Origin of the sequence: Sphingobium sp. 3R8 (assembly GCF_020166615.1) — a bacterium.
Taxonomy (GTDB): domain Bacteria; phylum Pseudomonadota; class Alphaproteobacteria; order Sphingomonadales; family Sphingomonadaceae; genus Sphingobium; species Sphingobium bisphenolicum.
In genome coordinates this window covers 55413-110697 of record NZ_JAIQXR010000009.1, presented here as the reverse complement: position 1 = coordinate 110697, position 55285 = coordinate 55413, and the positions used below count along the sequence as shown (strand labels likewise).

General features: G+C 64.7%; 58 protein-coding genes (1 of these 58 running past the window's edge). 26 read left to right on the top strand and 32 right to left on the bottom strand.

Features of this window, described 5'->3' with window-relative positions:
* On the top strand, positions 1-647 hold the 3' portion of the coding sequence (locus tag K9B33_RS10835; protein ID WP_224548691.1) for a glycosyltransferase. Its footprint begins 382 nt before the window's first position; only the last 647 of its 1029 coding nucleotides appear in the window; its start codon lies beyond the left edge, outside the window; its stop codon occupies positions 645-647.
* Here K9B33_RS10835 and K9B33_RS10830 read toward each other — a convergent pair whose 3' ends face one another.
* From K9B33_RS10830 to K9B33_RS10795, 8 genes are all read right to left on the bottom strand, one after another.
* Positions 648-842 carry a hypothetical protein gene (locus K9B33_RS10830; protein WP_224548689.1) on the bottom strand — a complete coding sequence of 65 codons (195 nt, stop codon included), beginning with the start codon at positions 840-842 and terminating at the stop codon, positions 648-650. It lies immediately after the preceding gene.
* A gap of 31 nt (positions 843-873) precedes the next feature.
* Entirely contained in the window at positions 874-1812 is a 939-nt protein-coding gene (locus K9B33_RS10825) for a right-handed parallel beta-helix repeat-containing protein (protein ID WP_224548688.1), read from the bottom strand.
* A 105-nt stretch (positions 1813-1917) separates the two neighbouring features.
* Positions 1918-2277 carry an argininosuccinate lyase gene (locus K9B33_RS10820; protein WP_224548686.1) on the bottom strand — a complete coding sequence of 120 codons (360 nt, stop codon included), beginning with the start codon at positions 2275-2277 and terminating at the stop codon, positions 1918-1920.
* 122 nt (positions 2278-2399) lie between these two features.
* Positions 2400-2834 carry a DUF488 family protein gene (locus tag K9B33_RS10815; RefSeq protein WP_224548685.1) on the bottom strand — a complete coding sequence of 145 codons (435 nt, stop codon included), beginning with the start codon at positions 2832-2834 and terminating at the stop codon, positions 2400-2402.
* Positions 2835-2943: 109 nt separating this feature from the next.
* Entirely contained in the window at positions 2944-5544 is a 2601-nt protein-coding gene (gene metH / locus K9B33_RS10810) for a methionine synthase (protein WP_224548683.1), read from the bottom strand.
* An 87-nt stretch (positions 5545-5631) separates the two neighbouring features.
* Positions 5632-6678: a homocysteine S-methyltransferase family protein gene (locus K9B33_RS10805; RefSeq protein WP_224548681.1), complete on the bottom strand. Its 1047-nt coding sequence runs from the start codon at positions 6676-6678 to the stop codon at positions 5632-5634.
* 118 nt (positions 6679-6796) lie between these two features.
* A complete protein-coding gene (metF, locus tag K9B33_RS10800) occupies positions 6797-7708 on the bottom strand; it encodes a methylenetetrahydrofolate reductase (RefSeq protein WP_224548680.1) in 912 nt (303 codons plus the stop codon).
* On the bottom strand, positions 7705-8676 hold the full coding sequence (locus K9B33_RS10795; RefSeq protein WP_224548679.1) for an ArsR/SmtB family transcription factor: 972 nt from the start codon (positions 8674-8676) through the stop codon (positions 7705-7707). The genes metF and K9B33_RS10795 overlap by 4 nt, the downstream gene beginning before the upstream one ends.
* Before the next feature lie 239 nt (positions 8677-8915).
* Here K9B33_RS10795 and K9B33_RS10790 point away from each other — a divergent pair, with 239 nt between their 5' ends.
* The gene (locus K9B33_RS10790; RefSeq protein ID WP_119747887.1) at positions 8916-9131 is read left to right on the top strand and encodes a circumsporozoite protein; all 216 of its coding nucleotides are present in this window, start codon (positions 8916-8918) and stop codon (positions 9129-9131) included.
* A gap of 79 nt (positions 9132-9210) precedes the next feature.
* Positions 9211-9447: a hypothetical protein gene (locus K9B33_RS10785; RefSeq protein WP_224548678.1), complete on the top strand. Its 237-nt coding sequence runs from the start codon at positions 9211-9213 to the stop codon at positions 9445-9447.
* Between the two features lie 75 nt (positions 9448-9522).
* Here K9B33_RS10785 and K9B33_RS10780 read toward each other — a convergent pair whose 3' ends face one another.
* A complete protein-coding gene (locus tag K9B33_RS10780) occupies positions 9523-9966 on the bottom strand; it encodes a glycine zipper 2TM domain-containing protein (protein ID WP_224548677.1) in 444 nt (147 codons plus the stop codon).
* Positions 9967-10154: 188 nt separating this feature from the next.
* Here K9B33_RS10780 and K9B33_RS10775 point away from each other — a divergent pair, with 188 nt between their 5' ends.
* Positions 10155-11138 (top strand): esterase-like activity of phytase family protein, encoded by a 984-nt coding sequence (locus tag K9B33_RS10775; protein WP_224548782.1) that lies wholly within the window; start codon positions 10155-10157, stop codon positions 11136-11138.
* Positions 11139-11324: 186 nt separating this feature from the next.
* Here the strand turns inward: K9B33_RS10775 and rpmB are convergent, their stop codons facing one another.
* Positions 11325-11618 carry a 50S ribosomal protein L28 gene (gene rpmB, locus K9B33_RS10770; protein WP_066604556.1) on the bottom strand — a complete coding sequence of 98 codons (294 nt, stop codon included), beginning with the start codon at positions 11616-11618 and terminating at the stop codon, positions 11325-11327.
* Positions 11619-11784: 166 nt separating this feature from the next.
* Between rpmB and K9B33_RS10765 the strand changes: the two genes are divergently transcribed.
* Positions 11785-12006 carry a hypothetical protein gene (locus tag K9B33_RS10765; protein ID WP_224548676.1) on the top strand — a complete coding sequence of 74 codons (222 nt, stop codon included), beginning with the start codon at positions 11785-11787 and terminating at the stop codon, positions 12004-12006.
* Between the two features lie 54 nt (positions 12007-12060).
* The gene (locus K9B33_RS10760; protein WP_224548675.1) at positions 12061-12519 is read left to right on the top strand and encodes a nucleoside deaminase; all 459 of its coding nucleotides are present in this window, start codon (positions 12061-12063) and stop codon (positions 12517-12519) included.
* Here K9B33_RS10760 and K9B33_RS10755 read toward each other — a convergent pair.
* Positions 12481-14406 (bottom strand): hypothetical protein, encoded by a 1926-nt coding sequence (locus tag K9B33_RS10755; RefSeq protein WP_224548674.1) that lies wholly within the window; start codon positions 14404-14406, stop codon positions 12481-12483. The genes K9B33_RS10760 and K9B33_RS10755 overlap by 39 nt on opposite strands.
* A gap of 45 nt (positions 14407-14451) precedes the next feature.
* Here K9B33_RS10755 and K9B33_RS10750 point away from each other — a divergent pair, with 45 nt between their 5' ends.
* The gene (locus K9B33_RS10750) at positions 14452-14868 is read left to right on the top strand and encodes a GtrA family protein (protein WP_224548673.1); all 417 of its coding nucleotides are present in this window, start codon (positions 14452-14454) and stop codon (positions 14866-14868) included.
* 289 nt (positions 14869-15157) lie between these two features.
* On the opposite strand, the gene K9B33_RS10745 is transcribed toward K9B33_RS10750, so the two are convergent.
* The 3 genes from K9B33_RS10745 to K9B33_RS10735 form a co-directional block, all read right to left on the bottom strand.
* On the bottom strand, positions 15158-15958 hold the full coding sequence (locus K9B33_RS10745) for a LytR/AlgR family response regulator transcription factor (RefSeq protein ID WP_224548671.1): 801 nt from the start codon (positions 15956-15958) through the stop codon (positions 15158-15160).
* The gene (locus K9B33_RS10740) at positions 15955-17061 is read right to left on the bottom strand and encodes a sensor histidine kinase (protein WP_411974004.1); all 1107 of its coding nucleotides are present in this window, start codon (positions 17059-17061) and stop codon (positions 15955-15957) included. Before K9B33_RS10740 ends, K9B33_RS10745 begins: the two co-directional genes overlap by 4 nt.
* Before the next feature lie 80 nt (positions 17062-17141).
* Positions 17142-17624, bottom strand: a complete 483-nt coding sequence (locus K9B33_RS10735; RefSeq protein WP_224548667.1) for a winged helix-turn-helix transcriptional regulator — start codon at positions 17622-17624, stop codon at positions 17142-17144.
* 112 nt (positions 17625-17736) lie between these two features.
* Between K9B33_RS10735 and K9B33_RS10730 the strand changes: the two genes are divergently transcribed.
* Entirely contained in the window at positions 17737-19842 is a 2106-nt protein-coding gene (locus tag K9B33_RS10730) for a RelA/SpoT family protein (RefSeq protein ID WP_224548665.1), read from the top strand.
* A 102-nt stretch (positions 19843-19944) separates the two neighbouring features.
* Here the strand turns inward: K9B33_RS10730 and K9B33_RS10725 are convergent, their stop codons facing one another.
* Positions 19945-21132, bottom strand: a complete 1188-nt coding sequence (locus K9B33_RS10725) for a GNAT family N-acetyltransferase (RefSeq protein WP_224548664.1) — start codon at positions 21130-21132, stop codon at positions 19945-19947.
* Positions 21129-21884, bottom strand: coding sequence for a cupin-like domain-containing protein (locus K9B33_RS10720; protein ID WP_224548662.1), 756 nt, complete (start codon positions 21882-21884; stop codon positions 21129-21131). Before K9B33_RS10720 ends, K9B33_RS10725 begins: the two co-directional genes overlap by 4 nt.
* A gap of 1008 nt (positions 21885-22892) precedes the next feature.
* On the opposite strand from K9B33_RS10720, the gene rplJ reads away from it, so the two are divergent.
* Positions 22893-23408 (top strand): 50S ribosomal protein L10, encoded by a 516-nt coding sequence (gene rplJ / locus K9B33_RS10715; RefSeq protein ID WP_224548660.1) that lies wholly within the window; start codon positions 22893-22895, stop codon positions 23406-23408.
* Positions 23409-23477: 69 nt separating this feature from the next.
* Positions 23478-23852, top strand: a complete 375-nt coding sequence (gene rplL, locus K9B33_RS10710) for a 50S ribosomal protein L7/L12 (protein WP_224548658.1) — start codon at positions 23478-23480, stop codon at positions 23850-23852.
* Between the two features lie 275 nt (positions 23853-24127).
* On the opposite strand, the gene K9B33_RS10705 is transcribed toward rplL, so the two are convergent.
* The 4 genes from K9B33_RS10705 to K9B33_RS10690 all read right to left on the bottom strand — a co-directional run bounded on the left by K9B33_RS10705 (position 24128) and on the right by K9B33_RS10690 (position 28379).
* Positions 24128-25813, bottom strand: coding sequence for a putative bifunctional diguanylate cyclase/phosphodiesterase (locus tag K9B33_RS10705; protein WP_224548656.1), 1686 nt, complete (start codon positions 25811-25813; stop codon positions 24128-24130).
* A gap of 96 nt (positions 25814-25909) precedes the next feature.
* Positions 25910-26464 (bottom strand): Smr/MutS family protein, encoded by a 555-nt coding sequence (locus tag K9B33_RS10700; protein ID WP_224548654.1) that lies wholly within the window; start codon positions 26462-26464, stop codon positions 25910-25912.
* Between the two features lie 8 nt (positions 26465-26472).
* Positions 26473-27726, bottom strand: a complete 1254-nt coding sequence (locus tag K9B33_RS10695) for a murein transglycosylase A (RefSeq protein ID WP_224548652.1) — start codon at positions 27724-27726, stop codon at positions 26473-26475.
* Positions 27723-28379 carry a Tim44/TimA family putative adaptor protein gene (locus K9B33_RS10690; RefSeq protein ID WP_224548650.1) on the bottom strand — a complete coding sequence of 219 codons (657 nt, stop codon included), beginning with the start codon at positions 28377-28379 and terminating at the stop codon, positions 27723-27725. The genes K9B33_RS10695 and K9B33_RS10690 overlap by 4 nt, the downstream gene beginning before the upstream one ends.
* Positions 28380-28576: 197 nt before the next feature.
* Between K9B33_RS10690 and secB the strand changes: the two genes are divergently transcribed.
* The 5 genes from secB to K9B33_RS10665 all read left to right on the top strand — a co-directional run bounded on the left by secB (position 28577) and on the right by K9B33_RS10665 (position 34073).
* Complete coding sequence (gene secB / locus K9B33_RS10685; protein ID WP_224548648.1) at positions 28577-29077, top strand: protein-export chaperone SecB; 501 nt, start codon at positions 28577-28579, stop codon at positions 29075-29077.
* Between the two features lie 119 nt (positions 29078-29196).
* Positions 29197-30771 (top strand): murein biosynthesis integral membrane protein MurJ, encoded by a 1575-nt coding sequence (murJ, locus tag K9B33_RS10680; RefSeq protein ID WP_224548646.1) that lies wholly within the window; start codon positions 29197-29199, stop codon positions 30769-30771.
* A gap of 18 nt (positions 30772-30789) precedes the next feature.
* Positions 30790-31794, top strand: coding sequence for a tryptophan--tRNA ligase (gene trpS / locus K9B33_RS10675; RefSeq protein WP_224548644.1), 1005 nt, complete (start codon positions 30790-30792; stop codon positions 31792-31794).
* Between the two features lie 201 nt (positions 31795-31995).
* Positions 31996-32652, top strand: coding sequence for a DUF4136 domain-containing protein (locus tag K9B33_RS10670; RefSeq protein WP_224548643.1), 657 nt, complete (start codon positions 31996-31998; stop codon positions 32650-32652).
* A 188-nt stretch (positions 32653-32840) separates the two neighbouring features.
* Positions 32841-34073, top strand: a complete 1233-nt coding sequence (locus K9B33_RS10665; protein WP_224548642.1) for a dicarboxylate/amino acid:cation symporter — start codon at positions 32841-32843, stop codon at positions 34071-34073.
* 27 nt (positions 34074-34100) lie between these two features.
* Here K9B33_RS10665 and K9B33_RS10660 read toward each other — a convergent pair whose 3' ends face one another.
* The 5 genes from K9B33_RS10660 to treA form a co-directional block, all read right to left on the bottom strand.
* Positions 34101-34712, bottom strand: a complete 612-nt coding sequence (locus K9B33_RS10660) for a peptidylprolyl isomerase (protein WP_224548641.1) — start codon at positions 34710-34712, stop codon at positions 34101-34103.
* Between the two features lie 44 nt (positions 34713-34756).
* Positions 34757-36166 carry a chromosomal replication initiator protein DnaA gene (gene dnaA, locus K9B33_RS10655; RefSeq protein WP_224548640.1) on the bottom strand — a complete coding sequence of 470 codons (1410 nt, stop codon included), beginning with the start codon at positions 36164-36166 and terminating at the stop codon, positions 34757-34759.
* A 424-nt stretch (positions 36167-36590) separates the two neighbouring features.
* Entirely contained in the window at positions 36591-36854 is a 264-nt protein-coding gene (gene rpsT, locus K9B33_RS10650) for a 30S ribosomal protein S20 (RefSeq protein ID WP_224548639.1), read from the bottom strand.
* 116 nt (positions 36855-36970) lie between these two features.
* On the bottom strand, positions 36971-37783 hold the full coding sequence (mutM, locus tag K9B33_RS10645; protein ID WP_224548638.1) for a bifunctional DNA-formamidopyrimidine glycosylase/DNA-(apurinic or apyrimidinic site) lyase: 813 nt from the start codon (positions 37781-37783) through the stop codon (positions 36971-36973).
* 17 nt (positions 37784-37800) lie between these two features.
* Complete coding sequence (gene treA / locus K9B33_RS10640) at positions 37801-39387, bottom strand: alpha,alpha-trehalase TreA (protein ID WP_411974003.1); 1587 nt, start codon at positions 39385-39387, stop codon at positions 37801-37803.
* 194 nt (positions 39388-39581) lie between these two features.
* Here treA and K9B33_RS10635 point away from each other — a divergent pair, with 194 nt between their 5' ends.
* The 7 genes from K9B33_RS10635 to K9B33_RS10605 are packed head-to-tail and all read left to right on the top strand — an operon-like array spanning position 39582 to position 45104.
* Positions 39582-40313, top strand: a complete 732-nt coding sequence (locus K9B33_RS10635; protein ID WP_224548637.1) for a class I SAM-dependent methyltransferase — start codon at positions 39582-39584, stop codon at positions 40311-40313.
* A 7-nt stretch (positions 40314-40320) separates the two neighbouring features.
* Positions 40321-41862 (top strand): 2-polyprenylphenol 6-hydroxylase, encoded by a 1542-nt coding sequence (gene ubiB / locus K9B33_RS10630; protein WP_224548636.1) that lies wholly within the window; start codon positions 40321-40323, stop codon positions 41860-41862.
* On the top strand, positions 41859-43136 hold the full coding sequence (locus tag K9B33_RS10625; protein ID WP_224548634.1) for a bifunctional phosphopantothenoylcysteine decarboxylase/phosphopantothenate synthase: 1278 nt from the start codon (positions 41859-41861) through the stop codon (positions 43134-43136). The genes ubiB and K9B33_RS10625 overlap by 4 nt, the downstream gene beginning before the upstream one ends.
* A complete protein-coding gene (gene dut, locus K9B33_RS10620) occupies positions 43111-43566 on the top strand; it encodes a dUTP diphosphatase (RefSeq protein WP_224548632.1) in 456 nt (151 codons plus the stop codon). The genes K9B33_RS10625 and dut overlap by 26 nt, the downstream gene beginning before the upstream one ends.
* Positions 43567-43570: 4 nt before the next feature.
* Positions 43571-43987 (top strand): hypothetical protein, encoded by a 417-nt coding sequence (locus tag K9B33_RS10615; RefSeq protein ID WP_224548630.1) that lies wholly within the window; start codon positions 43571-43573, stop codon positions 43985-43987.
* Entirely contained in the window at positions 43984-44751 is a 768-nt protein-coding gene (locus K9B33_RS10610) for a HesA/MoeB/ThiF family protein (RefSeq protein ID WP_224548628.1), read from the top strand. Before K9B33_RS10615 ends, K9B33_RS10610 begins: the two co-directional genes overlap by 4 nt.
* The gene (locus K9B33_RS10605) at positions 44739-45104 is read left to right on the top strand and encodes a DsrE family protein (RefSeq protein ID WP_224548626.1); all 366 of its coding nucleotides are present in this window, start codon (positions 44739-44741) and stop codon (positions 45102-45104) included. Before K9B33_RS10610 ends, K9B33_RS10605 begins: the two co-directional genes overlap by 13 nt.
* Before the next feature lie 2 nt (positions 45105-45106).
* Here K9B33_RS10605 and K9B33_RS10600 read toward each other — a convergent pair whose 3' ends face one another.
* Both K9B33_RS10600 and K9B33_RS10595 read right to left on the bottom strand, forming a co-directional pair.
* Positions 45107-45283 (bottom strand): hypothetical protein, encoded by a 177-nt coding sequence (locus K9B33_RS10600; protein WP_224548624.1) that lies wholly within the window; start codon positions 45281-45283, stop codon positions 45107-45109.
* A gap of 71 nt (positions 45284-45354) precedes the next feature.
* The gene (locus K9B33_RS10595) at positions 45355-45786 is read right to left on the bottom strand and encodes an ExbD/TolR family protein (RefSeq protein ID WP_224548622.1); all 432 of its coding nucleotides are present in this window, start codon (positions 45784-45786) and stop codon (positions 45355-45357) included.
* Positions 45787-46010: 224 nt separating this feature from the next.
* Here K9B33_RS10595 and thrS point away from each other — a divergent pair, with 224 nt between their 5' ends.
* The 3 genes from thrS to K9B33_RS10580 all read left to right on the top strand — a co-directional run bounded on the left by thrS (position 46011) and on the right by K9B33_RS10580 (position 50362).
* Positions 46011-47990: a threonine--tRNA ligase gene (gene thrS / locus K9B33_RS10590; protein WP_224548780.1), complete on the top strand. Its 1980-nt coding sequence runs from the start codon at positions 46011-46013 to the stop codon at positions 47988-47990.
* A 130-nt stretch (positions 47991-48120) separates the two neighbouring features.
* Positions 48121-48654, top strand: a complete 534-nt coding sequence (gene infC, locus K9B33_RS10585) for a translation initiation factor IF-3 (RefSeq protein WP_066600201.1) — start codon at positions 48121-48123, stop codon at positions 48652-48654.
* A 49-nt stretch (positions 48655-48703) separates the two neighbouring features.
* Complete coding sequence (locus K9B33_RS10580; RefSeq protein WP_224548620.1) at positions 48704-50362, top strand: YadA-like family protein; 1659 nt, start codon at positions 48704-48706, stop codon at positions 50360-50362.
* Between the two features lie 45 nt (positions 50363-50407).
* Here K9B33_RS10580 and msrA read toward each other — a convergent pair whose 3' ends face one another.
* The 5 genes from msrA to pabB all read right to left on the bottom strand — a co-directional run bounded on the left by msrA (position 50408) and on the right by pabB (position 54813).
* Positions 50408-51079, bottom strand: coding sequence for a peptide-methionine (S)-S-oxide reductase MsrA (msrA, locus tag K9B33_RS10575; protein WP_224548618.1), 672 nt, complete (start codon positions 51077-51079; stop codon positions 50408-50410).
* Positions 51066-51218: a hypothetical protein gene (locus K9B33_RS10570; RefSeq protein WP_224548616.1), complete on the bottom strand. Its 153-nt coding sequence runs from the start codon at positions 51216-51218 to the stop codon at positions 51066-51068. The genes msrA and K9B33_RS10570 overlap by 14 nt, the downstream gene beginning before the upstream one ends.
* 322 nt (positions 51219-51540) lie before the next feature.
* Positions 51541-52743 (bottom strand): pyridoxal phosphate-dependent aminotransferase, encoded by a 1203-nt coding sequence (locus K9B33_RS10565; protein WP_224548615.1) that lies wholly within the window; start codon positions 52741-52743, stop codon positions 51541-51543.
* A gap of 215 nt (positions 52744-52958) precedes the next feature.
* Positions 52959-53582: an aminotransferase class IV gene (locus tag K9B33_RS10560; protein ID WP_224548614.1), complete on the bottom strand. Its 624-nt coding sequence runs from the start codon at positions 53580-53582 to the stop codon at positions 52959-52961.
* 61 nt (positions 53583-53643) lie between these two features.
* Positions 53644-54813 (bottom strand): aminodeoxychorismate synthase component I, encoded by a 1170-nt coding sequence (gene pabB, locus K9B33_RS10555; protein ID WP_224548613.1) that lies wholly within the window; start codon positions 54811-54813, stop codon positions 53644-53646.
* A 93-nt stretch (positions 54814-54906) separates the two neighbouring features.
* Between pabB and K9B33_RS10550 the strand changes: the two genes are divergently transcribed.
* Positions 54907-55284, top strand: coding sequence for a DUF983 domain-containing protein (locus K9B33_RS10550; protein WP_224548612.1), 378 nt, complete (start codon positions 54907-54909; stop codon positions 55282-55284).
* Position 55285 lies beyond the last annotated feature (1 nt).

Genomic DNA, 55285 nt, shown 5'->3' with positions numbered 1-55285 from the left:
CTTCGACCCGAAGCTGGATCGCCCGACTGCTGCCGCGCGGCGTCCGCTATACCGGGCGCATCCACGAACAGCCGGTGTCAGGCCTGCCGGTCGAGCGGATCGACCTTCTGCTCGACCATGACGGCTATGAGGATGCGCAGGCGGCGGACAAGCGCGACCGCAACACGCCGATGCTGCTGGCGGAACTCCGCAACGATCCCCAAAACCCCTATCTCCTCTACCAATTGGGCAAGGAAGCGGAGACGGCGCGCGACTATGGCCGCGCGGCGGACTGGTACGAACAGGCCAGCGCCCGCACCCCTGATGGCGCGCCATGGACGCATGGGCTGCTGATCCGCCGGCTCCACTGCCTCGGCCAGTCCGGTGCATCGGAACAGGGCATCGCCATCGCCGGCGAGCAGATGCCCCATTGGCAGGAGTCGCCCGATTTCTTCTTCGTTCTGGGCAACCTCGCCATGGACCGGGCGCTGGCCGAGCCGGCCTATGCCCTGACCGAATGGCTGCCGCTGGCGGCCACGGCATGGGAACGTTGTCTGGAGATTGGCGAACGCTCCGAGCTAGACGGATCGGTGGAGGGGCGCGGCAGCCATCTGGCGCAGCATAATCTGGACGTCATCCGCCAGCAACTCGCGCTGCTGAGCGGCTAATTACTGCTCGATCAGGTCCAGATAGGCGACCACATCATTGTCGGTCGCCAGGAACAGCCCATCCTGCACCTCGGCCGGCTGCTGCTCGGCGACATGCAGGGCCTGGCTCAGCGGGCCATACATGATCGTCATGGCGGCCCCATCATCGCCCAGATGATAAAGGCGGACGGTCGCGCTGTCATAAGTGGTTCGCATGAGGCCATCCTATCACGCCAACGCGGCCAAGTCAGCGCCGGTCCTTGACCTTCATGCTGGGCGCCAGTTCGTTCGCGCCGATCCGCACCGCATCGTCGGTGAAATTGGCGACGAAGGTGGAGCCGCGCTCCAGTCCCGGCACGAAGCCCGCCTTGTTCCCTTCAATCACCAGTCCGGCGCTCGAATGTTCACGCCCTTCCGGAGCCACGGTGATGAAGGCAGACCAGTTATCCTTGTCCTTGCCCTGCACCATTTCATTGCCGGTGATGGTGCCGGTCGCACCATTGGACAGGTCGATCATATAATTGGTGAGGTGCCCGCCGCTGTCGTCGAAGCTGTTGCCGCTGATGCTGACGCGGGCGGTGCGGGTCTTGAGATAATGGCCGCCATCGCCCTGGTCGAAGCGGCTGTTGGTGACGCTCAGGCTGGCCAGCCGGCCGATATAGATGCCATGCGCGCAGTCGAGATCGCGATCGCAGCGGCCCAGCTTGCGGAAGGTCGACTTGTCGATGACCACCTGCCCGCCGTCATGATCGCCGGTCAATATGCCTTCCTCGCTGTTGCGGAACAGGCTGTTGCGGACGGTCAGGTTGCCGCTCTCCAGGCGGATGCCCGCGCCATTGCCGTCGGGCACGCGGATATTCTGGAAGATGATGCCGTCGACCGTACTGGACCGGCCGCGCAGGACGAAGGCGCCCTTCCCCTCGCACGGCACGCCGTCGAAGATCACCGTGCCCGGCGTCGCTGCGCGAATGGTGACGTCGCCACCCTGCTGCACCGCGCATTGGCGATAGGTGCCCGGCGCCACCACGACCGTGCCCTGTCCGTCACCGATGGACGCCAGCGCATCGCCCAGCCGGCCGTAGGCGCGACCGGTTTCCGCCACGGAGAAGGGCGCGCCGCCGCCCTGGGCAAAGGCGGTCGCGGTGATGGCTGCGGACAGCAGCAGAGTCGTGGACAGGATGCGCATGGCGACAGGCCTACAGCGCCCGCCCCCATGCGCCAACGCACGGATAGGGTTAACGAAAAACTGCCCCATCGCGGGACGGAAGCGGTTCTCCGGGTTAACGCCGCGTCATTCCCACTTGGCCGTCGCCTTCTGCGTCTTCTGGTTCCAGAAAATCTGGATCTTGCTGATCGTGCAGAGGTCGAAATTGGTCCAATAGGCTTCGTCGCCGTCGGTGAAAATGACCTTCAGGTCATAGTTGCAGATGGCGTTCTTGGCCTTGAAGGTGATCGGCACGGAGTGCGCGTCCTCCAGCACTTCGTCCTCCATCACGTCGTCGCCCCAGTTCTTGGACTTGGCCGGCGAGACATAGACTTCGGAAATATCGTAGCCGGTCTTGTTGAACAGCGTAAAGTCCTGATCACCGGCGAAGGCAGGCACGGCAAAAGACAGGGCGCAGGCGCCCAGAATAACGGCAATCGCTTTCATGAATGTCCCCCCGATCCGGCAAATTGCCGGTTCGGCATGGACATAATCATATTCTTGCCGACAAGAATAGATGGATTCCGATAGACTTAACCTGAATTATGGAAATCCCGCCCGCCTCGGTGTCAGCCGGGGAAGAGATCGATCCGCTCCGCATCCGGCATAACCGCATCGATCAGCAGCGATCGGTGACACCCCGATGGATCGCGTTCGAAGCAGAGCAAGGCGGTGGGCGTTTCCGCCGCCATCTCCTTCAATTGCTCGGCCTGCACGATCGCTTCGGGCAGGTCGAGCTGGCGCGCATAGATGTCGGCCAGCCGCGTATGCTGGTGCTTGCGCGCTGCCTCCCGCCCTTCGGCCGGCGTCCCCAGCGCCTTCAGCCCGACATAGTCGATCCCCGCATCCCGTAACCCGGCGGCGAGGATATTCTTGGAAAAACCGGGGCGACGCGACAGGGGCACCGCCCGCACATCCGCCAGCAGGCGCACGCCGGCCGCTTGCAGCGCGGCGACCAGTTCGGGTTGGGTCACGCCCTCATAGCCGATGGTGAAGATTTTCATTGAATGAAGATAGGGTGCGGATGACGGAGCGCCAGCCCTTATGCCGTCGCGGCGACGATGCCCCTTATCCTCCCCCTCCCTGGAAGGGAGGGGGATTATGCAAGGGAGATCAGTCCAGATTTGGCCGCAAATAGCGTTCCGCCGTGTCCAGATCGATGCCGCGCCGCGCCGCATAATCCTCCAACTGATCCCGCCCGACCCGCGCCACGCCGAAATATTCCGCCTGCGCATGGCCGAAATAGAAGCCGCTGACCGCCGCCGTCGGCAGCATCGCAAAACTTTCCGTGAGCGTCGCGCCGGTCGCATGATGCGCGTCGAGCATGTCGAACAGGATCGGCTTGAGACTATGTTCCGGGCAGGCGGGATAGCCGGGCGCCGGGCGGATGCCGCGATATTGCTCCTTGATCAGCGCTTCGTTGGTCAACTGTTCGCCCTCGGCATAACCCCACAGCGCCGTGCGGACATAATGATGCAGCCGCTCGGCAAAGGCTTCGGCCAGACGATCAGCCAGCGCCTTCAAAAGAATGTCCGAATAGTCATCGATCGCATTCTTGAAGCGCGCCAGATGCGGTTCGATGCCGTGGATCGACACGGCGAACCCGCCCATCCAGTCGCCGTCAGGACTGATGAAGTCGGCCAGGCACATATTGGCCCGCCCTTCCCGCTTCTGGATCTGCTGGCGCAGCATCGGCAGGGTGACATGCTTTTCATCCTCGACATGGACGATGATATCGTCGCCCTCGCGACGGCAGGGCCACAGGCCCGCCACACCGCGCGCGGTCAGCCATTTATCCTTGACGATCTTGTCCAGCATCGCCTGCGCGTCGGCGAACAGGCTGGACGCGCTTTCGCCCACCACCGCGTCGGTCAGGATCGCGGGATAATTGCCCGCCAGTTCCCACGCGCGGAAAAAGGGCGTCCAGTCGATATAGGGGACGAGATCGGCCAGATCCCAGTTCGGGAAGCGATGCACGCCGGGCAGGCGCGGCCGCGGCGCCTTGAGGCTCTCGTCGATCTCGAAGCTGTTGGCGCGGGCATCCTCGATGCTGACGAGCGCGCTTTGCCCCTTGTTCGCGCGGGCGACGCGGACATGCTCATAATCATCCTTGGTCTTGGCGACGAAGGCGTCCTTCTGCGTTTCGGACACCAGCGCGGTCGCCACGCCCACCGCGCGGCTGGCGTCCAGCACATGGACGACCGGGCCGGTAAAGGCCGGATCGATCCGCAGCGCTGTATGCACGCGCGATGTCGTCGCCCCGCCGATCAGCAGCGGCATCACCATGTTCGCGCGCTGCATTTCCTGCGCCACCGTCACCATCTCGTCCAGCGAGGGGGTGATGAGGCCGGACAGGCCGATCATGTCGGCGTCATGATCGTTCGCGGCCTTGAGGATGTCCTGCCACGGCACCATCACGCCCATGTCGACCACATCGAAGCCGTTGCACTGGAGCACGACGCCGACGATATTCTTGCCGATATCATGGACGTCGCCCTTGACCGTCGCCATGATGATCTTGCCCTTGCCCTTGGCGCCGGGTTCCTTGGCGGCCTCGATAAAGGGCAGAAGATGCGCGACTGCCTTCTTCATGACGCGGGCGGATTTGACCACCTGGGGCAGGAACATCTTGCCCGCGCCGAACAGGTCGCCGACCACGTTCATGCCGTCCATCAGCGGCCCTTCGATCACCTCGATCGGCTTGGCGGCGACGAGGCGGGCTTCTTCCGTATCCTCGACCACATACATGTCGATGCCCTTGACCAGCGCATGTTCCAGCCGCTTGGCGACCGGCCAGCCGCGCCATTCCTGCGCCGCCTTTTCGGTCGCCGCATCCTTGCCGCGATAGCTTTCGGCCAGCGTGACCAGCCGCTCCCCCGCGTCGGGATCGCTGTTCAGCAGCACGTCCTCGCACGCCTTGCATAGCGCCGGGTCGATCGTGTCATAGACGTCAAGCTGGCCCGCATTGACGATCGCCATGTCGAGGCCAGCGGGAATGGCGTGGTAGAGGAACACGCTGTGCATCGCCCGGCGCACCGGCTCGTTGCCACGGAAGGAAAAGGAGAAGTTCGACAGCCCGCCCGAAATATGGACATGCGGACAGCGCGCCTTGATCTCCCGGCACGCCTCGATGAAATCGACGCCGTAGTTGTTATGCTCCTCGATCCCCGTCGCCACGGCGAAAATATTGGGATCGAAGATGATGTCTTCGGGCGGAAAGCCGATCGTCATCAACAGCTTGTAGGCGCGCTCGCAAATCTCGACCTTGCGCTCTTTCGTGTCGGCCTGGCCCGTCTCGTCGAACGCCATGATGACCGCCGCCGCGCCATAGGCCATGCATTTGCGGGCATGGAACAGAAAGGCTTCCTCGCCCTCCTTCATGCTGATCGAATTGACGATCGGTTTGCCGCTGACGCATTTCAGACCCGCCTCGATCACATCCCATTTGGAAGAGTCGATCATCACCGGCACGCGGCTGATGTCCGGTTCCGACGTCATGAGCTTGAGGAAGGTCGTCATCGCCTCGACCGCGTCGAGCAGCCCCTCGTCCATGTTGACGTCGACGATCTGCGCGCCATTCTCCACCTGCTCGCGCGCGATGTCGATCGCGGCGGCATAGTCGCCCGCCATGATCAGCTTCTTGAATTTGGCAGAGCCGGTGACGTTGGTGCGTTCACCGATATTGACGAAGGTGGCGGTGGTTTTCTGGGTCATGTTTCAAAGGGTCCGTTCGCTTCGAGCGAAGTCGAGAAGCATTCGCGCCCGTGTCTCGACTACGCTCGACACGAACGGCGGTTGGGTTCAGGCGGCGATATGCATCGGCTCCAGCCCCGCAAGCCGCGTCACGACCTCCAGTTCCGGCACCAAGCGCGGCTTGTGCCCCTCCAGCGCCTTAGCCACCGCGCCGATATGCGCGGGCGTCGTGCCACAGCAGCCACCGACCATGTTGACCAGCCCCTCATCCACCCAGTCGCGGATCAGCCGCGCGGTGGTTTCGGGCAGTTCGTCATACTGCCCCAGTTCGTTGGGCAGCCCCGCATTGGGATAGGCCAGGATCAGCGTGTCGGCATTTTTCGACAGCTCTGCCAGATAGGGCCGCAGCAAATCCGCGCCGAACGCGCAATTCACGCCGATGGTCAGCGGCTTCAAATGCCGCAGCGAATACCAGAAGGCGTTGATCGTATGGCCAGACAGATTGCGGCCCGACATATCGGTGATGGTGAAGCTGAGCATCAGCGGCACGTCGCGCCCCGCAGCAGCCTCCGCTTCGCGCGCGGCCATGCCCGCCGCCTTGGCGTTCAGCGTATCGAAGCAGGTTTCGACCAGCAGGAAATCCACGCCCCCCGCGATCAGCGCCTCGCATTGTTCGCGATAATCGGCCTTGAGCGTGTCGTAATCGACTTCGCGATAGGCGGGATCGTTGACGTCCGGCGAGATCGACAGCGTCTTGTTCGTCGGCCCGATCGAACCGCACACGAAGCGCGGCTTGCCGTCCGCCGCCGTCGCCTTCTCGCACGCGCTGCGGGCCAGCTTGGCCGCCGCGATGTTGATGTCCCACACCAGATGTTCGCAGCCATAATCGGCCATGGCGATCTTGGTCGAGCTGAAGGTATTCGTCTCGATCATGTCCGCGCCGGCCGCCAGATAGGCGGCATGGATGCCCTCCACGATGTCCGGCCGGGTCAGGCACAGCAGGTCGTTATTGCCCTTCTGGTCCTTCGCCAGGTCGAGGTCGCCGCGATAGTCGGCCTCGGTCAGCCCATGTTTCTGGATCGACGTGCCATAGCCGCCGTCGAAGATCAGGATCTTGTCCGCCGCCAGGGCGCGCAATTGTGCTTCGGCGTTCATACTAAAAACTCCGTTCGGGCTGAGCGAAGTCGAAGCCCTTGTCTGAGCGGAGGCGAAGATACCTCCGTGCGGTCGGTGAAGCCCTTAGACAAGCTCAGGGCGAACGGAAAAGAATAGGTCACGCCATCTCTTCCGTGCTCGCCTTGGCCCTAAGCCCAAGCAGATGGCAGATCGCAAAGCTGAGTTCCGCCCGGTTGAGCGTATAGAAATGAAAGTCGCGCACGCCGCCGGCGTAAAGGCTGCGGCACAGTTCCGCCGCGATCGTCGCCGACACCAGTTGACGCGAGGCCGGATGATCGTCCAGCCCTTCAAAGAGCCGCGCCATCCAGCTAGGCACCTGCGTGTTGCACATGGCGGCCATCCGCTGCGTCGCGGCGAAATTGCTGACCGGCATGATGCCCGGCACGATGTCGGCCGTGATGCCCGCCGCCGCCGTCTTGTCGAGGAAACGGAAATAGGCTTCGGGCGAAAAGAAGAATTGCGTGATCGCGCGGGTCGCCCCGGCGTCCAGCTTGCGCTTCAGATTGTCGAGATCGCTCTGCGCGCTCGCGGCTTCGGGGTGCACCTCGGGATAGGCCGACACGGAAATCTCGAACGGATGCCGCTTCATCAGCCCTTCGACCAGCTCGGCCGCGCCCTTATACCCGTCCGGATGCGGCTCGAACGCGCCACCGACTTCCGGCGGATCGCCGCGCAACGCGACGATATGGCGCACGCCCGCCTCCCAATAGGCGTCGGCGATCTCGCCAATTTCATCCTTGCTCGCCGCTACGCAGGTCAAATGCGCGGCGGCGGCCAGCGGTGTTTCCTTGGCGATGCGGGCGACCGTATTATGGGTGCGCTCGCGGGTGGAGCCGCCCGCGCCATAGGTGACGGACACGAATTTCGGCCCCAGCGGCGCCAATGTCTCGATCGCGGACCAGAGCTGCGCTTCCATCTTCTCCGTCTTGGGCGGGAAGAATTCGAAGCTGACGCGCGCGTCGCCGGCCAGATCGGCATAGAGCGGTGCCACGGGATCATTCAGGGTCATGCGGAAATCCGTCCTTCGATGGGCAGCACCTGCGCGCTTGCGCGCCGTCCCAGCCACAATTGCACCGTCAATTCCTGGCCGGGCAATGTCTCCACCCGCTCCAGCGCCAGACCCGCCTGCGCGAACCAGCTTTCGATCTGTTCGTCGGAAAAGCCCAGCCGCGCATGCTGGTCGCGCAGCCGCAGCTCTTCCCGTTCATGCGCCGCGAAATCGGCGATCAGCACCCGGCCATTCTGCGCCGTCACGCGCGCGGCTTCGGCGATCACCAGTTCGGGTGCCTGCGCATAATGGAGCACCTGATGCAGCACCACCGTGTCGGCGCTGTCCGAATCCAGCGGCAGGGCGGAAAAATCGCCCAGCAGCAGCGCATATTTATCGCCCGCATCCTGCGGCAGTTTAGCACGGGCCAGTCGCAGCATGTCCGGGCTGCGATCGAGCGCGGTCACCTGCTGCGCAGCCTCGCCGAACAATGCGATCATCCGCCCGGTGCCGGTGCCGATATCGAGCAGATGACCGATCGGTTCGCGGCCCAGCAGCGCGGTCATCGCCGCCTCCACTTCGGCTTCGGCGACATGCAGCGATCGGATCGCGTCCCATTCCTCCGCATGTTCGGCAAAATAGCTTTCCGCCGCGCGCGCCCGGTCGGCCCGTACCGCCGCCAGCCGCGCCAGGTCCGCCGCCTGCCACAATATCTCGCCCTCCGACGGGTCGAGCCGATCGAACAGGGCCAGGAACGGGACCACCGACATAGCCTTGCCCAGCCGCAAAAACACCCAATTGCCTTCCTTGCGCCGCTCCACCAGCCCCGCTTCCGCCAGGATGCGCACATGGCGGGACACGCGCGGCTGGCTCTGCCCCACGACCTGCGCAATCTCGCCCACCGCCAGCTCCATCGCCCGCAGCAGATGGATGATGCGCAAGCGCGTCGGGTCGCCAAGTGCCCGGAAAATATCGAGTGCCGCGTGCATGGCAGCATCATATAAAGAAATCTTTATATACGTCAATGCGGTCGTTTGATCAGGCATTTTTCTAAGGATTTTTCGGCCAGGGAGCGGCAAAATGGCGCGCATCCGACCTTTCCCCCGCATGAATGGGATTGCCTTGCTGTGCCCAAAGCATTACGAATCGGCGCGCAGGCGCAATGGGGGGTGAGCTTTTCTCCGAGAGTGGTCTGCATTTTGTTTTTCTCAGAGAGGGGTTTGTGCCCATGACCAAGTCGATTGCTCTTTCGCTCGTTCTCGCCGCTTCGCTCGGCCTGGCTGCTTGCTCGGGCGGTGCCGAAAACGCCGCCAACAACGCCGCCAACTCGGCCGAGAACGCGTCGAACGCTGCCGACAACGCCATGAACGCCGCGCTGAACGCTGCCGACAATGCCGCGAACGCTGCGTCGAACGCGACCAACAACGTCGCGAACGCGATGTAATCAGGTCCCGTTCGGGTCTTGAATTGATGAAGGGGGTCGCACCGGCAACGGCGCGGCCCTTTTCTTTGGAGCGCCGTCCATGATCCGTATCCTCTTCTCCCTTGCGCTCGCATTCACGCTGGCCGCTTGCGGCTCCGGCTCGGAAGATGGCGTCGGCGGCGTGAGCGCTGGCGAGGCAAAGGCGCTCAATGAAGCGGCCGCCAGGCTCGATGCGCGGACCGGCGCGGCGCAGAGCGCCGATCCCGGCCTCAACCCCGCCGCTGTGGCGGCCGCGCGCGCGGACCGAAACCGCACGGCGCCCTCGCCGCCGCCCTGATAATCGACCCCAGACATGCGGAAAGAGCCGCCCCTCGCAGGACGGCCCTTCCCATTTTTTGCATGCGCAAGCGCGTTAGCAGTTGCGGTCGATCGCCCGGCCGGCCAGCGCACCCACGCCCGCCCCGATGATGGCGCCCGTGGTGCCGTCGCCGCGACGGCCGTAGCGGCCCGAACCCTTGCCGACTTCGTTACCGAGCAGGCCACCGGCGATCGCACCGATGATGGTGCCGCCCGTGCCATTGTCCCGGCAGCGATAGCCGCCGCGATAACCACCGCGATAGCTGTTGCGATAATAGCCGTCGCCGCGATAGCCGCGATTATATCCGCGATAATAGCGGTCGCCACGGTCGTAACCGCGATAGCCGCGGTCATACCCGCCGCGATAATAATCGCCACGGTCATAGCCGCGCGAATAATAATGATCGCGCGCCATCGCCGGGGTGGCCGTCACGGCCGCGAGGGAGGCAGCGCCCATCGCCAGAGCGGCTCCCATATTCACAAGAAATTGCATCTTCATGGCGTTGCTCCTCAATACCATCCTCTTGGGCGGTCGCATGAAAAACACGGGATTGCCCTTCGATTGACGTCTGTATGCATGAGTCGGCTTGAGCCAAGCCTGAATGGGGGTGACAGCCCCCGTTCAGATGGACACGGCCTGTCACAGCCCTGCTGCGTCCTGCCGGATTATGCCCTATGGCAGGCGCGATGCAGCGAATCCTGATCGTCCTTGCCCTTGCCGTCCTGCTGCTGCCGGCCCCGCACATGGGCAAACCGGAAACAGTGACGGCCGGGGCGCTGCTGGTGACGGCGCGCGCCTTGCCGCTCAGCAGCATCGATCCGACGCTCGATCATGTGGGCGCGCTTGCCTATCTCGGCGGCTGGGAGCTGAAAAGCGCCAATCCCGGCTTCGGCGGCCTGTCCTCCCTGCTGGTGTCACCGGCAGGCGATATGCTGGGTCTCAGCGATTCCGGCATATTGATGGGTTTCCACATCGGCCCCGGCGAAGGCGAAGGCCACCCCTTCATCGCCCCCTTGCCGATCCGTGCGCAGGATCGTCATCGCCCCTGGTGGGCCTGGGATTCGGAATCGATGACCCGTGATCCGGTCAGCGGCCGCTATTGGGTGGGCTTCGAACTGCAACAGGCGATCTGCCGCTATGCCCCCGGCTTCGCGCGGGTGGAGGCGTGCCGGACCTGGCCCGAAATCCTTGCCTGGCCCAAGACCGGGTCGGTCGAATCGCTCGCCCGCCTGCCCGACGGCCGCTTCCTGGCGATCGGCGAGATAGGGATGACGCCCGACGGACGGCACGACAGCCTGTTATTCGCCGGCGACCCCGCGGAAAGGGACACCCCCGCCCCCATCCACTTGCGCTACACCCCGCCGCGCGGTTATCGCCCGACTGATGCGGTCGCGCTGGACGCCCGCCACCTGCTGGTACTCAACCGCCGCCTGACGATGGAACAGCTTTTCACCGCCACCATCGCGATCGTGGACCTGCCTGAAAAGCTGGCGCCGGGCATGGACCTCAAGGCGCGCACCCTCGCCCGGCTGGCCCCGCCGCTGCTGGCCGATAATTTCGAAGGGATTGCCGTCAGCCAGGAAGGCGGCCGCCCGATCATCTGGATCGTCTCCGACGACAATCACGAATTTTTCCAGCGCACCCTGCTGCTGAAATTCGGGATGGATTAAGCGGCGCGAATTTGGTTCGAGCCGGTTCGCAGGCCGTGAATGTCGAGAACCGGCGCGCAGCCTACTTCAGCACGTGAGCACCGGCAGCGCAGAAAGTCGCGGCCTGCGGGCCGTGTCGAGCCAAAGTCCACGCAAAAAAGCGGCCCGGTGAGGGGCCGCTCCTTATGCCGAAACGAATCGCGGGAATCAGGCTGCGACGGCAGCCTTCTTCTTGACGATGTCGCGCTTCAGGCGACGGGCCTTCAGCGACAGCTTGTCGTCGCTGGTCTTGACCAGCCAGTTGTCCAGGCCGCCATTATGTTCGACCGAACGCAGACCATGGGTCGACACGCGCAGCTTGACGCTGGTTTCCAGGGTTTCGGAGATCAGCGACACGTTCTGCAGGTTCGGCAGGAACACGCGCTTGGTCTTGTTATTGGCGTGGGAAACATTGTGACCCACCTGGCGACCCTTGCCGGTCAGCTCGCAAATGCGCGACATAGTCAATCAACCTTTGAATTCGGGTTCGTTCGGAAAGCCGCGCCGATAAACAGATTCGCGGCCAGCGTCAACCACGCGCATGAATTTGGCCGTGCCGATCGTGGCGCTTGCGCAACCATTTTGCCCGACGCCGCGTTCTTCCCTGCAATCGGATAGAGGAGGAATTATGCGTTTCATCGGCGGACTGTTGCTGATCGCGCTTATCGTGGTCGGCGTCGGGATAGCAACCGGATTCATCGATCTGCAAAAGACCAGCGAGGGCCGCCTGCCCGAAATCGCGGTCAAGCAGGGCGCGCTACCCAAATATGAGGCGAACGTCGCCAAGGTGGAAGTCGGCACGCGCAACGAAACGGTCGAAGTGCCCACCGTCGCGGTCAAGAAGCCCTAGGCCGCTTTTGGCGCGCCTTTCGTAAAGCGCCGCGATCCTGTAACGGCGGGGCTTATGGCCCCGCCCTTCCCGCTTCCCGCCCCGATGCGCCGCGCACTCGACCTCGCCAGGCTGGCGCAGGCGGCGGGCGAAGTGCCGATCGGCGCAGTCGTGACGAAGGATGGCGCGATCATCGGCGAGGGCCAGAACCGCAACCGCCGCGACAATGATCCCACCGCCCATGCCGAAATCGTCGCCATGCGCGCGGCGGCGACCCATATGAACGACTTCCGCCTGACCGGCTGCGACCTGTGGGTCACGCTGGAGCCTTGCCCGATGTGCGCGGGCGCCATTTCGCACGCCCGCATCGCGCGGCTCTATTATGCGGTCGGTGATCCCAAGGGCGGCGCGATCGAGCAAGGGCCGCGCCTCTTCACCCAGCCGCAATGCCTGCATCGGCCGGACGTCTATGGCGGCCTGGCCGAAGCCGAAGCCTCAGCGCTGCTGCGGGACTTTTTTGCCGCCCGGCGCTGAACGTCCCGCCCCATAATCGATGCGATAGAGTTGATAGGGCAGGGTCATGCCCGACTTGAGCGTGACCGGCACCAGCCAGCGGAGAATCGTCCCACGCATCAACCCGGCATAGAAGCCGCTCGGACTGCGCGACTGGTAGATCGTGCCTTCGGGGAAATTGGGGCAGACCAGCAGATAGGTCGCATGATGCTTCGCCGCGATCGGGCGGAAAGCCTCGGCTGAGCCGTCATAGGCATGGTGCATATCCAGGATCGTCGCTCCGTTGCGATGATAGGGGCCGGCCAGCGCGCTATGATGGGTGGTCGCGATCAGCCGCGGCCCCAGATCGACCATGGTGAAGATCGTCGCGGGCGGCAGCTGGTTCAATATCTCCAGCGCCGGCAGGGTGCGGCAGCGCCCGTTCGCCTTCTTGATCGCCGCGGTGCGGGCGACGGCGGACGGACGCCATGGCTTGGGCTTCGTGCCTGTCGCTTCCTGATAGAATGTCACCACCTGCGGATAGAGCGGATAGGCGCAGGCGATGACCGCCAGCAGCGCCACCCCCGTTCCGGCCGCAATCTTCACCCGACGCGATCCCGTCAGGATCATGCCGATCAGCCGGTGCGCAGCCCAGGCAGCAGGCGGGATCGCCAGTAATTGCGCCGCCGGCCCGGCGCGTAGCTGCCAGAAGAGCAAGGCGGTGGAAAAAACCATCATCAGCCCCACCGTGGCCCAGGCCCAGAGCCGCTCGCCGTCGCGGCGCGATTCCCAAAGCGCCCAGACCAGGCCGATAAGGCCCGCCAGCGGGATCGCCAGCAACGGCACCACCATGCTCTGCGCCTGCGCCGTGATCGGCTTGGCCTCGCGGATATTGGCCAGCCACAGCCGCTCCAGCTCGGGCGAAATCTGATAGGGGGACAGGCATTGCGGCCAGTTGAGCCAGAAGAAGAGGCCAACCGCGCCGCCCACCACGGCACCCGCGGCCAGCCGCACCGCCCAGCCGCGCAACGGCGCCAAGGACAGCAGCACCATGCCCGCCGACGCCGCGCCGAACACCGCGACCCAGATCGGCGACAGCGCGTCGCAGACCATGGCGCGATTGGCGTAGCTGGCGAACAGCAGATAGCAGAGCGACGTCGCCCCGCCCAGGCTCAGCGCATAGGGCAGCATCCGCCGCTCCGCCCCCGGCCGGAACACCCAGCGCAGCGCTATAAGGCCACCGCCCGCCGCCAGATAGACGATCATCTCCATACCGATGGCGATCGACAGCGCGCTGCTGACCCCCGCCATCACCCCGCCCCGCAGCCTGTTGGTGTCGATGACGCCTGCCAGCATCGTCACCGCCAGCGCCAGTTGCCAGCCATGATGATCGATGCGCATCGGCGCATACATGCCCAGCCCCATCTGCGCGGCCAGCGGCGCCAGCACAGCGAGGAGCCAGCCGTTCGGCCCGGCCAGCCGCCGCCCGACAAACCCCAGGCTCAGCATCAGCAGCAGCAGCGGCAAGAGCGGCGCAATGCCGCAGGCCAGCCGGTCGGCCAGCCCCTGATCGACAAAGGCGCGGAAGAACAGGATCAGGCCCGCGATCGGGATATCGACCAGCCGCGACCAGTGGATATTCGCCCCGCCCGGCGGATCAAGCCGATATTGGCGCAGGTCATACCAGCCTTGGCCCGCCAGCCAATCCTTCACCTGCACATAGCGGATATTGTCATCGGTATCGCTCAGCACCAGCCAGTGGATGGCGGGCCAGCGGGTCGCGACCATTATAACCGCGATCACGATCCAGATCAGCACGGTCAGCCATTTCCAGTGCCGCTGGGCGTAAGCGGTCAGGATCGGCGCCCAATGCCGGGCGCGGGCATAGAGGGGATGGGCGCGCAGGGTTTGGACGCTAGGCAAGGTCATGCGCGTGGATTAGAGCGTCCGCCTCAAAGCGCAACGGGGCGAGCCATGAAATATCTGTCACGACTTTATGCAGAGCATGGCGCCCTGTTCTGGCAGATCGTCCGCTACGGCGTGACCGGCCTGTTCGTCACCGCCTGCCAGGCCGCGATCTACTGGACCCTGGCAGCGCTGGCCGGCTTCCATCCGCAGGTCGCCAATTTCATCGGCTATCTCGCCGCCGTCGCCATCGGCTATGTCAGCCACAGCCTCTTCACCTTTCGCGGCCATGGCGGCGAAGCGAACCACGCGGCGCGCGGCGTGAAGTTCGTGACGGTGTCGCTGATCAGCTATGCGCTGAACGCTCTGTGGGTCTTCCTGTGCGTCACTTACATGAGCTGGCCCGAATGGTCGCCTATACCGGCGATGATCTTCGTGACGCCTGCGGTGATGTTCGGGCTGAACCGGCAGTGGGTGTTCAAATAAGGGAAGACAGCGTTCCCTGGCGCGAACCCAGTCCTACCGCCAGAGATAACCGCGGCCATCGGACTGGGCTCCCGCCTCCGCGGGAGCACATGCTACGCAGCAATGACCGCCACCCTCGTCCATCCGAGCCGTAATCAAAGAGTCGTCATAATATTCGCGTCGGACAGGCAGTGAATGTGTCGCCTAACAAACCGTGTTCCCGCGCAGGCGGGAACACGGAACTGGCGCTATTAATCTTCACGTAAAGTGGGAATCACTTTGCACCGTCGCAGAACCTGCCCCGCAAAAATCAATGTACGAAGCGCGCCACCACGTCGCGATAGGAGCGGCTGACCTTCACCTGCGCGCCGCTTTCCAGCACCAGGAAACATTCGCCATTGGTGTGCGGCTTCACCTGCCGCACCTGCGACAAATTCACGATGGTCGAACGATGCACCCGCTGGAAATTGCGCGGGTCGAGCCGCTTTTCCAGATCCTTCATCGTCTCGCGCAGGATCAGCGAGTTATCGGCGGTATAGATGCACATATAGTCGCCCGCCGCATCGATCCGCTCGATCGAATCGACGTCGACCCGGAAAATCTGGCCGCGATCCTTGATGTTGATGAGCTTTTCGAACCGGTTGGACGCGGGTGCGTCGTCGTCGGCGGCGAAATCGGTCATCGCCTGGGGCGCAACCTCGGCCAGCACTTCGCGCAGCTTCTCGATCTCCTGCACCTGCCGCTTTTCGGTGAGCCGCTGGCGCACCCGGTCGAGCGCATCGGCCAGACGGCCTTCGTCCACCGGCTTCATCAGATAATCGACCGCCTGCGCCTCGAATGCGCGGATCGCATGGTCGCTATAGGCCGTGCAGAAGATGACCAGCGGCGGTTCGACTTCCATCAAACCCTGGACGACGGAAAAGCCGTCGAAACCGGGCATCTGGATATCAAGGAACACAAGGTCAGGTTTATGCGTCTTGATCGCGCGAATAGCTTCGCGGCCGTTGGTGCAGGTTTCGATAATGTCGACATCCTCATGCGCTTGCAGACGTAGCTGAAGCCCTTGAATGGCCAGGCTTTCGTCATCGACGAGGATTGTTCTGATGGTCATGCGGCCACTTTCGATGTTTCATCCATGTTAAGCGGAATTTCGATGATGACCGAAAATCCGCCCGGCGTGGAACGCGTTTCGAAGCTCTGTCGTTCCCCGAAGGCCTGAATTAACCGGTCCCGGATGTTCGGCAGGCCGATCCCGGTCCCCTCGCTCATGGGGATGTGCGGCCTCATTCCGCTTTCGTTCAATCCCGGTCCGCTGTCCGATACGACGATCCGGACATTATCCCCGGCAGGCTGCGCGCTGACGGCAATTTCGGCCCCCTCCTCCTTGGGCGTCACCGCATATTTGATTGCATTTTCAACCAGCGGTTGCAGCAGCAATGACGGCAGCCGCGCCTGCGCCACCGTCGGATCGATGGTGAAGGACGGGCGCAACCGCTCCTCGAACCGCATCTTCTCGATCTCCAGATAGAGTTTCAGCGTCTCGATCTCCTGCTCGATCGTCACCTGCGCCGTCGGCTCGTTAATCAGCGTGTAGCGCAGGAAGGAGGAGAGCCGCGACAGCATCGCATTGGCCCGGTCGGTCTGCTTGAGCAGAACCAGCGTCGATATGGAGTTGAGCGTATTGAACAGGAAATGCGGATTGAGCTGGTAACGCAGCATCGCCAGTTGCGCATTGGCCGCCTGATTTTCCAGCCGCAGCAACTGGTCCGCCTGCTCCTCCACCGTCAGGTAGAAATTGATCGCATAATAGAGCGCCGACCAGGCGCCCAGCAGCGTCATCGACAGGTAGAAGGCGCCCAGGAAAAGCTGCAACCCCGCCGTCTCGCTACCCCGGTTCTGCGTCGAAAAGACCCAGGCGTCGATGAAGGCGACCAGCGCCGCGGCGCTGACCACGGTCACGATCGACACGCCCCAGGTCACGATCGGTCGGCGCTTCAACAGGAAACGGAACATCACCGCGATCAGCAGCGTCACCGAATAGCCCGAGACGGTGGAAATCAGCACCGGCACCAGGCTGGACAGCGGTTGGCCATTGGCGATGGTGGACGAGCCGCGCAGCAGGAACGCGCCGGCCCATCCGAGCGACTGCAGGTTCCAGAAGGCGCGGTTCTTGTCAGCGAAAAAGGGCTGAGGCTTGATGCGGGGCACGGTCACGGACATTGCGTGCAGGCTTAAGCGATTTGGGCCGCCGGTCAAAGCCGGTTTCGGCGAGCCCGGTTGCGGAAGGGCGGGGATCAGGCCGCTGCGGCCGGCTCTTCGGTCATCGGCGTCACCTCGTCGGTGCATAGCCAGACCAGGTCCGACAGCTCCAGGGTGCGGCCGTCATGCGCCAATATGCCGATCGGGCGGATCGGCTGGCCGTCGCGCTTGTCCGCCAGCACCTGGCACGCCGGTGTGCCGCAGCCCCATCGCTCGCCCCACTGGCGCAGCGCGATCATCGCGGGGGCCAGCCCCTGCCCCTTTTCGGTCAGCCGATATTCGACCTTGCGCCGGTCGCACTGCATCGGCTGGCGCACCAATATGCCGTTCTCGACCAGCCGGGACAGCCGGTTGGCCAGGATGTTGCGGGCGATGCCCAGCGTCGACTGAAACTCCTCGAAATGGCGGATGCCCGACAATGCGCCGCGCAGGATGAGAAAGGACCAGCGCTCCCCCATCATCTCCAGCGCGCTGGGCAGCGCACATTGTTCCAGATCCTGGGCCAGATTATGTTTCATATATCATCACGCATAGCGCAAAGCCGCAGGCGTTGCAAAATCGCCGCCTTATTCGTGCAAGATGGGATTTTTTTGTTGCACGACAAGGGTCTTCCAACACAATCGGGAAACGATGCTACGCCAGTATGAACTTGTCGAACGGGTAAAGCGCTACGATCCGGATGCGGACGAAGCGATGATCAACCGCGCCTATGTCTTTTCGGTCCAGAAACATGGCTCGCAAAAGCGTGCCAGCGGCGATCCCTATTTCAGCCACCCGATCGAGGTGGCGGGCATATTGACCGACTTCAACCTCGACGACCAGACGATCGTGACCGCGCTGCTGCACGACACGATCGAGGATACGCTGGTCACCTATGAGGAAATAGAGGGCGCCTTCGGCAAGGATGTCGCCCGCATGGTCGATGGCGTGACAAAGCTGTCGAAGATCGAGGCGATGAGCGAAAATGAGCGGGCCGCGGAAAATCTCCGCAAGTTCCTGCTCGCCATGTCGGACGATATCCGCGTGCTGCTGGTCAAGCTCGCCGACCGGCTGCACAATATGCGCACGCTGCACTTCATCAAAAATCCCGACAAGCGCCGCCGCATCGCGCGCGAGACGATGGACATCTACGCGCCGCTGGCCGAGCGGATCGGCATGTACGACTTCATGCGCGAGATGCAGTTGCTCGCCTTCCGCGAGATCGAGCCGGAAGCCTATGCCAGCATCACCAGGCGGCTGGAGCAGCTCAAGGAAGGCGGCCATGACAAGGTCGACCGGATCGGCGCGGAACTGCAACTGCTGCTCAGCGGCAAGGGCATGTCGGTCAGCGTGTCGGGCCGCGAAAAACATCCCTTCTCCATCTGGAAGAAGATGCAGGAACGGCATATCAGCTTCGAACAGCTGACCGACGTCATGGCCTTCCGCGTCATCACCGAAAGCCATGAGGATTGCTACCGCGCGCTGGGCATCATCCACCAGACGTTCAAGATGGTGCCGGGGCGGTTCAAGGATTATATCTCCACCCCCAAGCGCAACGGCTACCAGTCGCTGCACACCACCGTCATCCATCAGGACAATGCCCGGATCGAGGTGCAGATTCGCAGTCGCGACATGCACAATGACGCGGAACTCGGTCTCGCCGCGCACTGGGCCTATAAACAGAAGGGCGACGCCGCCGATCATCACGCCGCCTGGCTGCGCGACCTCGTCGAGATACTGGAGCAGAGCCACGACGCCGACGAACTGCTCGAACATACCCGCATGGCGATGTATCAGGACCGCATCTTCGCCTTCTCGCCCAAGGGCGAACTGCACCAGATGCCCAAGGGATCGACCCCGGTCGACTTCGCCTATGCCGTCCACACCTCGCTCGGCAACCAGACCGTCGGCGCGAAGGTCAATGGCCGCGTCGTACCGTTGCGCACCAGCCTCGAAAATGGCGATCAGGTCGAAATCCTGAAATCCGAAGGGCAGGAGCCGCAACCTGGCTGGCTCACCTTCGCCATCACCGGCAAGGCGCGCGCCGCAATCCGCCGCTATATCCGCCAGAAGCAGCGCGGCGAGGAAATCCAGCTCGGCGAGAAGCTTTATGAGGAAATCGTCGGTCGCTTCTCCCCCGACCTGGCAAAAGAGCTGGGCGACAAGGCGCTGACCGCCGCGCTCAAGCGGCTGAAGCTGGACGATCGCGCGTCGCTGATGGTCGCGATCGCCACCCATCGCCTGCTCGATTCCGAAGTGATGGAGGCGCTGATGCCCGGCTCCACCAGCGCGCAGGGCATGGAGGAGGCGCATCCCCGCCAGCACGAACCCGTCTCGATCCGCGGCCTGACGCCGGGCATCGCCTATAATCTGGGCGATTGCTGCCATCCCGTCCCCGGCGATCGCATCGTCGGCGTGCGCCGCACCGGGGAACCGATCGAAGTCCATACCATCGACTGCCGGTCGCTGGAGGTGGAGCAGGACGACGACTGGATCGACCTGGCCTGGGACGGCAAGTCGAAGGGCGGCACCGCCCGCCTGTCCGTCATCGTCAAGAACCAGCCCGGCGCGCTGGCCGCCGTCGCCAACGTCTTCGGCGCGACCAAGGCGAATATTTTGAACCTGCAACTGGTAAACCGCGAAGGCCCCTTCCACACCGACATCATCGACCTGGAAGTGGCGGACGCGCAGCATCTGAACCGGATCTTGTCGGCGTTGCGGGCAATCGACGTCGTGGTGCAGGCGGATCGGGTTTAGGAGGACCGGTGACGGGGGCACGGCCCACCCATCAGGGGGCCAATCGCCTGTCCCGAACTAGCCATCGTCAAGCCCTTTGCGCATCGCCTGCGAGAACTGCATCTACGGCATTTGCAGCCTGGAAAGATGGGCTTTGACCGCCGCATAGGCCGCCCGCGCCTTTATCAAGGCGTCGAAATGCAACCGTTGCCACGTCGAGCCGATCGCCACGGCTCCATCGACGATCCGCCGATTGCCGCGCCACAGCCGATGACAATGGCTTGCGTCGCGTGGCACGCAAGTGTCGAAAGACAGGTCGGGCCGGCGGCTGATCCCCTCGCTGATTTCCCGCATCAAAAGCTGGCCGGGGGCATAGGCGCGATAGTCTTCATTGAAGCTCATCTTGAACCCATGGCCCCAGGTCGCGGATTCAAACCAGCACGACATGGCGATCACGCGGCCACCGGCCGACAGGCTGCTCAGTCGCGCGCTGCCATTGGCGTGGCCGCGCGCGATGACGGTGCGAAACAGAGCCTCCGTGGCCGCACTGCTGCCGAGCGCGCTGCCCACGCGGCCCTTCCAGCCGGATGCCTCCATCGCCAGGAAAGCGTCGATCCAAGGCGTGCATGGCGCAACCGGATCGAGCATCGTCACCGTAACGGCCCCATGATCGCTCTCCAGCCGCCGCGACAGGCTGCGCAGCCGGCTTTGCGTCTTGGCGTCGCTGCGCGCCTCGGCCTCGTCGCCGGCGCGATGTGCCGGGCGCTCGACGCACTGGATGGCGTGGACCGCACGCCCTTCCCGCTTGCAATGGTCGAACAACGCGATGCTGATCGGATCATCTGCGTCGAATTTCTCGAAATGCAGCAATATTGCGCGACCAGCGCACGTATCGAGAAAGGCGAGCAAGCGTTCCCAGAAAATATCGGCGGATTGCGCCGCCACCAATGGCGTACCCAGAAACTGGTTGGTTGCCGACCAGCTGTGCCAGATGCGGGCAGGCCAGCGCCCGAATCGCCATTCGGCCATCAGCGGCATCACGCCCAGCCACGGTCCATGTTCATGGCTGACGACCGCCAGCAGCGCCTCATGGCCATCGTCGGATTGGCACAGCGCGGCTTCCATGAACCAGTCCTGCGCAAAGATGTTGGCATCCCCGGCCTGTGCGGACAGCGCCGCCCAGCATGCCCGATCATGCGCCGTCAGGTCGGCGTGACGCATCAGGCGAACGGTTGGCCGGCCGGCGCCCGCCACCGGCCATTCATGGCGATTGCCCGCACGAAATACGCTGGCGGGGGATAGACGGCTCATAACAGCCGGGCCTTGCGGGCGACACGGCAACCGAGCGAACGCCATTTCGGCGCCTTTGGCCATGCGGGCATGTCCCCGGCCGGTAATCCGCAGCGGCGCAATAGCGGATTGATCTGCATGGCGGCCCCAACCGACTGGCTCCATGCGCTCTGCCAGGTTATCGACAGCGAAATGGTCGGCTCCGCGCCTGCCTTCACCCAATGCGGCGACGCATAAGGAATGAAGAGCGCATCGCCGGGACGCAGCGGGTGGATATTCGCCTCCGCCTCATAGGCATCGTTCCAGGGCAACATATTGTCGCCAGCGCCATAATAGGCTTCATGCCGGTCGAGCGGCAGCCAGGGCGGCATGGGTTGATAGGTCGCGAACTGCTTGTCGCCCGCAATCTGGAACAGGATATTATATTCACAGTCGAAATGAAATGGCGTCAGAGTGCCGGGCGATGAAATGAAGATAAACCCTCTGACCGTCAGGCCCGGACCGGTCGCTGGAAAGATCACGGGCCCGATCTCGCCCATCACCCTGTCCAACAAGTCCCGATAGGCCGGCAATTGCTCGACGAAGCGGAGCATGACCCAGTTGCCGCTCGTCTTGATGGCGCGAATGACGCTTGCGGCATCGGCGTCGTCCGATCGATCCATCGCGAAATCGCCGCCATGGGGAGCGTTCGCAATCCGGCGCTCGACATATTCCGGTGGCAGGTCGAGCGCCGCTTGCGCCAGCGCCTCGATGGACAGGAGCGGTTGATCCATGAGGCTGTGCCGGAGCATCGCTGGCGACAGCGGATAGGCACTCGCGAACGGGCCTAGACTGGACGAGGCGAGGAAGGACATGGCGGCAATTCTTCAGCGACGACGGAGCGATCGCCTCAGCATTGCCCAAGAAGGTTGAAAATCCAGTTAAATAGCCCGCGGCTACCTGGCGCCAGGCTCGACCAGAACTGACTATCCATGGACCACCCAATCGACGCCCAAGGCTTCCCGAAGCAAAATCTTCGTGCCCGGACAGGATGGCCTTGTAGCCGGATGGTCGGGAATACTCGTCGGTCGATCTATCTCACCTCATGCCGACCGGCAAAAGCCGAAGGACAGCCATAGCCATCCCGCCCCGACGGCACTTCCGAAACCGGCCCACGCGGCCCCTTCCAAAATAGGATTTTCTCTGGTCTATCCTCATGGATGCGCCACCCCTTCGCCCTCCGCACCGCACACGCTTGCGGGCCACGCACGGAGCCTCCTGCGCAATGCGGCGCGTCGGCGGCGCGTCCTTATGACCCGGTCGTGACCCGGCAGGCGCGCCGGGCTTACCCCTCTGTGGCTTCTCTGTGGCTTCGCGGGAGCTTTACAGTTGCATCGCCTCCTATTTTTCCACATTTTGCGTCGGCGGACCGCGACAACGGTGTGAACTTCGGCGGTGGCGCGCTGCTGTGACTTCCGGCCCGTGCCCCGCGCCTCCTGCGCACCCGCCCCGCGCCAGTTTCCGCGTGACATCGCTGCCCCGACTCTGTAAAGGTGCCCGCAGCGAACCCTTCGGGGTTCACCGTCCGAGACAGTTGGTGAAGGGATCTGCCCTTCTTAATCTCCAGCCGAGACGGGGAAAAGTTCTTTGCCGGACGGGCGCTATGCCCGATTCGGGTCTGCCTGTTCCTTTGATGGATGCGGGCCAGTCGATCTCTCCCCTCGGACTTAGTGCCCCATGCCTCCGGCGTGGGTTTAGTCGTTCGTCCGTGCAAGCGGTCGGACATGAAGTGGAGTAATGGCATGGATCGTAATCAGAAAGCTGAGGTCGTTTCCGCGCTGAACGCAGAGCTGGCAGAAGTTGGCGTGGTCGTCGTGACCCGCAACCTCGGCATGACCGTCGCCCAGTCGACTGTCCTGCGCCAGAAGATGCGCGACGCAGGAGCCACCTACAAGGTTACGAAGAACCGCCTCGCCCGTATCGCCCTTGATGGCACCGCCTACGGCCCGCTCAGCGACCTGCTGACCGGCCCCGTCGGCCTCGCCACCTCGGCCGACCCGGTCGCAGCCGCCAAGGTTGCGATCGATTTCGCCAAGACCAACGACAAGCTTGAGATCGTTGGCGGCGCGATGGGCGAAGTGCTGCTCGATGCGGAGGGCGTCAAGGCCCTGGCATCGATGCCGTCGCTGGATGAACTGCGTGCAAAGCTGATCGGCCTCATCGTCGCTCCGGCTACCAAGCTCGCAACCGTCACCCAGGCACCGGCTGCGCAGCTCGCGCGAGTCTTCAACGCCTATGCGGAGAAGGAAGCGGCCTGAGCCGTTCCCGACCCGATTTTTTGACCCTCATCTGACGGGGCGCAGCGCCCCAAATAAGGAAATTGACAAATGGCAGACATCAACGCTCTGGTCGACCAGCTTTCGGCCCTCACCGTCCTCGAAGCCGCCGAGCTGTCGAAGGCTCTGGAAGAAAAGTGGGGCGTTAGCGCCGCTGCTGCCGTCGCCGTCGCTGGCCCGGCTGCCGCCGCCGCCGCTCCGGCCGCTGAAGAGCAGACCGAATTCGACGTGATCCTGACCGGCGACGGTGGCAAGAAGATCAACGTCATCAAGGAAGTCCGCGCCATCACCGGCCTGGGCCTGACCGAAGCCAAGTCGCTGGTGGAATCCGCGCCGAAGGCCGTCAAGGAAGGCGTCAGCAAGGACGAGGCCGAGAAGGTCAAGAAGCAGCTGGAAGAAGCCGGCGCGACCGTCGAACTCAAGTAATCGGTGCGCCCCGCGACATGCGGGGCACATTGGCCCGGCTCTGGCCGGCGAATATAGGGCGGCGCCGTTACGGTTGCCGCCTTTTTCGTGGACGACGGCAAGCCGGCGGCAAGCGCCACAAAAGCCCGGCTTCTGCCATTGGTGGATCGGCGGCGTCCATCACCGGTCCGGAGAATAATGCGCTGCGCCGACCGCTTCATTGCGGACAGGACAGAAGCTCGCCGAACCCACCGGAACAAGGCGGCTTCATCCCAATCGGCCGCCCCATCCAGACCCTATCCAGCGTCGCGAACCTGAACTCCTGGCCGCGCGCCGAATTGCGCCAGATACTCCTGTTCCCCGGTCGGGCGCGCCAGGTGATAGCCCTGGAACAGGGTGCAGCCGATAACGCGCAGCACGTCCATCTGGGCTTCGCTTTCGATCCCCTCGACCACCACTTCCATGCCCAGCCCCTGGATCAGCCCGACGACGGCAGAGCAGATGGTGCGGGCTTCGGCGGAGGTGGCGATGTCGCGGACCAGGCTGCGGTCGATCTTGACCCGGTCGACCGGCAGCTCCTTCAGCCGCGACAGGTTGGAATAGCCGGTGCCGAAATCGTCGATGGCGATACGCACGCCATCGCGGCGCAGCGCGCGCAATTGCTCCAGCACGCGCGGGTCCATCTCCATCGCCAGAGATTCGGTGATCTCCAGCTCCAGCATGGCGGGCGGGGTGCCGTGGGTGGCGATGGCGTGGCGCAGGCGCAGGAAGAAGTCGGCCTGCGCCAGTTCGCGGGTGGAGATATTGACCGCGATCCGCTGATGCACGCCCGTCTGCGCCCAGCGGGCCGCGGTCTGGCACACGCGGCTCATCACCCAGTCGCCCAGCGCGACGATCGCGCCGCTTTCCTCCGCCACCGGCACGAAGGCGCCGGGCATGACGAGCGCGCGCTCGGGATGCGCCCAGCGCACCAGCGCTTCGGCCGAGACTGCGTGGCCGCTGGCGACATCGATCTGCGGCTGGAACTCGAGCAGGAATTCCTCCCGCTCCAGCCCGCGCAGCAGGTCGCGCTCCAGCTCGGCGCGATCCTCCGCCTCCAGCGCCAGCGCGTCGGTGTAGATTTCCGCCCGGCCGCGCCCCTGATGCTTGGCGTGATACATGGCGATGTCGGCGGCCCGCAAAAGATCGGCCAGCGTCGCGCCATGGTCGGGATAACAGGCGATGCCGATCGACGCACCCAGGTCGACATGCTGGCTGCCCAGGTCGAACCGTTCGCCCAGTGCGAACTGGATGGCGCGCGCGATCCGCTGCGCCGCCGCCGGACCGGACAGATGGGGGAAGAACATCGTGAATTCGTCGCCGGCGAGGCGGCCGATGACGGCATCGCCGCCGCCCGTAGTGACCTGCGCCATCACGACTTCGCGCAGGCGACCTGCAACGCGCGCCAGCAACTGGTCGCCGGCCGCATGGCCCAATGTGTCGTTGACTGCCTTGAACCCGTCGAGATCGATGAAGAAGAGGGTGGCGAGGCCATTGTCGTCGCGCTCCGCCAGCAGCCGTTCGACCTGGCGGCAGAAGCTGGTGCGGTTGGCGAGGCCGGTGATCTGGTCGAACAGCGCCAGCGCCTGGACATGGTCGAGATTGGTGCGGACCTGGCTGAACAGGCTTTCCATCGCGACCGACAGGTCGGGCAGCTCGTGCCCGATCTCGCGGGCGACACCCGAATGGAGGTCGCCATGGGCGGCGGACAGCAGCCGGTCGGTGGCGGCGTCGATGGCGGTTGCGGTGGTGGCGATGGTGCGCCGGGCGGACGCCCAGCTCATCGTGCCGCACAATATGGCGATGATCAGCGAACGGCCGATCTGGATCAGGTCATCTTCCTGGCCCGGCGTATAGCCCAGCACCAGCGACAGGATGAACACCAGCGCCCCCGCGGCGCAGGCGAAGGCGGCAGCGCGGCTTTTCAACGTCACGCCCTGCATGTGCCTCCCAGCCCGATACCGGTCCCGCAGGACCCCCGATCAGCCGGATATGAAGGACAGTGGTTAAGAAAGGGTCAGCAAAGCGTCCGAAAATCGTCACTTTTTGCGGCGCAATATCAAATAGAGCGCGCCGTCTCCGCCATGGCGCGGATGGGCGACGCGCACGCTGGCGATGCGATCGGCATAGGGGCTGGTTTCGAGCCAATGACCGATTTCACCGCGGATCGCGCCGCGACGTCCCGCCCCGCCTCCATTTCCGTTTGCTGCCGCGCTTTTGGGCGGCTTGCCGGTGACGACCAGCAACACCCGCGCATCGCGCGACAGGGCGGCGGCGATCGCCTGGTTAATGCGGGCATGGGCGGTCGACAGGGTGTGGCCATGCAGGTCGATGCTGGTGTCGGGGCTGATAGTACCGCTACGGATTCGCCGCTCCCAGCCGGTGTCGAGCACCGCTGCGGGCGTCCGTGCAGGCGGTGCGGCAATGATCCGCGCCGGTGGTGGCGTTAACCTTGTCTTGACCGACGGCTCGATCGGCAGCGGCGCCATGGTCGGACTGGCGGCGGCCCGCGCACTCGGTCGGATCGGCCGCACGGTGCGGGCCAGCGCCGACCAGAGCGCTTCTTCCTCGCTGGACAGGCGGCGCCGGGCCATGGCGCGGATCAGGGGCGAACGAGGCGCGCCGCCGAGCCGATCGGCAGCAGCACCAGCGCGCTGCCCCGCGCCGACATGCCGCCGGCAATGCCCCGCGCCCGTGCGCCTGCGCCCCAGAAACTGTCGAAGCGGTTGGCGCCCTTGATCGCGCCGCCGGTATCCTGCGCGATCCACACGCCTGCCGGTTCGGCCCGGTCGAGCGAGAGCAGCACCGGTGCGCCCAGCGGAATGAATTTGGGGTCGGCCGCCACCGTCGCTTCCGCCGTCACCGGCACGCCGAGCGCGCCGATCGGCCCGGCCCCGGTCAGTTCGCGGAAGAAGACGAAGCTCTTATTCTCGTTCATGATAGCCGCGCCTTCGGCCGGATGGGCGCGCAGATATTGCATGATGTCCTGCATCGACCCGGCCTGGATCAGGCCGCGATCCTTCATCAGCTTGCCGATGCCCTTATAGTCGCGACCATTCTGCCCGTCATAGCCGATGCGCATGACGCCGCCGTCGGGCAGGTTCAGCCGGCCGCTGCCCTGCACCTGGAGGAAAAAGAATTCCACCGGATCGGCGGCCCAGGCCAGTTCCAGCCCGCGCCCGGCGAGCGCGCCGGACACGATCTGGCTGCGATCGTCATAAGGGACGAACTTGCTGCCGCTCACCTTGCCCCGGATCGTGCGCCCTTTCAGGCTGTCGCTGAACTGGCCGAGATCGACGTCGATCAGGTCCGTCGGGCGACGGTAGATCGGCACTTCATAGCCGGGCTGGCGGGCGCGCGATCCGGCGATTTCCGGCTCATAATAGCCGGTAACGAAGGCCGCGCCGTCGCCCACCTGCACCGCTTCGAAATAGCGGGCAAAAAATTCGGCGGCCGATGCTTCGGGCCAGCTTGATGCGGCGGCGCAGCTATTGTTCCAGTCGGCGCCGCGCGTCAGGCCGCTGGCGTCGGTGCGCTTCATCAGTGTCGGGCAAGAGATGCGGAATGCCTGGAGCGCGAGGCGGGCGCGTTCACCCGATGGGATGAGGCTGGCTATATCCGGGCCACGGGTCACGCCCAGACCTGCCGCCATACCCTTGTCGAGCGCAGGATCGGCCGGCAATTCGACCGGCAGGGTCGGGCGCGGTGTAGCCGGAACGGGACGGGTTGCGCCCTCGCCGGACGGAACTGGACGCGAAGGGGCGGGACCGCCGGCAGATGGCGGGATCATGCCGCCCGCGCAGGCAGACAGCATCAGCGCCGCAAGCAGCGCCGCCCCCGACTGACGCGCGATCATGCCGCTTCGTCGGTTTCGCTAAGCTTCCAATTGGGGTCCGCGCTGCGGATGTCGCGGGTGAAGGTCCACACATCCTTGGTGCCGACCGCATCGGTCATCGACCCCGCGACGACGTTGCCATCCTTGTCGCGGGTGACGGCGGCGATGTCCGCCTCGAACCGCAGTGCGACTTCGGCGATGCGGCCATTGAGCGACGCCTCGACGATCTGCGCCTTTTCGATCCGCACCAGGCGGTTGTCGAGCACATGGCCATCGGCTTCGCGCGCAGCGATCGCGTCCTCGAAGGAGGCGCGGACGTCATCGTCGCACAGCCAGACCAGTTCGTCGCGGTCGCCGCGCCAGAAGGCTTCCAGCACCATCTTGTAAGCGCTCTTGGCGCCGTCCACGAACTGCGGAACATCGAAGCTGCGGTCGGCGGCGATCAGCGCGCGGACGCCATTTTCCGCGCCGGCGCCGATCAGTCCTTCGGCCAGACGGACCGAATCGCCGCCATTCTGCGCGACCGGACCGGGTTGCAGCACCGTCACCTTGGCGCGTTCGTCGGCCGGGCGCAGGGCAGGCTCCTGCTCGTGGCCCGTACGCTTGCCGAGCACCGAATAGAGCCGCAGCGCCAGAAAACCGGCGATCATGGCGAGGATGACGATCACATACACGGAAGGCTATACCCTTTTGTGTGGGACAATGTTCCGGCCAACATAGGCATGTTTGCACGCAACTTCAAATAGGCGCTTGGGCTGGTCTTTCCCGGCGTCCCGCCATTGCCCTGATCCAACGCCCCTGCTAAGCGCGCGGGTCATCATTGTCCGGGGGCCTTGGTGCCGCCGCCAACAGCGAAAGTCTAGGGAAGAGCATGGCCGACGAAACGGATCACATCACGACGAATCTGGGCAATGGCGCCGACACCGCGCCGCAGATCGCGCTGATCAGCCAATATGTGAAGGATCTGTCGTTCGAAAATCCGAACGCGCCGGCCGTCTACCAGTGGCAGGACCAGCCGCAGATCGACGTGCAGTTCAACATCGGCGCCGAACGGGTCGCCGACGAAGTGCTGGAAATCGCGCTGAAGATCGAAGTGAAGGCGATCGCGCCGCAAGGCACCGCCTTTGCCGTCGAACTGCTCTACGCGGCCATTTTCGGTATGCGCAACGTGCCAGAAGACCAGATCCAGCCCTTCATGCTGGCCGAAGCGCCGCGCCTGATCTTCCCCTTCGCCAGGCGGGTGCTGGCTGACGCGATCCGCGACGGCGGCTTCCCGCCGCTGCTGCTCGACCCGATCGATTTCGGCGCGCTGTATCTGCAGCAGGCCGAGCAGATGGAAGTGACGACGGGCGAACCGGCCGGTCACGCCTGATAATCTGCCATGACCCCCACGTCCGTTCGGGCTAAGCCTGTCGAAGCCCCTTGCTGTTCTTCGCAAGAAAAAGGGAGCCCTTCGACAAGCTCAGGGCGAACGGAACAGGGATTGGGCGCATGAAACTGGTACGCGCCCTTGGCTCGGTCGGCGGGCTGACCCTCGCCAGCCGGGTGCTGGCGCTGGTGCGCGATTCGCTCGCCGCGCGTTATGTCGGCGCGGGTTTCGCGTCGGACGCGTTCAACGGCGTCGCCTTTCGCCTGCCCAATATGTTTCGCGCGCTCTTTGCCGAGGGCGCCTTTTCCGCCGCCTTCATCCCCCTGTTCAACAAGAAGGCGGCAGGGGAAGGCGGATTACCGGCGGGTTATGATTTCGCCGAACGCGCGCTGGCGGTGCTGCTGCCGGTCCTGATCCTCTTCACCCTGATCCTGATTGCCGCGGCCTGGCCGATCACCTGGGCGCTGTCGGGCGGCTTTTCCCGCCAGAACCCGAGCGCGGAGCAATTCGCCTTCGCCGTTACCCTGTCCCGCATCACCATTCCCTATCTCGCGCTGATCTCCCTGGCCTCGCTGCTGGGCGGCATCCTCAATTCCCTCGACAAATTCTGGGTCAATGCCGCCGCGCCGATATTGCTGAACGTCGCGATGATCGCGGGCCTGTGGTTCTTTCACGGCGCCGACGAATATGAGACGGCGCGGGTGCAGGCCATGTCGGTCACGATCGGCGGGGCGCTGCAACTGCTCTGGTTGATCTGGGCGTGCAGGCGCGCGGGCGTGTCGATGACGCTGAAACGCCCCCGCCTCGACAAGGATGTGCGCGAACTGCTGCGCCTGATCGTTCCGGCAGCGGCGGGCGCGGGCGCGTCGCAGATCAACCTGCTGATTTCCACCGCGCTGTCAGGCTGGCTGCTCGCGTCCGGCTCCATCACCTATATCTATTATGCCGACCGGCTGAACCAGTTGCCGCTGGGCCTGATCGGCATTGGCCTGGGTACGATCCTGCTCCCCACCATTTCGCGGATGCTGTCCAAGGGCGAGGACGCCGCGGCGATGGAGACGCAGAATCGGGGCATCGAACTCGCCCTGTTCCTGACCCTGCCCGCGACCGTGGCCTTTCTGGTCGTGGCGGAACCGATCGTGCGCGGCCTGTTCCAATATGGCCGCTTCACCGCGGAGGACGCGATGCGATGCGGCTGGGCGCTGTCGGCCTTCTCGATCGGCCTGCCCTCCTATGTTCTCGTGAAGGTGCTGACGCCGGGCTATTATGCGCGCGGCGACACGAAGACGCCGGTGCGCTATGCGATGCTGTCGATCCTGATCAACATCATCAGCAATCTGGCGATGATCCCGACCCTGGGCCATATCGGGCCGCCGCTGGCGACCGCCCTGTCCTCCACGGTCAATGTCGCGATGCTCTATCGGACATTGGTCAGGCGCGGCCATTTCGCCGCCGACGCTGGCCTGCGCCGCCGCCTGCCCCGGCTCGCCGTCGCCGCGCTCATCATGGGAGTCGCGCTGTGGGCGGGTGAAGATCTGCTCGATCCCTGGCTGACCGGCGCGATGGTGCAGCGCTATGTCGCGCTGGCCCTGCTTGTCGGCGCGGGTGTGGCGCTGTACGGGCTGGCCTCCTTCGTCACGGGGGCCTATCGGCTCTCCGACATCAAGGCGCTGATGCGCCGCAAAAGTGCAACCTAAGTAAGAACGGATTCAGACATGCGCGTCCTTTCCGGCATCCAGCCGACCGGCAATCTGCACCTTGGCAACTACCTAGGCGCGATCCGCAACTGGGTGCGGATGCAGGATGAGATGGACAGCCAGAGTCAGTGTTTCTTCTTCCTGGCCGATATGCATTCGATCACCGTGCATGAAGGGCGCGAGCAGCGTATCCGCAACGTGCGCGACATGGCGGCCGCACTGGTCGCCGCCGGGATCGACCCGGACCGCAGCGTGTTGTTCAATCAGGCGCGCGTGCCCGCCCATGCGGAACTCGCCTGGTTGCTGAACGGCACCGCGCGCATCGGCTGGCTCAATCGCATGACGCAGTTCAAGGACAAGGTCGGCAAGGACCGCGAGGGCGCCTCGATCGGCCTGTTCGTCTATCCGGTGCTGCAGGCGGCCGACATATTGCTCTATAACGCCACCCATGTCCCGGTGGGCGAGGACCAGAAGCAGCATCTGGAGCTGGCGCGCGACATTGCGGCCAAGTTCAACAGCGATTTCGGCGTCGAACTGTTCACCCTGCCCGATCCGATCATTCCCCGGGAATCGGCGCGGATCATGTCGTTCCGCGACGGTAGCGCGAAAATGTCCAAGTCCGATCCATCGGACATGAGCCGCGTCAACCTGACCGACGACGACGACGCCATCATGAACAAGGTGAAGAAGGCCAAGACCGATCCCGAACCCTTGCCCGAAACGGCCGCCGGGCTGGTCGGCCGCCCAGAGGCGAACAACCTGATCGGCATCTACGCCACCCTGTCGGGCACGACGCCGGACGCAGTCTGCGCGGCGTTCGCGGGCAAGGGGTTCGGCGCGTTCAAGCCGGCGTTGGGCGATCTGCTGGTCGAAACTCTGCGCCCGATTCGCGAGCGGTTTCTTGCATTGCGCACCGACGATGCCGCACTCGACGCCATCCTGGACAAGGGCGCGGCCAAGGCAGCGGCGGCGGCGGCGCCGACCCTGCGCGCGGCCTATGACGCAATGGGGCTGATGCGATAATGTCACAGGATCGGCTTAAATAGCTGACCCTGGGCATGGTCGTTTACGGAAAAGCGGGGCGAGCGTCGTCCATGATCTGACAGGACCATGGTTTGCGCCCGTTCGGTCGGTTCGCGCGTTCAAACGATGTTCAGTTGCGTTTTGCTATCGCAGAGCGCAATGATGTTTAAAGGCTCATGCCTTGGTACAGGACGCAGAAAAATGACCCGTTTCAAGAAGTTCGGCCTGATTGCGGCGCCAGCTCTGGCGCTGGTGGCGCTGTCGGGCTGCACCACAGGCTTTAAGGCCGATGTCGCCCGCTTCCAGCAACTCCCCGCGCCCGCCGGGCAAAGCTATATTGTCGTCGCCGACGATGCGCAGCTCGCAGGCGGGCTGGAGTTCGCCCATTATGCGGACATGGTCGGGCGACGTCTGGCACAGACCGGTTATGTGCAGGCTAGTGACCCGGCCCGCGCCGACCTGATCGTGCGCGTCGCCTATGATGTCGACAATGGGCGCGAGAAGGTGCGCTCGACCGGCTTCGGCGGCCCTTATGGCGGTGGCTTCGGCCCCTGGGGTGGCGGCTTCGGCGGCCGTTGGGGTCGCCCATGGGGCTATGGCTTCTATGATCCCTGGCTCTTCGGCGGTGGCGGCTATAACGACGTGTCGAGCTACACCGTCTACACCAGCGACCTCAGCATGAAGATCGACCGCGCGGCCGACAACCGCCGCCTGTTCGAGGGCAAGGCGAGCGCCCAGTCGCTGTCGAACAAGCTGACCTATCTGGTGCCGAATCTGATCGACGCGATGTTCACCAACTTCCCCGGCCAGAATGGGGAAGATGTGAAGATCACTCTGCCGCCCGAGAAAAAGGGCTAGGACAGGCTCGAACAAGATGTGAAAAGCCCGGCGCTTCATCGAAGCGCCGGGCTTTTTCGTTGTCATGCCGCGCCTTCTGCCCCGCCCGCATTGTCCCCTGCGCCATTTTCCGCTGTTCCATGCCCCATCATAGCGGATAGCCTGCCGCGGTCCGTTGCCATGGGCAGCGCCACCGGGGAACCACGCCTATGTCCTTGACCGTCCGCATCCTGATCGCGCTCGTGCTGGGACTGGGTAGCGGCATCGCGCTGGCCGAATGGGGCGGAGACTGGGGGACAGGCGTGATCGCGGTGGCGCAGCCGATCGGCAAGGCGTGGCTGGGCGGGCTGCAGATGCCGCTGATCCCTCTGATTTTCGCCCTGCTGGTGACGGGCATCACCCAGGCGGCGACCAGCGTCCGGACCAATGGCATGGCCGGCCGCGCGATCGCGCTGTTCGCAATCCTGCTGACGGCATCGGCGGCGGTCGCCGCGCTGATCGGGCCGCTGATGCTGCATCTGTGGCCAGTGCCGGCCGGCGCGGTCGGGGCGCTGGCGGGCGCCGATGGCGTAGGCGAAGTACCCGACATGCGCCCGTCCGCCGAATGGCTGCTGGGCTTCATCCCGGTCAATCCTCTCAAGTCCGCGAGCGAGGGGCAGGTGGTCGCCGTGGTGCTGTTCGCGCTGGTCTTCGGTTTCGCCGTCACCCGCATCGCGGCGGACCGGCGCGCGCAGCTGACCGGCTTCTTCCAGGCGCTGGCCGACGCGCTGCTGGTCGTGGTCGGCTGGGTGCTGTGGCTGGCGCCGATCGGCGTGTTCGCGCTGGCGCTGGTCGCGGGCGCGCGGTCGGGGCTGGCGACGGCGGGCGCGCTGCTCCATTATATCGGCTTCATCGTGCTGATCTGCGTCGCGGTGACGCTGCTGGTCTATCCGCTGGTCGTGGTCGCCGGGCGGATCGGGCTGGGCCGCTTCGCCCGCGCCGCCCTGCCCGCCCAGGCCATCGCCTTTTCCACCCAAAGCTCGATCGCCTCCCTGCCCGCGATGATCCAGGCGAGCGACGAACCGCTTGAGGTGCGCGAAACTACGCGCAGCATCGTCCTGCCGCTCGCCATATCGCTGTTCCGTATCACCAGCCCGCCCGCCAATCTGGGCGTCGCCCTCTATGTGGCGGCGATGAACGGCGTGACGCTCGGCCCGGCACAACTGGCGATGGGGGTGCTGGTGGCCGCGATCGTCAGCCTGGCGGCGGTCGGCCTGCCCAGCCAGATCACCTTCTTCACCACCACCGGCCCCATTTGCCTGGCCATGGGCGTGCCGGTGGAGGCGTTGCCGCTGTTGCTGGCGGTGGAGACGGTGCCCGACATCTTCCGCACGGTCGGCAATGTCACCGCCGACATGGCGGCGGCCCGGATTTTGGATCGGCGGGCGGCGGACGCATCCTAAACCTGTTGGAAGGCTTGGATCACAAGATCAAGGCGCCCGCCGCGCCGTACGGATCGTCACCGGTGCGGCGAGCATCTGGCCCTTCATCACGCCTTCCCCGGCCGTGGGCGATTTGGGCGCGGCGAGGATCGCCTTCACCACATCCATCCCCTCGACCACATGGGCGAAGACGGCAAAGCCCTGATTGTCGCCGCTCGCCTGCTGGGGCTGGGCGTCCATGGCCGGCATCTTGCCCAGCACGATGAAGAAGTCGCCGGTCGCGCTGCCCGGCGCATAGCGCGCCATCGACAGTGCGCCGTCGTCATGGGTGAGGCCGGTCTGGGTGGTTGGTTCATGTTTGATCGGCGGCAATATCCGTTTCGGATCATTTTGCGCCCCGCCCTGGACGAAGCCATAATCGGCCGCGCCCACGCCGCGATAGAAGAGCGTGCCGTCGAACCGTTTCTGGTCGACATATTTGAGGAAGTTGGCGGCGGTGACCGGCGCCTTGTCGACATGGACCGCTATCAGGATGCGGCCTGCATTGGTGTCGAGCGCGACGCGAACGTCGGTCGAAGGCGCTGGCGCCGGCGGTGTCTGGGCCAAGGCGGCCGAAAAGCCGAGAAGGGCGGCGAGCAGGATAGCAAGGGCGCGAATCATACGCTCACCCTAGCTTCTCCGCCGCCGGACGCCAGAGGGGCTTGTCAGCCCTCCAGCAGGCGCTGGAGCGCGCGGACATCGGCGTCCATGTCCGGGTTGCTTTCGCGCAGCGCCTCGATCGTGCGCACGGCATGGATCACCGTGCTGTGATCGCGCCCGCCGAAGATGCGGCCAATTTCGGGCAGCGAACGCGGCGTCATCTTCTTGGCGAGGTACATCGCCACCTGGCGCGGGCGGGCGACGGCGCGGGCGCGGCGCTTGGAACGCATTTCCGACGGGTCGATCTTGAAATGGGCGGCGCAGGCCTTCTGGATTTCGTCCACCGTGATCCGCCGCGCATTGGCGCGCACGGCGTCGGCCAGCATCCCTTGCGCAAAGTCGAGGTCGATCGAGCGGCCCGTCAGTTGGCCATAGGCGACCAGCTTGTTGAACGCCCCTTCCAGTTCGCGCACGTTCGAGCGGATCGAGCGGGCGAGGAAGTCGATCACCGCATCGGGGACCGGCGGATCGCCCGCCACCGCGCGCTTCGATTCGAGGATGGCGAGGCGCAGGTCGAGCCCGGCGGGCTGGATATCGGCGACCAGGCCGCCGGCGAGGCGCGACAGGATTCGCGGATCGATCGATTCGAGCATCTGCGGCGGCCGGTCGGCGGTCACGACGATACGCGCGCCGCTGTCGATCAGGTCGTTGATCGTGTGGAGGAATTCCTCCTGCGTCGATCCCTTGCCCGCGATGAACTGGATATCGTCGATCAGCAACAGCCGGGCAGCGCGCAGCCGGCCCTTGAACGCCATCGTCTCATTGGCGCGCATCGCGTTCACGAATTCCATCATGAAGCGTTCGGCCGACATGTAGAGCACGGGGGACGTGGGCGCATGGGCGGAAAAGGCGCGGGCGATGGCGTGGAGCAGGTGGGTCTTGCCCTGGCCCGTGCCGCCATGGATGAACAGCGGGCTGAAGCGCGGCGTGGCTTCGCCGGCCATCGCCTGGGCGGCCGAACAGGCAAGGCGGTTGGTTTCGCCCATGACGAAATCGTCAAAGCCGTGGCGCGGCAGGAAATTGGAGGCGATGGCGACGGGCGCGGCGGTTTCAGTCGGCACCGGCGGCTCGACATGCACGACTTCCAGCAGGCGCGGCCCGGTGGCGTCGGGCGCACGGCGTAACCGCACCTCGCGCACGCCGGCCCCGGCGCTGCGCCAGGCCATGCGCAGGCGGTCGCCAAACTGGCCGGATACGAAATTGGCGCTGAAATCGCTGGCGACCAGCAGGTCGAGCGTCTGCGATTCGGCGCAATAGTCACCGAGGCGGACGGGTTTCAGCCACTGGTCGAACATCCGTGCGCCGACGTCGCGGCGCAGGCCGGCGCGGATGCTGGTCCAGGCGGATTCCAGGCCCGCATCGGCCTGGCTAATCTCTCCGTCCTGCCAACCAACCACGCCCACAACATCCTTCATAGACTTTGACGACCCCACCAACTGTGCCCCCTGATCCGGGCAGGAAAAAAGACGCAAGGATACTCGATCGGAAAAGCCCCCGCCATCCCGAGTTCCTTACGATATGCAATCTCACATGACGGCCGCATCAAGGTGATTCGACAGCGGCCGGATTTCAAAAATAGACAGGGGGACACCGCCGGATCAAGGGCAGCATGGTTCAAAAAAGTGAAATAAAGCCGTTGACTCAGCAAAGCCGCGGGAATCGAACGAGAATGAAATTATCACGTTATTTCAACAGTTTGTAAGGAAATAATCGTGCCGCAGTGCGTCGAATCGCGGGAAATTGGCCAATCGTCAAAAATGACCATATTGTGAAGGAACGACGAAAGGCCCGCCCCAGCGATGGGGCGGGCCTTATGATCTGCCGAAAAACCCGGAGGGGTTAGGCGAGCGCGCTGACAGCCTTGGTCAGGCGGCCGAACTTGCGCGCGGCGGTGTTCTTGTGCAGCACGCCGCGGGCGACGCCACGGGCCAGCTCGGGCTGGACGGCCTGCAGGGCGGTGGCAGCGACGTCCTTGTCACCAGCGGCGAGGGCGGCTTCCAGCTTCTTCACCAGGGTGCGGATCCGGCTGATGCGGGCGCCATTGATTGCGGCGCGACGCTCGTTGCGACGGATGCGCTTCTTGGCTTGCGGCGTATTGGCCATTCTATTCCTCGGTTCTCATCAAATCTCGGGAAGAGGCCCGTCGAACGACCGACATGCCTCGTGAAGGTGCGCCCCTTACAGAGGTTCGGGGCAGGCGTCAACGGATTCGGGCGACGCTATTTCTGACATTTGGGGCAAAAGAAGGTCGATCGCCCCCCGTCCACCCGACGCTGCACCGTGCCGCCGCACAGGCAGGATTCGCCTTCCCGCCCATAGACGCGCCATTGTTTGGAGAAATAGCCCAGTTCCCCGTCGGGCCGCGCATAATCGCGCAGGGTGGAGCCGCCCGCGACGATGGCGGCGGACAGCACATCGCGAATCGCCTCCACCAGCAGGCCGAGGCACACGCGCCCGATCTTGCCCGCCGCGCGAGTCGGGGCGATGCCCGCCATGTTCAGCGCTTCGCATACATAGATATTGCCGAGGCCAGCGACAATTCGCTGGTCGAGCAACGCCGCCTTGATCGAGGTCGCCTTGCCCTTGAGCGCGGCGGCCAGGCGGGCGGTGTCGAAATCCGGTCCCAGCGGTTCCGGCCCCATGCGGGTGAAGGGCGTGTAGGCCTGCCATGCGTCCGATCGCACCAGGTCCAGCGAACCGAATCGCCGCGGGTCGTTGAGCGACAGCACATGGCCATGCCCTGTCTCAAGCAGCAGATGGTCGTGCGCGCCGATCTCCGCCGGGTCGATTCGCCAGCGACCCGACATGCCGAGATGGAAAATCATCATGTCGCCGCGATCGGTTTCGATCAGGCCATATTTGGCGCGGCGCGACAGCCCCGTCACCGTCGCCCCGGTCATCCGCTGACGCAGGTCGACCGGGATCGGCCAGCGCAGGTCGGCGCGGCGCGGCTCCACTCGCGTCAGCACCGCCCCCTGGAGGACGGAGCGCAAGCCCGCAACGGTGGTTTCGACTTCGGGAAGCTCAGGCATGGGGATGCATGTAGGCGTTAGCGGGCGGCTGCAACAGGGGTATCGGGATCGAGATCCGGCCAGCGGTCGATCAGCGCGCTCGTGACGCCGTTGGTCCAGCCGAACCCGTCCTGCAATGCATATTCCCCGCCGCCGCCGGGCTTGCGCGTCTCGACATCATATTTTTCCAGCATCTTGCCGGTTTCGCGCCAGGCCGCATCGACCGTGCCGATCCAGCGACGGGCGATATCCCTCGCCAACGCTTCATGACCCGTGCGGGCCAGTCCTTCCACCGCCACCCATTGGAGCGGCGCCCAGCCATTGGGGCTGTCCCATTGCTGGCCGCTGGCGATGCGGGTGGTGCGCAGGCCGCCCTCCCCCAGCAACTGCGCGCGGACCAGGCGAGCGACGGCGTCCGCCTGTGGCCGGTCGGCCAGGCCAACGAAGAGCGGGAAGACCGTCGCGGCGGACACGACCGGCGTCGGCTTGCGCGCCTGCATGTCCCAGTCGGCATAGCGCCCCTCACGCGCCTGCCATAGCCAGCGGCTGATCGCCTTCCCGCGCGCGGTGGCCAGCGATCCAAACTGCCGGGCGCAGGCGGCGTCCCCCGCCGCAGCGCAGCGGCGAGCGATGGCCCGCTCCAGCGACCAGAGCAGGCTGTTGAGGTCCACCGGCACGATGTCGGTCGTGCGGATCGTGGACAGCCGCCTGGGGTCGTCCAGCCAGCGCGAGGAAAAGTCCCAGCCGCTTTCCGCGCCCGCGCGCAGGTGGCGATAGATGGCGGCGGCCGGGCGGTTGCTTTGCCCGGCGGTGGCGACATCTTCCGCCCAGCTCTCGTCGCGCGGCCCCGGTCTGTCGTCCCAATAGCGGTTGAGCAGCGCGCCATCGGGCATCCGCACGACGCGCCGGTCGGCCGCGCCCGTCGCCAGCCCCTCCGCGCCGCGCATCCAGAAATCATGCTCGGCGCGGAGGGCTTTGAGGTGCCGGGGATCGTTGGGATTGCTCGCCAGATCCACCATCAGCGCCAGGAAGGGCGGCTGCGACCGGCCCAGATAATAGGTCCGCGTGCCATTGGGGATGAAGCCGTAGCGATCGATCAGGCTTTCGAAATCGACCAGCATCGAATCGATCAAAGGCTGTTGCCCGTCGGCCTTGAGTCCCAGCATGGTGAAATAGCTGTCCCAATAATAAATCTCGCGAAAGCGCCCGCCCGGCACGACATAGGGCGCGGGCAAGGCGAGCGCGGACGACCCCGCCGGCGGACTGAGCGCCGGGCGCGTCAGTTGCGGCCAGAGCGACCTGATATGGCCGCGCAGGCCCTGCGCCGCCGCCTGTTCGCCCGGCACATCGAAATAGTTGAGGACGAAGGCGCGCAGCGCTGGCCCTCGCGGCTTTTCCTGCCGATAGCGATCGAGGATCGTCGCGGCATCGGCCCTGGGCACCGCGTCCACGAAGGTCTTGCCGTCGGGGAAGACCTTCTCGCGCTGCACCGCTTCGAACAGGGGGCCGTAGATGCGCTGCGGGCCGGGCGGCGGCGCGGACGTTTGCGGCGCGGCCTGGGCCAGGCACAGCATGACGGCAAGGGCAGCAAGGACTGGACGCACGATAAGAGGCTCCCCCGACATGGTTTGCCTGAAAAATGGATGACGCCCGCGAAACGTTCCGCCCCTCGCCTTCCCACTGGCATGGCACCGGAACAGCGGCAAAAGCCAGTCGGCGCTCGATGAAGTCGTCACCTGTTTTCATTTTTTTGTTGTCGCATCGCTTTTTGCGCAAAACCGGTTCCCACTTTTGCGCGCGATGCTCTAGAGCGAAGCCCATGAACGACACAGCATCCTTCGGCTATCGCGACGTCGATGCCGCCGAAAAACAGGGCATGGTCCGCGCAGTCTTTTCCAACGTCGCGGCGAAATATGATCTGATGAACGACGCCATGTCCGGCGGCGCGCATCGTCTGTGGAAGGACCAGTTCGTGCGCCGGGTGAAGCCCCGCGCCGGCGAACAGATACTCGACATGGCGGGCGGCACCGGCGACATCGCCTTTCGGATGCACAAGCATGGCGCGCAGGTCACCGTTTCGGACATCAATCCCGAGATGCTGGCCGTTGGCGTCGAGCGGGCGCAGAAGAAGGGGTTTGACGGGCTGATCTGGTCGGAGCAGAATGCCGAAACGCTGACCTTCGGCGACCGGGCTTTCGACGCCTATACGATCGCCTTCGGCATCCGCAACGTCACCCATATCGACCAGGCGCTGGCCGAGGCGCACCGCGTTCTCAAGTTCGGCGGGCGCTTCTTCTGCCTGGAATTTTCCACCACCACATGGCCGGGTTTCTCGGACGTCTATGACGTCTATTCGCACAAGCTGGTGCCGCACCTCGGCAAGCTGTTCGCCAATGACGCAGACAGCTATCGCTATCTGATCGAATCGATCCGCCGCTTCCCGCCCATGCCCAAATTCGAGGGCATGATCCGTGACGCCGGTTTCGTGAATACCAAGGTCGAACCGATATTGGGCGGGCTGGTCGCCATTCACAGCGGCTGGAAGATTTGACGCCCGGATGACCGCCCATATCACCCATATCTTCCGCCTCCTGAAATGGGGGCGCACCCTGGCGCGGCATGGCGCGCTGACCGGCATCGAGCGCGATCCGCTGACCCCCGGCCCCGTCCGGCGGCTGGTCCGCATCGCCCGGCTCGGCGCGCGCGTGCCCAGGCAGCCACGCTATGCCGACGCCTTCCAGTCGATCGGCCCGGCCGCGATCAAGCTGGGCCAGACGCTCGCCACCCGGCCCGATCTGGTCGGCGATCATGCGGCGAACGATCTTCTGCGCTTGCAGGACGCCCTGCCCCCCGTGCCGTTCGACACGATCCGGGCACAGATCGAGCAGAGTTTCGGCCGTCCGCTGGACGCCATCTACAAGAGCTTCGATGAGGTGCCGGTCGGTGCCGCGTCGATCGCGCAGGTGCATCGCGCGGTCACGACCGACGGCCGCGACGTCGCGGTCAAGGTGATCCGCCCCGGCGTCATCGACAAGTTCAATCGCGACATCCAGACCTATGAATGGGCCGCCGCCCATGTCGAGATGCTGGGCGGCGAGATCGCGCGCCTGCGCCCGCGCCTGGTCATCGCGAACTTCAAGCGCTGGACCGTGCGCGAACTGGACCTGCGCCGCGAAGCCGCCTCCGCCTCCGAACTCAGCGAAGCCATGGAGGCGATGCCCGGTTATCGCATTCCCGTCATCGACTGGGATCGCACGACCGGCAAGGTCATGACGATGGAGTGGATCGACGGCATCAAGATTTCCGATCGCGATGCGCTGATCGCGGCGGGCCATGATGTGAAGGATCTGGCCGCCCGGCTGGTCAACGCCTTCCTGCGGCAGGCGATTGCGGAAGGCTTCTTCCACGCCGACATGCATCAGGGCAATTTGTTCGTCACGGCCAATGGCGACATCGTCGCGATCGATTTCGGCATCATGGGCCGGATCGACCGGCGCGCGCGCATGTGGCTGGCGGAGATTCTCTACGGCCTGATCACCGGTAATTATAAGCGCGTGGCCGAAATTCACTTCGAGGCGCAATATGTGCCCGGCCATCATAATGTCGACGAATTCGCCACCGCCCTGCGCGCCGTGGGCGAACCGATGCGCGGCAAGCCGGTGCGCGAACTCTCGGTCGGCGGGATGCTGGACGGGTTGTTCGCGATCACCCGCGACTTCGACATGCAGACCCAGCCGCATTTGCTGCTGCTCCAGAAGACGATGGTGATGGTGGAGGGCGTGGCGACCGCGCTCGACCCCGACATCAACCTGTGGGAGACGAGCGGCCCCTATGTGAAAGGCTGGCTGCGCGACGAACTGGGACCGGAGGCGAAGGCCGCCGACACGCTGATCGAAAATTGGCGCACGCTCCAGCGGTTGCCGGGTTTGGTCAAGCGGATCGAGGACGCCTTCCCCGAAAAGGGCGGCGCCCCGCCGCCGCCGCCGCTCACGGAAGTGAAGCTGATCCACGTAGGCGGCGGCTGGCGCTATGCGCTGGTGGCGGTGATCGCGGCGGCGGCTGGCGTGCTGGGCTCCGCCCTCCTACATCTGCATCTATGACTCAACAGCGCGTCCTCCTCATCGTCTCTGGCGGCATCGCCGCCTATAAAGCGCTCGAACTGGTCCGCATCCTGCGCAAGCGCGGGGTCGCGGTGCGCGCGGTGCTGACGGAGTCGGCGCAGCAGTTCGTGACGCCGCTGTCGCTGGGGGTACTGACCGAAGATCAGGTCTTCACCCATTTGTTCGACCTGAAGGACGAGCAGGAAATCGGCCATATCCAGCTATCGCGCCAGGCGGATCTGGTCGTCGTCGCGCCCGCGACCGCCAATATCCTTGCCAAGATGGCGAATGGCATCGCCGACGATCTGGCCACCACGCTGCTTCTGGCGACCGACAAGCCGGTGCTGGCGGTCCCTGCGATGAATGTGCGCATGTGGCATCACAAGGCGACGCAGCGCAATCTGGAGCGGCTCCACGCCGACGGCGTCCATGTCATGACGCCGGACGATGGCGCGATGGCGTGCGGCGAATATGGCAAGGGGCGACTGCCCGAGCCGGAGGCGATCGCTTTGGAAATCGAGCGGCTGCTGGCATTGCCCAGGGGCGCCGATCCGCTCGCGGGGCAGCCCGATTTTGCCAGCGATGCCCAGCGTCTCTCGACTTCGCTCGAGACGAACGGGTCTTTGCAGGGTCGCCACATCCTTATCACCGCAGGCCCCACCCATGAGCCGATCGACCCGGTGCGCTACATCGCCAATCGATCGTCGGGCAAGCAGGGCTTCGCGATCGCCGCCGCCGCCGCGCGGGCCGGCGCGCGGGTGACGCTGGTCGCAGGGCCGGTACATCTCCCTACGCCCGCGGGGGTCGACCGGGTGGATGTGGAAACCGCACGGCAGATGCTGGCCGCGGTCGAAGCCGCCCTGCCGGCAGACGCCGCGATCATGGTTGCCGCGGTCGCCGACTGGCGCACCGCAGACGCCGCCGACCAGAAGCTGAAGAAGGACGGCTCCGGCCAGCCCGCGCCGCTCGCACTGGTCGAAAATCCCGACATCCTCGCGACTCTGGGCCGCCATGCGCAGCGCCCGGCCCTGCTGGTGGGCTTTGCCGCCGAAACGCAGCAGATCGCCGCCCATGCCCGGGCCAAGCTGGCGAAGAAGGGCGCTGACTGGATCGTCGCCAATGACGTATCCGGCGACGTAATGGGCGGCGACGCCAACGCCGTGCAGATCGTCACCGCCGCCGGCATCGAATCCTGGCCCAGCCTACCGAAGGGCGAGGTCGCCGACAAACTCATCGAAAAGGTCGCCCATGCCCTCTCCGCTCTCGTCGATTGAAATCCGGCTCAAGCGCCTGCCCCATGGCGAGGGCCTGCCGGTCCCGGCCTATGCGACCGCCCATGCCGCAGGAATGGACGTCGTTTCGGCCGAGGAACTGGTGCTGCAACCGGGTGGCCGCCATGCGGTGGCGACGGGCTTCGCGATGGCGATCCCCGAAGGCTATGAGGTGCAGGTTCGTCCCCGCTCCGGCCTCGCGCTCAAGCACGGCATCAGCCTGCCCAACACGCCCGGTACGATCGACGCCGACTATCGCGGCGAATTGAAGATCATCCTGATCAACCTGGGCGACGCGCCCTTCCCGATACAGCGCGGCGACCGGATCGCCCAGCTGGTCGTCGCGCCGGTGCAGCTTGCCAGCTTCGCGGAAGTCGATAGTCTCGACGATACCGTCCGGGGACAGGGCGGGTTCGGTTCCACAGGAGTGTGACGCGATGACGATGCTGCTTTCGCTGATGCTGGCTGCAACCCCGATGCCAGGCCCGGTTCCGGGCGATGCACCGCCCATGCCGCAGGATTTGACCGCCGTCCCGGTCATCGACGGCTGGCTGGGGCGGAAGGTGTCGCCGCGCTGGTCGGACGATGTCGCGAAACTCTATCGTCGTGGCGAATGCAGTGGTGCGGTCAATCATGAAGGATCGCGGCTGCTGGAAATCGACATGCTGTTCCTGCTGTCGGGCGAAGGCAAGCCGCTCAAGATCGCGCCGGTCAATGCGCGTTGCCCCGAGGTCGAAAAATATGTGAGCGGCCGCATCCTCGGCACATTGCGCGGTTCCTTCCCCAAGACCGGGGCGGCGGAGCCCCGCTGGATGCGCTCTCAGGTCCGCTTCCTCTGGTCCGACGCGCCGTGACGCTCAGCGACGATCAACTGGACCGCTACGCCCGGCACATCATCCTGAAGGAAATTGGCGGCGCGGGACAGGCCCGGCTGCTGTCGGCAGACGTAGCGGTGATCGGGGCGGGCGGCATCGGCAGCCCGGCGATCCTCTACCTTGCCGCCGCCGGAGTCGGCACGATCCGGGTAATCGACGATGACGCGGTCGCCCTGTCCAACCTGCAGCGGCAGATTTTGTTCGGCGCCGCCGATATCGGCGCGCCCAAGGCGGAGGCCGCGATGGCGGCCGTCGCGCGGCTCAACCCCGACGTGAAGCTGATCCCGATCAACGCGCGGATCGACGCGGACAATGCCGCGATCATGCTGCGGGACGCGGACGTGATTCTGGACGGCTGCGATAATTTCGACACCCGGCTGGCGGTGGCGGACAGCGCACAGCGCCTGCGCATCCCGCTGGTATCCACGGCGGTCGGCCCGTTCGAGGGGCAGATCGCCACCTATCGCGGCTGGGAAGCGGACAAGCCCTGCTATCGCTGCCTGGTCGGCGCGCCGCAGGATGCGCCGGAACGCAATTGCGCCGAAACCGGCGTCATCGGCGCGCTGACCGGCGCGATGGGCAGCCTGGCCGCGCTGGAGGTGATACGCGCGCTGGTGCCGTTCGGCGCGGAGATGGCCGGGCGGCTGCTGATCGCCGACCTGCTTTCGATGCGCTTCCGCACGCTGGATGTGCCCAAAGACCCCGCCTGTACGGCATGCGCTGTGGCTCTATGCGCGCCCTGAACATCCTGGTCGCGACGGCCGATGCGGAGCGGCTGCGCGGCGCGCTGGTGCTGGCGGCGGCGCAGGCCGCCCTGGGCGGCGCGGCCACCCTCTTCCTGCAACTGGATGCGGTGGCGCTGCTGCGCGCGCCGATCGCCGCGCCCCGCGATGCGGCCCATCGCGCCGCCGGCCTGCCCGATCTGGCCGCGCTGCTGAATGAAGCGCTGGGGTTGGACGTGACGCTGATCGCCTGCCAGAGCGGCCTTGCCCTGTGCGGCATGACGGCGACGGACCTTCCCGAAGGCGTCGAAACGGGCGGACCGGTCGGCTTCCTGCAAGCGACAGACGATCAGGCCCGGCTACTCTTCGCCTGATCCTATCGCAGGATCGGCAGGTAGCGCCACCGCTCCTGCGACCGGTCATGCGCTTCGGGAGCGATCGACAGGCCCGGCGTCGCCAGCGCGTCCGCACGCGGCGGGGTGGCGAGATGGGCAACACCCCAGGCCGCTCCGAGACAGAAGCAGGCGATCAAACCATAGCGAACCGTCTTCATGCGCCCTGCCCTCCTTTCCGCCCGCCGATGCTATCGGCGATGCGGGCCGGGGGCAAGGCGCAGGCCGTTTTTCAGAAATCCCGATAGCGTTCGTTGCCGACGAAGCCGAGCTTGGTCACGCCCGACCGGCGGATGTCGGCCAGCACTTCATCCACTATGACGTAGCGCGCCGCGGCATCCGGTTGGAATTGCAGTTCCGGCTCCACCGGCAACGCCAGCGACCGCGCCAGATAGCGGCGCAGCGTCAGCCGATCGATCGCCGCCCCATTCCAGCGGATCATGCCGGCGGCGTCGATCGTCACCTTGTTCTTGACCGGGTCGGGCGTGAACTGGGCCGGCTGAACCGGCGCCTGCGGCAGGTCGATGCCCACGCTGTGGGTCTGCATCGGAATGGTGATGATGAACATGATGAGCAGGACCAGCATGACGTCGATCAGCGGCGTCGTGTTCATCTCGCCCATCGGTGCGTCTGCGGACTCCGGGCGTGCACGGTGCAAGGCCATAAACCCTCCTGTTGAAATATGTTATAACAACACATGAAACATGCGCTTCGCGACGGGCGTTGGCAAGAGCGCTCTCGCGATGCAGCGTTCCGCGAGCCGCCGGCGGCGCCAGTCCGCCTCCGAACCCTTCTATTGACAGTGCGGGCCGCCCATTTAAGGGGAAGGCGCGGCAATTGGGGCCGCGCAACCCGCCCATTTCACAGAAAGCCATGTCCGTGTCCGCCATGCTCAAGATTACCCTGCCCGATGGTTCCGTGCGTGAAGTCGCGCCCGGCACTACCCCGGCGGACATTGCAGCGGCGATCGGGCCGGGCCTGGCCAAGGCCGCCATCGCCGCGCGCGTCGACGGCGAACTGCGCGATATCGGCCGCCCGCTGGAACAGGATTCCCACCTCGCCCTGGTGACGAGCAAGGATGAGGCCGACGCGCTGGAGCTGGCCCGGCACGATTTCGCCCATGTGCTGGCCGAAGCGGTGCAGGCGTTGTTCCCCGGCACCCAGATCACTTTCGGCCCGTCGACCGACGATGGCTTCTATTATGACTTCGCGCCCAGGGACCGGCCCTTCACCGAGGAAGACCTGCCGGGAATCGAGGCGGAGATGCGCAAGATCATCGCCGCCAACAAGCCGCTGGTGCGCGAAGTGATGGACCGCGACGCGCTGATCGCCGCCTGGCGCGCGGCCGGCGAGACGTTCAAGGCCGAATGGGCCGCCGAACTGCCCGAGGGCGAGGAACTGACGGTCTATCGCTCCGGCGACTGGTACGACATGTGCCGCGGCCCGCATCTGGCCTCGACCGGCCGGCTCGATCCCGCCGCGTTCAAGCTGACGCGCGTATCGGGCGCCTATTGGCGCGGCGACCAGAAGAATGCGATGCTCAGCCGCATCTATGGCACCGGCTGGCTCAACAAAAAGCAGTTGGCCGAGCATCTGACGCGCCTTGAAGAGGCGGGTAAGCGCGACCATCGCAAACTCGGCGCGGAAATGGACCTGTTCCACCTCCAGCAGGAAGCGCATGGCAGCGTCTTCTGGCACCCCAAGGGCTATCTGATCTGGCGCGCGCTGGAAGCCTATATGCGTCGCGCCATCGACGCAGCGGGCTATCGCGAGGTGAAGACGCCCCAGGTGATGGACGCACGCCAGTGGGAAACGTCCGGTCACTGGGGCAAATATCGCGAGAATATGTTCGTCATCCCCGACGAAGTGCCCAATGTGGACGATGAAGGCCCGCTGGTGTCGGACGATGCCGACTGGATGGCGCTCAAGCCCATGAACTGCCCCGCGCATGTCCTGATCTTCCGTCAGGGGATCAAAAGCTATCGCGACCTCCCCTTACGCTTCTATGAAAATGGCTGCTGCCACCGCAACGAGCCGCATGGCGCGCTGCATGGCCTGATGCGCGTGCGCCAGTTCACGCAGGATGACGCCCATATCTTCTGCCGCGAAGACCAGATCGTCGAGGAAGTCCGCGCCTTTTGCGCGCTGGCCGACCGCATCTACAAGGATTTCGGCTTCACCTACTCGATCAAGCTGGCGCTGCGCCCGGAAAAGCGCTTCGGCACCGAGGAGATGTGGGACATGGCGGAGAATGAGCTGCGCAACGCAGTCGCCGCCGCCGGCCTCAACACGCCCGAATATGGCTGGGAAGAATTGCCGGGCGAAGGCGCCTTCTATGCGCCCAAGCTGGAATGGCATCTGACCGACGCGATCGGCCGCACCTGGCAGGTCGGCACCATCCAGTCGGACCGCGTGTTGCCCGAACGACTCGACGCCAGCTATATTGGCGAAGATGGCGAGCGGCACCGGCCGGTCATGCTCCATCGCGCCATTTTCGGCAGCTATGAACGCTTCATCGGCATCCTGATCGAACATTATGCGGGCCGCTTCCCGCTCTGGCTGGCGCCGGTGCAGGCCGTGGTCGCGACCATCGTGTCCGATGCGGACGATTATGCGAAGGCAGCGGTCGAGAAGCTGCGCGCGGCGGGAATCCGCGCCGAAATCGACGTGCGGAACGAGAAGATCAATTACAAGGTCCGCGAACACAGCCTTGCCAAGGTGCCGAACCTGCTGGTCGTCGGACGGCGCGAGGCGGACGAGGGGACGGTCGCGCTGCGCGAACTGGGCAAGGAGGGGCAAAGCGTCCTTTCGCTCGACGATGTCATTTCGCGCCTTGCAAATGAGAGCCTTGCACCCGATATGCGGTGAGGCAGCAATGCCACAAGGGTTCGTGATTCCGTTACGGCGGGGACACGGACCCCTTTCGGCTTTGCCAAAAAGCCGCTAAGAGCCATTCGTTTTTGAAACGACCATAGGAGATACTGCTATACGTCCCCCGATGATGCGCCGCCCGCTGGCGCCGCCGCCGAAGTCCGGCCCCCGGTATAACGAGTTCATCACCGTGCCCAAGGTGCGCGTGATCGACGACGAAGGCGAAAATCTGGGCGTGATGTTTACGCAGGAAGCCATCGAGCAGGCGGCCGATGTCGGCCTCGACCTGGTCGAAGTCTCCCCCAATGCCGACCCGCCGGTCTGCAAATTTCTGGACATCGGCAAGTTCAAGTACGAAGCCCAGAAAAAGGCGAATATCGCCCGCAAGACCCAGAAGACGCAGGAACTCAAAGAGATCAAGATGCGTCCGAACATCGACGATCATGACTATGATACGAAGATGAAGAAGGTGCATGATTTCATCGGTGACGGCGACAAGGTGAAGATCACCCTGCGCTTCCGCGGCCGCGAACTCAGCCACCAGCAGCTCGGCATGGCCCTGCTGCAGCGCGTGGCCGAAAATGTCCAGGAAGTCGCGAAGGTCGAAGCCTATCCGCGCATGGAAGGCCGCCAGATGCTGATGGTGCTGTCGCCGAAATAAGCGACGTCAAGAGCGTTAAAATGGGCGGCGCCGCAAGGGGCCGCCCTTTTTGTTGCCCCGGCAATTACATGCTGCCGGCGGAACGCGCTGGAATATTTTATTCCACTATGTCCAAGACTTGCACAATGAAAATGGACCCTTAAGAATTTGCACATGGCCGAAACCGTGGGGGTTCTTGCCATTTCAATGGGGGTTATCCATGAACTTGGGATTGAAGGCGTTTTGCCTTTCGACTTCGCTTGCCTGTCTTCCGTTTCCGATGAACGCCGTGGCTCATGCCCAGACTGTACCCGTCATCAGCCAGACCCCCCTCAGCGACGTCGATTGCGATGGAAATGGCGGCTATGCCCCTGCTATTTGCAGGACGACCGGCACGCGGAACGTGACATTTCTGTCGGAAGAGGTGGGCAATGGCCTGTCACGTATATATCAGGTCAACTTCGACGGCACGCTGGCAGTTGATGGCATAGTGACCGGCCCGTTCGGAGGCATGGATCCGTCAAATTTCTATTCGGCCGCGACGGTCGATCTGACGACCCAATATATCGGCAGAAAGTCTCGCTCGCTGACGCCGATTAACGATCCGAACGCCATAGGCTATTTCAATCGCTACTCCGACTATCAAACGACAGTGCGCAATATCGGCGTCGATATCCAGGGTGCTTCCGGCTACGATGAAACCACGGGCCAGGACTATAGCTATAATCTGAAATCGATCGACCCCACCGCCATCGTCAACGGTGACCGCACCGCACTGACAGGCAATTATCGGACGACCTCGGACGCAGGCGCGATCGTGTTCGGGACATTGTCCGGCGATGCGGTCTTGGTCAGCGCCCCTTCACTCTCCCCCCTGCCCATTCCGGACTCCGCCGTCTTCTCGCCTTTTTCGCTACAATATCAGGTCGCTGCACAGGAAACGACGCGGCTTGACGAAACCGGACTGGTTACACCCAAGGTGAGCGTAACCCAGGGGATAGAGATGAACGGCAGCGGCATTCACGATCTGGCCGATGGCGTCGCGGCCGGAGACGCGGTCAATAAGGGGCAACTGGACAGCGAAGCGGCTGCCCGCATTGCCGCCGATTCCACTCTTGCGGGCCGGATCGATGAAGAAAAAGCGGCACGGATCGACGCCGACATCGCATTGGCAAGCAGCATTGCCAACGAAGCCGGTACGCGCGCCGCAGCCGATAGCGTGCTGGCCAATTCCATCTCCGCCGAAGCGGCGACACGCCAGGCGGCCGATGTCACCCTGTCCGGCCAGATCATCGACGAAGCGCAGCAGCGTGCGCAAAATGACCTTCAGATTCATCAAAGGATCGACAATGAAACGTCGGCGCGAGAAGCATTGGCTAGCGCTTTGACTGGCGAAACCAACGCCCGCATGACGGCGGACCTCCAGCTTTCGTCCCGGATCGACGCGCTCGGCGATCGACTGGATCAGATCGACGGTCGGCTCGATCGGATGGAAGATCGCGTATCCAGCGGCACCGCGGTCGCGGTCGCAATGGGTGGTGCGACCTTCCTGCCGGATATGAAGTTCAACCTGACGGCCAACGTGGCGACCTATGGCGGGGCTCATGCGGGCGCGATGCAGGTCGGGGCTCTCGTGACCCCGCATGTCGCGCTGAACGCCGGCGTGGCAACCGGCTTCAACCGGGGCGGCAAGACGGCCGCCCGCGCCGGCTTTACCATCGGCTGGTGACAGGATGCAGAGGGTTGGCCCATGGCCAGCCCTCTCGCCCGGCCTTCAGGCCGACGGCGTCTCGCGATAGAGGGTCGGAAACATCGCCTTGAACGCGGCCAGCTTCGGCACGTCCCAGCGCATTATATAGGGATGGCGCGGGTTCTTCCGCATGAAATCCTGATGGTCCCGCGCGGCGTTCTGGAAGCCGGTGAAGCGCTCCACCCTGGTCACGATCGGATCGCGCCACAGCCCTGCCTTGCCGATCTGCGCCAGATAGGCGGTCGCCGCCTTGGCCTGCCCGTCGTTCAGCGGGAACAGCGCGCTGCGATATTGGGTGCCATGATCGGGCTGCTGATAATTCAGCGTGGTGGGATCGGCCACCACTGAGAAGAAGACGCGCAGCAAGGTGCCGTAGCTGACCTGCGCGGGATCGTAGGTGACGCGCACGGCCTCGGCATAGCCGGTGTCGCCGCCGCTCACCATGTCATAGTCGACACGGCGGTCGCGCGGTCCGCCGGCAAAGCCGGAGACGACGAGGTGGACACCTTTGACGTGGGAGAAGACCCCCTCGACGCCCCAATAGCAGCCGCCGGCGAACACGGCCGTCTCCAGCTTGCGCGTGGGCGCGGCGTCGATGGTCGGAACGGGGGCGAGGACGGCGCGCTCGGCGCGCAAAGGCGTGGCGACGACAAGCGCCGCCAGAGCAATCAGGGCGAGGCTGTCAGAGCGCCGCACTGTTGGTCGAGGTCGCCGCAATCGCGGGCGATCCGAATACCGGAGCCTCCTCCGGCTGGAGCATGAACATGCCCACCGCGCCGATCGCGAACCCGCCCAGGAAGCGCAGGAACAGATCGGATTTCAGGAATGCCACCATGGCCAACGCCTTTCTAAAATATGGTTCAGGCCGTCTCGACCTGTCGACTACCTCCATGCGCCTTGCCCCTGACTGAACGGCCGGCCGCGCGGGAGCGGGTTTCGACCAGTGCCAGGGACAGAACGACGAAAGGCGGCAGTCCTTAAATCAGTTTCTCTATGCAACGGGCATATAAGCCATGCCGCGTCAATCGCAAGACGGCGCGGTGCGAAAAGGACCGTTTCCATTTTGTGATATTTCTCGGCGCGGCGATGCCGCGCGGAACCGCACCAGCCTTCAAGCGAGGCACGTGCCTCTCTTGAAGGCTGGTGCGGCTTTCTCGTTAACGAAGCGCGGCGCACGCCTCCTGAATCCGCGTGCAGGCCTTTTTGAGCACGTCGTCCGACGTCGCATAGCTGATGCGGAAGGCCGGCGAGAGGCCGAAGGCCGCGCCATGAACGGCGGCGACCTTCGCTTCGTCCAGGAAATAGCCGATCAGCGTCTCGTCGCTGTCGATCGTCACCCCCTTGGGCGTCACCTTGCCGATCACGCCGCTGGCGTCGGGATAGACGTAGAAGGCGCCTTCGGGCGTCGGGCAATCCAGCCCCGGCGCGTCGTTCAGCATGGCGACGACCATGTCGCGGCGCTTGCGGAACACGCCGTTACGCTCTTCCAGGAAGTCCTGCGGGCCGGTCAGCGCGGCGACGGCGGCGGCCTGGCTGATCGAGCAGGGATTGCTGGTCGACTGCGACTGGAGCTTGCTCATCGCCTTGATGATCCATTCGGGACCACCGGCGAAACCGATGCGCCAGCCGGTCATGGAGAAGGCCTTGGAGCAGCCATTGACCGTCAAGGTGCGGTCGTACAGCTCCGGGCAGACCTGCGCGATGGTGGCGAAGGGAGTCGACGCGTACCAGACATGCTCATACATATCGTCGGTCATCACCAGCACATGCGGGTGACGCAGCAGCACGTCGGCCAGCGCCTTCAGTTCGTCGGCCGAATAGGCCGCGCCCGACGGATTGGACGGCGAATTGAGCATCACCCATTTGGTGCGCGGCGTGATCGCAGCGTCCAGCTGGGCGGCGGTGATCTTGTAGCCCTGGCTCGCCGGGCCTTCGATGAACACCGGGGTGCCGCCCGCGAAATTCACGATGTCGGGATAGCTGACCCAATAGGGCGCCGGGATGATGACCTCATCGCCCGCATCGACGGTCGCGACCAGCGCGTTGAACAATGTGTGCTTGCCGCCCGAATTGACGCTGATCTGGCTGCGCTTGTAGGTCAGGCCATTGTCGCGCTTGAACTTGAAGGCGACGGCTTCCTTGACATCGGCAGTGCCGTCCACGTCGGTGTAGCGGGTCAGGTTGTTGCGGATCGCCGCAATGCCCGCTTCCTTGACGAAATCGGGGGTGTCGAAGTCCGGCTCGCCGGCCGACAGGCCAATAACGTCCACGCCTTCGGCTTTGAGCGCGTTCACGCGGGCGCTCATGGCGAGCGTGGCGGACGGCTGGATGCGACCCAAGGCGGCAGAAGTCTGGCTCATGGCAACAATCTTTCCTCAGAGCGATTTCAAACTAGGCGAAACAGCCTGTTGACTCGGAAATCGCGTCAAAAAAATATAGAATCCCCAACGTCCGCAATAAAAGCGGACGCGGCGTCCCTTAATGTGCAACGGAGAAAGGGGCAACCGGCCAGATGCCGCTTATTGGCTTTACGGCACAATAGCGCGGCTATCGCGCCATATTCGGCGTTACCCAGTCACCGCGACCATGTCGCGGCGGCCATGCCGCGCGCCGCATTGCCGATGAAGAAGCCGCGCTCCAGGTCGTAGGGGCGCAGGTCGCCTTCCACCGCCTCCCCCATGTCGATCAGGCTCTGGCGCAAGATGCCGGGCAGGATGCCGCGCGCCAGAGGCGGCGTCACCAGCTTGTCGCCCCGTTCGACGAAGATGGAGGAGAAGCAGCCTTCGGTCAGATAGCCCTGCGCATCGATCAGCAGCACTTCATAGGTGCCGCCACGTTTCAGCGCGTCCTTGTAGAGGCTGCGATCGCTGGTCTTGTGCAGCAGGCGCAGGTCATCCGCGGGCGCATGGCGCGGCACGGCCGCGACCTTCATGATCGGGTCGGGCCAGCCCAGATGACCGCGCACCTCGATCGCGATCGCCCCGCCGCGCGACACCATCAGCCGCACCCGGCTGCGGTCGCGCAGGCGGAAGGTCGCAGCCTGCAATTCGTTGCGCACATCATGGCGATCGAAATGGAAGCCGAGCGCGTCGGCGCTCGCCTTGATCCGCTCAAGATGCAGTTCCAGCAACCTGATGCCTTCGAGCGGGTCGAAGGCCATGGTTTCGATGAGGTCGAACCGTCCGTCAGCCAATGCCATTGAAACTTTTCAAGCCCCACCGCGCCAAAAGTCAACCACCCTTAAGGGATCAGGCCCAGGGTCAAGGGAGCGACAGGAAGCGCCCCTTGGCCAGGCACTCCGCCCATTCGGATGCGCAATCCGAATCCGCGACGATACCGGACCCCAGGCCGAGCCGCCCCGTCCCTGCGCCTTCTTCGACGGAAATGGTGCGGATGGCAACATTGAAGGCGGCGTCGCCTTCCGGGTCGATCCAGCCCATCGTGCCGGTATAGACGCCGCGCGCATGGGGTTCGACCGCATCGATGATCTCCATCGCCCGCACCTTGGGCGCGCCGGTGATGGAGCCGCAGGGGAACAACACGCGCAACACGTCCACCGGCGACAGGCCGGGCAGGATGCGCGCACGCACCGTCGACACCAGTTGATGCACGGTAGGATAGGTTTCGACCTTGAACAGGTCGGGCACGATCACGCTGCCCGCGCGCGACACCCGCGACAGGTCGTTGCGCAGCAGGTCCACAATCATCAGATTTTCGGCGCGTTGCTTGGCGTCGCTTTCCAGCCAGCGGGCCTGCGCCGCATCTGCATCCGGGTCGGCGGCGCGGGTGGCGGTGCCCTTCATCGGTCGCGCGGTCAACTGGCCGCGGACCTGGGTGAAGAAGAGTTCGGGCGAGAAGGACAGGATCGATCGATCGCCGGTGCGGATCACCCCGCCATAGCCCGCCGCGGCGCGCGGCCGGACCGCGGCATAGAGGGCGAGCGGGTCGCCCGCGACATCGACATCGCAGGGGAAGGTCAGATTGACCTGATAGATGTCGCCGGCGCGGATATAATCCTGCACTCGGCCAAAGGCGACGCCATAGGCGGCCTCGTCCACCAAGGGGCGCAGCGGGCCGACGGTCGCGCCCGCCGGGTCGGGCAGCAGGTCGGGCAGCGTGCCGGGCGGGATCAGCCGCACCCCTTCGAACAGGCCGAACCACAGCAGGGGTGCAGCGCCTGCGTCCTGCCGGTGCGCGATCGGCGCCAGCCGCTCCTCCAGCGCCAGTCCCGCCTCATAGGCCATATAGCCCGCGACATGCAGACCGCTCTCCTGCGCTTCGGCGATGCGGTCGAGCGCAGGCTGCACATCGGCCATGCGGCGGGCGACGACGACCTCCACCGGGTCGCGGTAGAGGCGCGCGGGCGCCACGCTGCGCGCGCGCGCGTCGTCGAACAGACAATAGGCTTCGTTGGGACCGGGCAGACGCATGGGCGCTTCTTAACAGGCTTTACAATCGGCGAAAGGCGGTAAGCCACAGACGCGCCATTGCGCCCGGCATTCAAAGCCCCTAGCTGCCGGGACGTGACCGATCCCGCACCCTCGTCCGATCGCCCGACCGGCGCCGCCATCGGCCATGGGCTGCGGGGACGATGCCCGGCCTGCGGCGAGGGGCGCATGTTCGCCCGCTTCCTCAAGACCGCGCCCAATTGCCCGTCCTGCGGCCTGGCGCTCGACGCGCATCAGGCGGACGACTTCCCCGCCTATATCGTCATCTTGCTGTTGGGCCATATATTGGTGCCCCTGATGATCGAGGTGAACAGCGCCCTCGCCATCCCGCTGGGCTGGCAGGCGCTGATCTGGCCCAGCCTCGCCGTGCTGCTGGCCGTGGCGATGATCCAGCCGGTCAAGGGCGCGGTGATCGCGGTGCAATGGAGCCGGCGCATGGCGGGATTTCGCTAGG

What these genes read in the sequence shown, in the direction of transcription:
- K9B33_RS10830 (WP_224548689.1), bottom strand. Translation starts at nt 842, where the DNA reads ATGCGAACCACTTATGACAGCGCGACCGTCCGCCTTTATCATCTGGGC.
- K9B33_RS10825 (WP_224548688.1), bottom strand. Translation starts at nt 1,812, where the DNA reads ATGCGCATCCTGTCCACGACTCTGCTGCTGTCCGCAGCCATCACCGCG.
- K9B33_RS10820 (WP_224548686.1), bottom strand. Translation starts at nt 2,277, where the DNA reads ATGAAAGCGATTGCCGTTATTCTGGGCGCCTGCGCCCTGTCTTTTGCC.
- K9B33_RS10815 (WP_224548685.1), bottom strand. Translation starts at nt 2,834, where the DNA reads ATGAAAATCTTCACCATCGGCTATGAGGGCGTGACCCAACCCGAACTG.
- metH (WP_224548683.1), bottom strand. Translation starts at nt 5,544, where the DNA reads ATGACCCAGAAAACCACCGCCACCTTCGTCAATATCGGTGAACGCACC.
- K9B33_RS10805 (WP_224548681.1), bottom strand. Translation starts at nt 6,678, where the DNA reads ATGAACGCCGAAGCACAATTGCGCGCCCTGGCGGCGGACAAGATCCTG.
- metF (WP_224548680.1), bottom strand. Translation starts at nt 7,708, where the DNA reads ATGACCCTGAATGATCCCGTGGCACCGCTCTATGCCGATCTGGCCGGC.
- K9B33_RS10795 (WP_224548679.1), bottom strand. Translation starts at nt 8,676, where the DNA reads ATGCACGCGGCACTCGATATTTTCCGGGCACTTGGCGACCCGACGCGC.
- K9B33_RS10790 (WP_119747887.1), top strand. Translation starts at nt 8,916, where the DNA reads ATGACCAAGTCGATTGCTCTTTCGCTCGTTCTCGCCGCTTCGCTCGGC.
- K9B33_RS10785 (WP_224548678.1), top strand. Translation starts at nt 9,211, where the DNA reads ATGATCCGTATCCTCTTCTCCCTTGCGCTCGCATTCACGCTGGCCGCT.
- K9B33_RS10780 (WP_224548677.1), bottom strand. Translation starts at nt 9,966, where the DNA reads ATGAAGATGCAATTTCTTGTGAATATGGGAGCCGCTCTGGCGATGGGC.
- K9B33_RS10775 (WP_224548782.1), top strand. Translation starts at nt 10,155, where the DNA reads ATGCAGCGAATCCTGATCGTCCTTGCCCTTGCCGTCCTGCTGCTGCCG.
- rpmB (WP_066604556.1), bottom strand. Translation starts at nt 11,618, where the DNA reads ATGTCGCGCATTTGCGAGCTGACCGGCAAGGGTCGCCAGGTGGGTCAC.
- K9B33_RS10765 (WP_224548676.1), top strand. Translation starts at nt 11,785, where the DNA reads ATGCGTTTCATCGGCGGACTGTTGCTGATCGCGCTTATCGTGGTCGGC.
- K9B33_RS10760 (WP_224548675.1), top strand. Translation starts at nt 12,061, where the DNA reads ATGGCCCCGCCCTTCCCGCTTCCCGCCCCGATGCGCCGCGCACTCGAC.
- K9B33_RS10755 (WP_224548674.1), bottom strand. Translation starts at nt 14,406, where the DNA reads ATGACCTTGCCTAGCGTCCAAACCCTGCGCGCCCATCCCCTCTATGCC.
- K9B33_RS10750 (WP_224548673.1), top strand. Translation starts at nt 14,452, where the DNA reads ATGAAATATCTGTCACGACTTTATGCAGAGCATGGCGCCCTGTTCTGG.
- K9B33_RS10745 (WP_224548671.1), bottom strand. Translation starts at nt 15,958, where the DNA reads ATGACCATCAGAACAATCCTCGTCGATGACGAAAGCCTGGCCATTCAA.
- K9B33_RS10735 (WP_224548667.1), bottom strand. Translation starts at nt 17,624, where the DNA reads ATGAAACATAATCTGGCCCAGGATCTGGAACAATGTGCGCTGCCCAGC.
- K9B33_RS10730 (WP_224548665.1), top strand. Translation starts at nt 17,737, where the DNA reads ATGCTACGCCAGTATGAACTTGTCGAACGGGTAAAGCGCTACGATCCG.
- K9B33_RS10725 (WP_224548664.1), bottom strand. Translation starts at nt 21,132, where the DNA reads ATGAGCCGTCTATCCCCCGCCAGCGTATTTCGTGCGGGCAATCGCCAT.
- K9B33_RS10720 (WP_224548662.1), bottom strand. Translation starts at nt 21,884, where the DNA reads ATGGATCAACCGCTCCTGTCCATCGAGGCGCTGGCGCAAGCGGCGCTC.
- rplJ (WP_224548660.1), top strand. Translation starts at nt 22,893, where the DNA reads ATGGATCGTAATCAGAAAGCTGAGGTCGTTTCCGCGCTGAACGCAGAG.
- rplL (WP_224548658.1), top strand. Translation starts at nt 23,478, where the DNA reads ATGGCAGACATCAACGCTCTGGTCGACCAGCTTTCGGCCCTCACCGTC.
- K9B33_RS10705 (WP_224548656.1), bottom strand. Translation starts at nt 25,813, where the DNA reads ATGCAGGGCGTGACGTTGAAAAGCCGCGCTGCCGCCTTCGCCTGCGCC.
- K9B33_RS10700 (WP_224548654.1), bottom strand. Translation starts at nt 26,464, where the DNA reads ATGGCCCGGCGCCGCCTGTCCAGCGAGGAAGAAGCGCTCTGGTCGGCG.
- K9B33_RS10695 (WP_224548652.1), bottom strand. Translation starts at nt 27,726, where the DNA reads ATGATCGCGCGTCAGTCGGGGGCGGCGCTGCTTGCGGCGCTGATGCTG.
- secB (WP_224548648.1), top strand. Translation starts at nt 28,577, where the DNA reads ATGGCCGACGAAACGGATCACATCACGACGAATCTGGGCAATGGCGCC.
- murJ (WP_224548646.1), top strand. Translation starts at nt 29,197, where the DNA reads ATGAAACTGGTACGCGCCCTTGGCTCGGTCGGCGGGCTGACCCTCGCC.
- trpS (WP_224548644.1), top strand. Translation starts at nt 30,790, where the DNA reads ATGCGCGTCCTTTCCGGCATCCAGCCGACCGGCAATCTGCACCTTGGC.
- K9B33_RS10670 (WP_224548643.1), top strand. Translation starts at nt 31,996, where the DNA reads ATGACCCGTTTCAAGAAGTTCGGCCTGATTGCGGCGCCAGCTCTGGCG.
- K9B33_RS10665 (WP_224548642.1), top strand. Translation starts at nt 32,841, where the DNA reads ATGTCCTTGACCGTCCGCATCCTGATCGCGCTCGTGCTGGGACTGGGT.
- K9B33_RS10660 (WP_224548641.1), bottom strand. Translation starts at nt 34,712, where the DNA reads ATGATTCGCGCCCTTGCTATCCTGCTCGCCGCCCTTCTCGGCTTTTCG.
- dnaA (WP_224548640.1), bottom strand. Translation starts at nt 36,166, where the DNA reads ATGAAGGATGTTGTGGGCGTGGTTGGTTGGCAGGACGGAGAGATTAGC.
- rpsT (WP_224548639.1), bottom strand. Translation starts at nt 36,854, where the DNA reads ATGGCCAATACGCCGCAAGCCAAGAAGCGCATCCGTCGCAACGAGCGT.
- mutM (WP_224548638.1), bottom strand. Translation starts at nt 37,783, where the DNA reads ATGCCTGAGCTTCCCGAAGTCGAAACCACCGTTGCGGGCTTGCGCTCC.
- treA (WP_411974003.1), bottom strand. Translation starts at nt 39,387, where the DNA reads ATGTCGGGGGAGCCTCTTATCGTGCGTCCAGTCCTTGCTGCCCTTGCC.
- K9B33_RS10635 (WP_224548637.1), top strand. Translation starts at nt 39,582, where the DNA reads ATGAACGACACAGCATCCTTCGGCTATCGCGACGTCGATGCCGCCGAA.
- ubiB (WP_224548636.1), top strand. Translation starts at nt 40,321, where the DNA reads ATGACCGCCCATATCACCCATATCTTCCGCCTCCTGAAATGGGGGCGC.
- K9B33_RS10625 (WP_224548634.1), top strand. Translation starts at nt 41,859, where the DNA reads ATGACTCAACAGCGCGTCCTCCTCATCGTCTCTGGCGGCATCGCCGCC.
- dut (WP_224548632.1), top strand. Translation starts at nt 43,111, where the DNA reads ATGCCCTCTCCGCTCTCGTCGATTGAAATCCGGCTCAAGCGCCTGCCC.
- K9B33_RS10615 (WP_224548630.1), top strand. Translation starts at nt 43,571, where the DNA reads ATGACGATGCTGCTTTCGCTGATGCTGGCTGCAACCCCGATGCCAGGC.
- K9B33_RS10605 (WP_224548626.1), top strand. Translation starts at nt 44,739, where the DNA reads ATGCGCGCCCTGAACATCCTGGTCGCGACGGCCGATGCGGAGCGGCTG.
- K9B33_RS10600 (WP_224548624.1), bottom strand. Translation starts at nt 45,283, where the DNA reads ATGAAGACGGTTCGCTATGGTTTGATCGCCTGCTTCTGTCTCGGAGCG.
- K9B33_RS10595 (WP_224548622.1), bottom strand. Translation starts at nt 45,786, where the DNA reads ATGGCCTTGCACCGTGCACGCCCGGAGTCCGCAGACGCACCGATGGGC.
- thrS (WP_224548780.1), top strand. Translation starts at nt 46,011, where the DNA reads ATGCTCAAGATTACCCTGCCCGATGGTTCCGTGCGTGAAGTCGCGCCC.
- infC (WP_066600201.1), top strand. Translation starts at nt 48,121, where the DNA reads ATGATGCGCCGCCCGCTGGCGCCGCCGCCGAAGTCCGGCCCCCGGTAT.
- K9B33_RS10570 (WP_224548616.1), bottom strand. Translation starts at nt 51,218, where the DNA reads ATGGTGGCATTCCTGAAATCCGATCTGTTCCTGCGCTTCCTGGGCGGG.
- K9B33_RS10565 (WP_224548615.1), bottom strand. Translation starts at nt 52,743, where the DNA reads ATGAGCCAGACTTCTGCCGCCTTGGGTCGCATCCAGCCGTCCGCCACG.
- K9B33_RS10560 (WP_224548614.1), bottom strand. Translation starts at nt 53,582, where the DNA reads ATGGCATTGGCTGACGGACGGTTCGACCTCATCGAAACCATGGCCTTC.
- pabB (WP_224548613.1), bottom strand. Translation starts at nt 54,813, where the DNA reads ATGCGTCTGCCCGGTCCCAACGAAGCCTATTGTCTGTTCGACGACGCG.